The organism is Pseudomonas sp. NPDC089534 (genome assembly GCF_044749305.1).
GTDB classification, from domain to species: Bacteria; Pseudomonadota; Gammaproteobacteria; order Pseudomonadales; family Pseudomonadaceae; genus Aquipseudomonas; species Aquipseudomonas ekonensis.
Genome location: NZ_JBIVHR010000049.1, coordinates 1 through 45,194, shown reverse-complemented (window position 1 = coordinate 45,194; position 45,194 = coordinate 1). Strand labels below are relative to the sequence as shown.

General features: G+C 65.8%; 35 protein-coding genes, 1 rRNA gene and 1 pseudogene. 26 read left to right on the top strand and 11 right to left on the bottom strand.

What is annotated here, in order from left to right:
* The first annotated feature begins 144 nt into the window (after positions 1-144).
* Both rrf and mrdA read left to right on the top strand, forming a co-directional pair.
* Positions 145-260, top strand: a 5S ribosomal RNA gene (gene rrf, locus ACIP0B_RS16510).
* 214 nt (positions 261-474) lie between these two features.
* A complete protein-coding gene (gene mrdA / locus ACIP0B_RS16505) occupies positions 475-2,367 on the top strand; it encodes a penicillin-binding protein 2 (RefSeq protein ID WP_400833734.1) in 1,893 nt (630 codons plus the stop codon).
* Positions 2,368-2,378: 11 nt separating this feature from the next.
* On the opposite strand, the gene ACIP0B_RS16500 is transcribed toward mrdA, so the two are convergent.
* The gene (locus ACIP0B_RS16500; protein ID WP_400833732.1) at positions 2,379-3,338 is read right to left on the bottom strand and encodes a LysR family transcriptional regulator; all 960 of its coding nucleotides are present in this window, start codon (positions 3,336-3,338) and stop codon (positions 2,379-2,381) included.
* A 155-nt stretch (positions 3,339-3,493) separates the two neighbouring features.
* On the opposite strand from ACIP0B_RS16500, the gene ACIP0B_RS16495 reads away from it, so the two are divergent.
* The 3 genes from ACIP0B_RS16495 to ACIP0B_RS16485 are packed head-to-tail and all read left to right on the top strand — an operon-like array spanning position 3,494 to position 6,497.
* Entirely contained in the window at positions 3,494-4,795 is a 1,302-nt protein-coding gene (locus ACIP0B_RS16495; protein WP_400833730.1) for an MFS transporter, read from the top strand.
* An 8-nt stretch (positions 4,796-4,803) separates the two neighbouring features.
* Positions 4,804-5,559: a class II aldolase/adducin family protein gene (locus ACIP0B_RS16490; protein WP_400833727.1), complete on the top strand. Its 756-nt coding sequence runs from the start codon at positions 4,804-4,806 to the stop codon at positions 5,557-5,559.
* A gap of 8 nt (positions 5,560-5,567) precedes the next feature.
* A complete protein-coding gene (locus tag ACIP0B_RS16485; RefSeq protein WP_400833725.1) occupies positions 5,568-6,497 on the top strand; it encodes a 2-hydroxyacid dehydrogenase in 930 nt (309 codons plus the stop codon).
* Here ACIP0B_RS16485 and ACIP0B_RS16480 read toward each other — a convergent pair.
* Positions 6,491-7,426 carry a LysR family transcriptional regulator gene (locus ACIP0B_RS16480; protein ID WP_085584622.1) on the bottom strand — a complete coding sequence of 312 codons (936 nt, stop codon included), beginning with the start codon at positions 7,424-7,426 and terminating at the stop codon, positions 6,491-6,493. The two genes, ACIP0B_RS16485 and ACIP0B_RS16480, sit on opposite strands and share 7 nt — an antisense overlap.
* A gap of 162 nt (positions 7,427-7,588) precedes the next feature.
* On the opposite strand from ACIP0B_RS16480, the gene ACIP0B_RS16475 reads away from it, so the two are divergent.
* From ACIP0B_RS16475 to ACIP0B_RS16445, 7 genes are all read left to right on the top strand, one after another.
* On the top strand, positions 7,589-8,899 hold the full coding sequence (locus tag ACIP0B_RS16475; protein WP_400833722.1) for an MFS transporter: 1,311 nt from the start codon (positions 7,589-7,591) through the stop codon (positions 8,897-8,899).
* A 20-nt stretch (positions 8,900-8,919) separates the two neighbouring features.
* Entirely contained in the window at positions 8,920-10,149 is a 1,230-nt protein-coding gene (locus ACIP0B_RS16470) for a Zn-dependent hydrolase (protein ID WP_400833720.1), read from the top strand.
* A 226-nt stretch (positions 10,150-10,375) separates the two neighbouring features.
* Positions 10,376-11,401 (top strand): histone deacetylase family protein, encoded by a 1,026-nt coding sequence (locus tag ACIP0B_RS16465; RefSeq protein ID WP_400833717.1) that lies wholly within the window; start codon positions 10,376-10,378, stop codon positions 11,399-11,401.
* Positions 11,402-11,681: 280 nt separating this feature from the next.
* Complete coding sequence (locus tag ACIP0B_RS16460; protein WP_400833715.1) at positions 11,682-13,586, top strand: sigma-54-dependent Fis family transcriptional regulator; 1,905 nt, start codon at positions 11,682-11,684, stop codon at positions 13,584-13,586.
* Positions 13,586-15,310 (top strand): ABC transporter ATP-binding protein, encoded by a 1,725-nt coding sequence (locus tag ACIP0B_RS16455; RefSeq protein WP_400833712.1) that lies wholly within the window; start codon positions 13,586-13,588, stop codon positions 15,308-15,310. Before ACIP0B_RS16460 ends, ACIP0B_RS16455 begins: the two co-directional genes overlap by 1 nt.
* Entirely contained in the window at positions 15,307-15,984 is a 678-nt protein-coding gene (locus ACIP0B_RS16450) for a S8 family serine peptidase (RefSeq protein ID WP_400833710.1), read from the top strand. The genes ACIP0B_RS16455 and ACIP0B_RS16450 overlap by 4 nt, the downstream gene beginning before the upstream one ends.
* Positions 15,981-17,279 carry an NAD(P)/FAD-dependent oxidoreductase gene (locus tag ACIP0B_RS16445; RefSeq protein WP_400833708.1) on the top strand — a complete coding sequence of 433 codons (1,299 nt, stop codon included), beginning with the start codon at positions 15,981-15,983 and terminating at the stop codon, positions 17,277-17,279. The genes ACIP0B_RS16450 and ACIP0B_RS16445 overlap by 4 nt, the downstream gene beginning before the upstream one ends.
* Positions 17,280-17,512: 233 nt before the next feature.
* On the opposite strand, the pseudogene ACIP0B_RS16440 reads toward ACIP0B_RS16445, so the two are convergent.
* Positions 17,513-19,004 (bottom strand): annotated as a pseudogene (locus tag ACIP0B_RS16440) (aldehyde dehydrogenase family protein).
* 392 nt (positions 19,005-19,396) lie between these two features.
* Here ACIP0B_RS16440 and ACIP0B_RS16435 point away from each other — a divergent pair.
* On the top strand, positions 19,397-19,597 hold the full coding sequence (locus tag ACIP0B_RS16435; RefSeq protein WP_085584605.1) for a hypothetical protein: 201 nt from the start codon (positions 19,397-19,399) through the stop codon (positions 19,595-19,597).
* A gap of 311 nt (positions 19,598-19,908) precedes the next feature.
* On the opposite strand, the gene ACIP0B_RS16430 is transcribed toward ACIP0B_RS16435, so the two are convergent.
* Complete coding sequence (locus ACIP0B_RS16430) at positions 19,909-20,265, bottom strand: hypothetical protein (protein WP_217891234.1); 357 nt, start codon at positions 20,263-20,265, stop codon at positions 19,909-19,911.
* Positions 20,266-20,419: 154 nt separating this feature from the next.
* On the bottom strand, positions 20,420-22,375 hold the full coding sequence (locus ACIP0B_RS16425) for an amidohydrolase (protein WP_400833703.1): 1,956 nt from the start codon (positions 22,373-22,375) through the stop codon (positions 20,420-20,422).
* 370 nt (positions 22,376-22,745) lie between these two features.
* Between ACIP0B_RS16425 and peaA the strand changes: the two genes are divergently transcribed.
* The 4 genes from peaA (at position 22,746) to peaD (ending at position 27,306) form a co-directional block, all read left to right on the top strand.
* Positions 22,746-24,326, top strand: coding sequence for a quinohemoprotein amine dehydrogenase subunit alpha (gene peaA / locus ACIP0B_RS16420; protein ID WP_400833701.1), 1,581 nt, complete (start codon positions 22,746-22,748; stop codon positions 24,324-24,326).
* Between the two features lie 82 nt (positions 24,327-24,408).
* A complete protein-coding gene (gene peaB, locus ACIP0B_RS16415; protein WP_400833698.1) occupies positions 24,409-25,839 on the top strand; it encodes a quinohemoprotein amine dehydrogenase maturation protein in 1,431 nt (476 codons plus the stop codon).
* A 1-nt stretch (position 25,840) separates the two neighbouring features.
* Positions 25,841-26,164, top strand: a complete 324-nt coding sequence (qhpC, locus tag ACIP0B_RS16410) for a quinohemoprotein amine dehydrogenase subunit gamma (RefSeq protein WP_033061173.1) — start codon at positions 25,841-25,843, stop codon at positions 26,162-26,164.
* Between the two features lie 23 nt (positions 26,165-26,187).
* Positions 26,188-27,306 carry a quinohemoprotein amine dehydrogenase subunit beta gene (gene peaD / locus ACIP0B_RS16405; RefSeq protein ID WP_400833694.1) on the top strand — a complete coding sequence of 373 codons (1,119 nt, stop codon included), beginning with the start codon at positions 26,188-26,190 and terminating at the stop codon, positions 27,304-27,306.
* Positions 27,307-27,476: 170 nt separating this feature from the next.
* Here peaD and ACIP0B_RS16400 read toward each other — a convergent pair whose 3' ends face one another.
* Positions 27,477-27,881 (bottom strand): lysozyme inhibitor LprI family protein, encoded by a 405-nt coding sequence (locus ACIP0B_RS16400; RefSeq protein ID WP_400833691.1) that lies wholly within the window; start codon positions 27,879-27,881, stop codon positions 27,477-27,479.
* Between the two features lie 123 nt (positions 27,882-28,004).
* On the opposite strand from ACIP0B_RS16400, the gene ACIP0B_RS16395 reads away from it, so the two are divergent.
* Both ACIP0B_RS16395 and ACIP0B_RS16390 read left to right on the top strand, forming a co-directional pair.
* Positions 28,005-28,499: an SRPBCC family protein gene (locus tag ACIP0B_RS16395; protein WP_400833689.1), complete on the top strand. Its 495-nt coding sequence runs from the start codon at positions 28,005-28,007 to the stop codon at positions 28,497-28,499.
* Positions 28,492-29,307 (top strand): aminoglycoside phosphotransferase family protein, encoded by an 816-nt coding sequence (locus tag ACIP0B_RS16390; protein ID WP_400833687.1) that lies wholly within the window; start codon positions 28,492-28,494, stop codon positions 29,305-29,307. Before ACIP0B_RS16395 ends, ACIP0B_RS16390 begins: the two co-directional genes overlap by 8 nt.
* A 399-nt stretch (positions 29,308-29,706) precedes the next feature.
* Here ACIP0B_RS16390 and acnA read toward each other — a convergent pair whose 3' ends face one another.
* Positions 29,707-32,448, bottom strand: coding sequence for an aconitate hydratase AcnA (acnA, locus tag ACIP0B_RS16385; RefSeq protein ID WP_400833684.1), 2,742 nt, complete (start codon positions 32,446-32,448; stop codon positions 29,707-29,709).
* Positions 32,449-32,658: 210 nt separating this feature from the next.
* Here acnA and rlmM point away from each other — a divergent pair, with 210 nt between their 5' ends.
* Positions 32,659-33,732, top strand: coding sequence for a 23S rRNA (cytidine(2498)-2'-O)-methyltransferase RlmM (gene rlmM, locus ACIP0B_RS16380; RefSeq protein ID WP_400833681.1), 1,074 nt, complete (start codon positions 32,659-32,661; stop codon positions 33,730-33,732).
* 91 nt (positions 33,733-33,823) lie between these two features.
* Positions 33,824-34,075, top strand: a complete 252-nt coding sequence (gene tusA / locus ACIP0B_RS16375; protein ID WP_400833679.1) for a sulfurtransferase TusA — start codon at positions 33,824-33,826, stop codon at positions 34,073-34,075.
* Positions 34,076-34,213: 138 nt separating this feature from the next.
* On the opposite strand, the gene ACIP0B_RS16370 is transcribed toward tusA, so the two are convergent.
* Positions 34,214-35,623, bottom strand: coding sequence for an MATE family efflux transporter (locus tag ACIP0B_RS16370; protein ID WP_400833676.1), 1,410 nt, complete (start codon positions 35,621-35,623; stop codon positions 34,214-34,216).
* A 186-nt stretch (positions 35,624-35,809) separates the two neighbouring features.
* On the opposite strand from ACIP0B_RS16370, the gene pdxB reads away from it, so the two are divergent.
* Complete coding sequence (gene pdxB, locus ACIP0B_RS16365) at positions 35,810-36,952, top strand: 4-phosphoerythronate dehydrogenase PdxB (protein ID WP_400833675.1); 1,143 nt, start codon at positions 35,810-35,812, stop codon at positions 36,950-36,952.
* 174 nt (positions 36,953-37,126) lie between these two features.
* On the opposite strand, the gene ACIP0B_RS16360 is transcribed toward pdxB, so the two are convergent.
* Positions 37,127-37,306 carry a PA1571 family protein gene (locus ACIP0B_RS16360; RefSeq protein WP_400833673.1) on the bottom strand — a complete coding sequence of 60 codons (180 nt, stop codon included), beginning with the start codon at positions 37,304-37,306 and terminating at the stop codon, positions 37,127-37,129.
* Between the two features lie 259 nt (positions 37,307-37,565).
* Here ACIP0B_RS16360 and ACIP0B_RS16355 point away from each other — a divergent pair, with 259 nt between their 5' ends.
* Positions 37,566-39,359, top strand: a complete 1,794-nt coding sequence (locus ACIP0B_RS16355; protein ID WP_400833670.1) for an ABC transporter transmembrane domain-containing protein — start codon at positions 37,566-37,568, stop codon at positions 39,357-39,359.
* An 80-nt stretch (positions 39,360-39,439) separates the two neighbouring features.
* Here the strand turns inward: ACIP0B_RS16355 and ACIP0B_RS16350 are convergent, their stop codons facing one another.
* Positions 39,440-41,368: a transglycosylase SLT domain-containing protein gene (locus tag ACIP0B_RS16350; RefSeq protein ID WP_085584575.1), complete on the bottom strand. Its 1,929-nt coding sequence runs from the start codon at positions 41,366-41,368 to the stop codon at positions 39,440-39,442.
* Between the two features lie 214 nt (positions 41,369-41,582).
* On the opposite strand from ACIP0B_RS16350, the gene ACIP0B_RS16345 reads away from it, so the two are divergent.
* Positions 41,583-43,505, top strand: coding sequence for an ATP-binding cassette domain-containing protein (locus ACIP0B_RS16345; RefSeq protein ID WP_400833666.1), 1,923 nt, complete (start codon positions 41,583-41,585; stop codon positions 43,503-43,505).
* Positions 43,506-43,578: 73 nt separating this feature from the next.
* Here the strand turns inward: ACIP0B_RS16345 and ACIP0B_RS16340 are convergent, their stop codons facing one another.
* Complete coding sequence (locus tag ACIP0B_RS16340) at positions 43,579-44,016, bottom strand: universal stress protein (RefSeq protein ID WP_085584573.1); 438 nt, start codon at positions 44,014-44,016, stop codon at positions 43,579-43,581.
* A gap of 102 nt (positions 44,017-44,118) precedes the next feature.
* Between ACIP0B_RS16340 and ACIP0B_RS16335 the strand changes: the two genes are divergently transcribed.
* Positions 44,119-44,556 (top strand): hypothetical protein, encoded by a 438-nt coding sequence (locus tag ACIP0B_RS16335; RefSeq protein ID WP_400833664.1) that lies wholly within the window; start codon positions 44,119-44,121, stop codon positions 44,554-44,556.
* Positions 44,557-45,095: 539 nt separating this feature from the next.
* A partial coding sequence (locus ACIP0B_RS16330) for a hypothetical protein (protein WP_400833737.1) occupies positions 45,096-45,194 on the top strand: 99 nt, incomplete at its 3' end.

The following is a 45,194-nucleotide window of genomic DNA, read 5'->3' as shown; positions in this document are numbered from 1 at the left end:
AACACCCAAGCAATTTGCGAACCCGGAAGGGGCCAGATTGCGGTGTGTGGAGACGACAGAACCGAAAGTTCGCCAAACGCACAAAGCTGTCACATACCCATTCGTCGGCACGGGCCCCAGGGCGCGGACCGGCACACAGAATTTCTTGACGACCATAGAGCGTTGGAACCACCTGATCCCATCCCGAACTCAGAAGTGAAACGATGCATCGCCGATGGTAGTGTGGGGTTTCCCCATGTGAGAGTAGGTCATCGTCAAGATTAAATTCCGGAACCCCAACTGCGAAAGCGGTTGGGGTTTTGTTTTGCCCGCAGGAAAGTTCCTGAGCGCATCCAGCCGTCGTGCTGGCACCACCGTTGAAGGAATTCCTTCTGAAGTGACCCGACAGTTTTTGGTATGGTGCAGCTCGTTTTTTAACGGACTGATGTCACGCCCACGGATCGGCGCTCATTTTGTCAAAGAGTGGCTGCAGAAATGCCCGAACCCATCCCGATCAAGGATCACGAGAAAGAGACGCGTCTGGTCAACAAACGGCTGATCGCCTGCGCACTGTTTGTTTTCGCGATCAGTTGTGCACTGGTGGTGCGCCTGTACATCCTGCAAGTGGTGGAATTCGACTACCACTCCACCATCTCCGAAAACAACCGCGTGCACGTCCTGCCGATCCCGCCCACCCGCGGCCTGATCTATGACCGCAACGGCGTACTGCTCGCCGACAACCGCCCCAGCTACAACCTGACCATCACCCGCGAACGCGCCACCAACGTCAGCCAGGAACTGGATGAGGTCATCGACCTTCTGCACCTCCCCGCCGAAGACCGCACGGTGTTCGACAAGGCCATGAAGCAGTCGCGCCATCCGTTCACTCCGGTGACGCTGTTCTACGAGCTCACAGAGGAACAGATCGCCGTACTGGCGGTGAACGAGTTCCGCTTGCCGGGCCTGGACGTTGAGCCTCAGTTCGTCCGTCACTACCCGCTTGGCGCACATTTCGCCCACTCCATCGGCTACGTCGGGCGAATCAACGAAAAAGAATCCAAGACCCTCGATTCCGTCGAGTACCGCGGCACCCAGTCCATCGGCAAGACCGGCATCGAGCGCTTCTACGAGGCGCAGCTGCATGGTCACGTCGGGTATGAGGAAGTTGAGACCAACGCCCAGGGCCGTGTCCTGCGTGTGCTCAAACACACCGATCCGGTGCCGGGCAAGAACATCGTCCTGAGTCTGGACGTCAAGCTCCAGGAAGCGGCCGAAGCGGCCCTGGGGGATCGTCGCGGCTCGGTGGTGGCGCTGGATCCGGCCACCGGTGAAGTGCTGGCCATGGTCAGCAACCCGAGCTTCGACCCGAACCTGTTCGTGACGGGCATCAGCTCCAAGGAGTATTCGGCGCTGCGTGACTCCATCGACCGGCCACTGTTCAACCGTGTGCTGCGGGGCCTCTATGCGCCGGGCTCGACCATCAAGCCGGAAGTGGCCATCGCCGGGCTCGATGCCGGCATCGTGACGCCGCAGACCCGAGTCTTCGACCCCGGTTACTACCAACTGCCGGACTACGACCACAAGTACCGCAACTGGAACCACAGCGGCGACGGCTGGGTGGACATGGACGCGGCGATCATGCGCTCCAACGACACCTACTTCTACGACCTGGCGCACAAGCTCGGCATCGACCGCCTGCACGATTACATGGCGATGTTCGGCCTTGGCGAAAAGGTCTCGCTGGACATGTTCGAAGAGTCCCCCGGCCTGATGCCTTCACAGGCCTGGAAGCGCGCCACCCGCCGTCAGGCCTGGTTCCCGGGTGAGACGGTGATCCTCGGCATCGGCCAGGGCTACATGCAGGTCACACCGTTGCAGCTGGCTCAGGCCACGGCGCTGATCGCCAACAAAGGCGTGTGGAACCGTCCGCACCTGGCCAAGACGGTCGACGGGGTCGCGCCGGTGGATGAGCACCCGATGCCGAACATCCTGCTCAAGGATCCGCGCGACTGGGAGCAGGTCAACCACGGCATGCAGATGGTGATGCACGATGCCCGCGGCATCGCCCGCGCGGCGGCGGCTGGCGCGCAGTACCGCATCGCCGGCAAGAGCGGCACGGCGCAGGTGGTGGCGATCAAGCAGGGCGAGCGCTACAACCGCGAGAAAACCCTGGAACGTCACCGCGACAACGCGTTGTTCGTCGGCTTCGCCCCGGCGGAGCATCCGCAGATCGTGATTTCGGTGATGATCGAGAACGGCGAGGCGGGCGGCCGGGTCGCAGGTCCCGTCGTGCGGCAGATCATGGATGCCTGGCTGCTCGATCAGGACGGCCACCTCAAGCCGCAGTATGCCGCGCCGACCAAGCCCCAGGGCGACCCTCACGTTTGATCCGACGCAGCTTACAGCACAGGCTCACGCAGGCTGAGCATGTGCTGGAAGCTGTCGAGGAACACGGTCTCGGCCTGGGTCATCTTCTGTTTGCGGTTCCACAGCAGCTGGATATCGAAATCCACCACCCCGTCTTCCGGCGGCAAACGCCAGAGCAAACCTTGCTCGACATCCCGCCGCACCAAGTGCACCGGCAGGCAGCCGATGCCGAACCCTGCGCAGATCAGGCGGTAAATCTCTTCGAAACTGGTGGATGAGGCGACGATCTTGCCGGTGAAACCCTGCTGATCACGGAACAGTGTCAGCGGTGAAAGGTTGCCGCCGAGCTGGTCGCTGGTGAAGCTGACGAAGTTTTCCGCCGCAAGCTGCTCAAGGGTCAGATTCTCCTGTCCGAACAGTCGATGCCGCTGTCCGCAAAAGTACGCGTAACGCTCGCGGAACAGCACCCGCTGCTCAAGCCGTGGCTGCGGCAAACGACACAGGCCGACGCCCACTGTGGCGGTTTTCTGCAGCAGGGAACTGATGATGTCCGAGCTGCCCATCACTTCGACTTCCAGCTCGATTTTCGGGTGGGTTTCATGGAAGTCAGCGAGGAACTCGTCGTAATGCCGCGCCTGCACACCGCTGACGGTGAGGATGCGGATCTTGCCGACCACGTCGTCGTGGCGGTTCTCCACCACCGTCCCCAACCGTGAAATGTCGCCGTAGATGTCGGCGGCGATGCGCAGGACTTCTTCCCCGGTCTCCGTCAGGTCGAACCGCCGCCCGCTGCGGGCGATCAGCACGCAATCCAGTTGTTCTTCGAGCCGTTTTAGCGCCTGGCTGACCGCCGACTGGGTGATGTGCAGCCGGGCGGCGGCGCGGCTCATGCTGCCTTCCTGGCCGATCACCAGGTAGGTGCGCAGCAGGTTCCAGTCGAGACGGTCGTTGAGAAAGCGGCGGCCCGCCCAAGGGGGGGAAGTCGAGGTCATGCACGCTCCATGTAGTAGCAGGGCTAATAGTAAGGATAAGTTTTTGAAAATTGACTAATCCTTTCACGGAAGCGATAAAGCCCACAAGCGCCACAGAGCGCCACCGTCAGCCGCTTCGACACCTGCCCAAAACTATAAATACACAGGGTTCTTGCATGCACACCACCGCTCAGCCGCGCCGTGCCGCCGCCGCTGCCTTCATCGGCACGACCATCGAGTTCTACGATTTCTACATCTACGCCACGGCCGCCGCCCTGGTGCTCGGACAGGTGTTTTTCCCCAGCGGCGATCCGGTGACCAGCACCCTTGCCGCGTTCGGCAGCTTTGCCGTCGGTTTCATCGCCCGCCCCATGGCCGGCATGGTGTTCGGCCATCTGGGCGACCGCCTCGGGCGCAAGAAAATGCTGCTGGTGACCATGGCCCTGATGGGGTTGGCCACCACCGGCATCGGCCTGCTGCCCAGCTATGCCAGCGTCGGCATCTGGGCGCCCGTGGGCCTGATCGTGCTTCGCCTCATCCAAGGCATTTCCGTGGGCGGCGAATGGGGCGGGGCGGTGCTGATGGCCAGTGAGCACGCCCCGGCCAAGCGCAAGACGTTCTATGCGTCGTTCGCCCAACTGGGCAGTCCCGCCGGGTTGCTGCTGGCGTTGATCGCATTCCGCCTGGTGACGTCGCTGGAGCCGGAAGACTTTCTGGCCTGGGGTTGGCGCCTGCCGTTCCTGGCCAGCGGCGTGTTGATGACGGTCGGGCTGATGATCCGCTCCGGCGTGCACGAGTCGCCGGAGTTCGCCAAGGCCAAAGCCAGCAACCAGACAGCCCGGCAACCGGTGAAGGATGTGATCCGTCAGTGCTGGCGGCAGATCCTGTTCGCGGCCGCCGCCGTCACCATCGGCTCGGCCGGGTTCTTCTTCACCAACACCTTCATGATCACTTACGTCACCCAGTACCAGGGCATTCCGAGGGCGACGATTCTCGATTGCCTGTTTCTGGTGACGGTCATTCAGTTGCTGTCGCAGCCGTTGTCGGCGTTGCTGGCCGAGCGCATCGGCGAGGGCCGGTTCCTGACGCTGGTCGCGTTGCTGTGCATGGTCACGCCGTACCCGATGTTCTTGCTGGTCGGCACGCAGAACATCGTGCTGATGACCCTAGGCATCGCCGTGGCGGTGGTGATCCTGTCGGCGCTGTACGCGGTGATCGCCGGTTACATGACCCAGGCGTTCCCGGTGCATCTGCGCTATTCGGGGATTTCCATCGCCTATCAGCTGAGCTGCGCCGTCGCCGGCGGCACCACGCCGCTGATCGGTACGCTGCTGGCCAACAGGTTTTCCGGGCAGTGGCTGCCGCTGGCGGTGTTTTTCACGCTGCTGTCGGCCCTGTCTCTGATCGGTGTCTGCGGCCTCGCCCGGCTGCGCGCCAATCCCGCCGTCCTTCATTCCAACAAAGAGGTGTATTCGTGAGTGCTTTTATGAGTAGAACGGCCCAAACCGATCCGGTCGAATGGCAGGCGCGCTGCGAGCTGGCCGCGCTGTATCGCCTGATCGCGCACTTTCGCATGACCGACCTGATCGACACGCACATCACCCTGCGCATTCCGGGGCCGGAGCATCATTTCCTGATCAACCGCTACGGGGTGATTTTCGACCGCATGCGCGCCTCCGACCTGGTGCGGATCGATCAGGACGGCCGCATCGTCGATCCCGCCTACGCCGGGCACCGGGTCAACGCCGCCGGTTTCGTCATTCATTCGGCGATCCACATGGCGCGCCCGGACCTGAACTGCGTGATCCACACCCACACCGCCGCCGGCATGGCGGTGGCGGCGCAGAAGCACGGGTTGCTGCCGATCAGCCAGCATGCGCTGAAGTTCTACGGAAAACTGGCTTACCACACCTACGAAGGCATCGCGCTGTCGCTGGACGAGCGCGAGCGCCTGATCGCCGATCTCGGCCCGCACCGGGCGATGATCCTGCGCAACCACGGGTTGCTGGTGGGCGGTTCCGGCGTGGCCCAGGCGTTTCAGGAAATCCACTTCCTGGAGCGCGCCTGCCAGGCCCAGGTGCAGGCGCTGGCCGGCGGTTCGGAGCTGCACTTCCCGTCGCCGGAGGTCTGTGCCCACACCGCCGAGCAGTTCGACCGCGACGAGCAGGACAACATCATCGACCTGGCCTGGGAGGCCGCATTGACCCTGATCGAATCCCAGCGCGAGTCCTACACATCTTGAGCGCCGACATGAACACGGTGGCGCTGCTGTCCCGCGACACGCTGCTGCTCGCGCAATTGCAGGACGCTTTCGCCCGTCGTGCGCCGCACTTGTCGGCAGTGTTGGCCGAAGATCCGCAGGCGATCCGGGCGCAGGTGGCGGCGTGCTGGTTTCCGTTGCCGGGCAGCCTCGCCGCGTTGCCGAACCTGCAGGTGATCCACTCGGTCGCCGCCGGCATCGATCACCTGGCGCACGACCCGTCGTGTCCGGACTTGCCGGTGTGCCGGGTGGTCGATCCCGGCCACCGCCAAGGCATGACCGAATACGTGCGCTGGGCGGTGATCCACTATCACCGGGGGTTCGACCGCGTGCTCGGCCATCAGGCGGACCGACATTGGGAGCGGCCGCCGCAACGTCCGGCGAGCCGCTTCAGGGTCGGGGTGATGGGGCTCGGCTCGCTCGGCAGCGCGATTGCGCAGGATCTGGCCGGCGCCGGTTACGACGTGCGCGGCTGGGCCCGCAGCGCCAAGGCGTTGCCCGGCGTGCAGACGTTCGCCGGCGCCGGGGCCTTCGACCCGTTCCTGGACGGGGTGGAACTGCTGGTCAACCTGCTGCCGCTGACGGCCGAGACCCGTGGCATCCTCAACCGCCGCACGTTCGAACGCTTGGCCGACGGCGCCGCGCTGGTCAACGTCGGGCGCGGCGCGCACCTGAACGCCGATGACCTGCAACAGGCGTTGGCCGACGGAAAACTGCGCGGTGCGCTGCTCGATGTGTTCGAACGGGAACCGCTGCCCGCCGACCATCCGCTGTGGACGACCCCCGGCGTCACGGTCACGCCGCACATGGCGTCGGCGGCGTCCCATGATTGCATCGCCGAGCAGATCGCCGAGAACGTCCGGCGCCTGAACGCCGGCGAGCCGCTGCTGAACAGCGCGGATCGCCTGCTCGGCTACTGATCCGCCAGGCACGCCTGCAAGCGTTCGATGAACAGCGTTTCGGCGCGGCTCATGCGTTGCTCGCGGTTCCACAGCATGTGGATGTCGACATCGGCGATTCCCTCGTGGGGCGGCAGGCGCCAGAGCAATCCGGCCTCGACGTCCGCCGCCACCACGTGCTCGGGCAGGCAGCCGATGCCGAACCCGGCGATCACCAGTCGCCGGACTTCCTCCAGGCTCGGCGAGGAGGCGACGATGCGCCCGCTGAAGCCCTGCTGATCGCGGAAAATGGTCAGCGGCGAGAGCATCCCGCCGATCTGGTCGCTGGTGAAACTGACGAAATTCTCGCGCTGCAGATCGCTTTGGCTGACGTCTTGCCGCCGGAACAGCGGGTGGTGCTTGCCGCAGAAGAACGCATAGCGCTGGCGCAGGAATAGGCGCTGTTCCAGGCGCGGCTGCGCGCGGCGGTTGAGGCTCAGGCCCAGGGTCGCTGTCTTCTCTTGCAGGGCGCTGACGATGTCCGAGCTGCGCATCACCTCCACCTCCAGATCCACCCGGGGGAATTGGCGGTGAAAGTCGGCGAGGAAATCGTCGAAACGCTCGGAAAAGATCCGGCTGATGATCAACAGCCGCACCTTGCCGATCACTTCGTCCGCCGGCTCGCCCAGCAGGCTGCTGACCTGGGACACCTGGCCGTAGATTTCGCCGGCCAGCGCCAACAGCTGTTCGCCGACCTCGGTGAGGGCGAAGCGCGGGCCGCGCCGGGCGATCAGTTGGCGGCCCAGCTGTTCTTCCAGGCGCTTGAGGGCCTGGCTCACCGCCGGTTGGGTCAGGTGCAGGCGCGCGGCGGCGCGGCTGATGCTCAGTTCCTGGCCGATCACGCGGAAGGTGCGCAGCAGGTTCCAGTCGAGGCGGTCGTTGAGCAGGCGTTGCAGGTCGCGTTCGGCCATGGCGGCCCTCGATTATAAGGTGGCGTAATAATCGGAATAATAAATAGAAAATTGACTGATCATAGCCCCGGGACGATAAATCACTCCACGCCAGGCGCCAGCAGAGCGCCCCGATTTGCCGTTCAACTCCTGCCAGAAAAATAACCAAAGGAGCCCGACCCCATGAAGCCCCACGCTTCGAACCAGCCGCGCCGTGCGGCGGCCGCCGCCTTCATCGGCACGATGATCGAGTGGTACGACTTTTACATCTACGCCACGGCCGCCGCGCTGGTGTTCGGCGCCTTGTTCTTCCCCTCCGGCGATCCGCTGTTCAGCACCATGGCCGCCTTCGGCACGTTCGCGGTGGGCTTCTTCGCCCGGCCGCTGGGCGGGATCGTGTTCGGCCACATCGGCGACCGCATCGGGCGCAAGAAATCGCTGGTCATCACGCTGCTGATGATGGGCGTGGTCACCGTATGCATCGGCCTGCTGCCGACCTACGGGCAGATCGGCGCGACCGCGCCGGTGCTGTTGATTTTGCTGCGCGTCGTCCAGGGCATCGCCGTCGGCGGCGAGTGGGGCGGGGCGGTGCTGATGGCCGGCGAGCATGCGCCGAAAGGCCGGCGCAATTTCTTCGCGTCGTTTGCGCAGTTGGGCAGTCCTGCAGGTTTGATTCTGTCGCTGTTGGCGTTCAGCGCCGTGACCCGCCTGCCGGAGGAGGACCTGATGAGCTGGGGCTGGCGGGTGCCGTTCCTGGCCAGCGCGTTGTTGCTGGTGGTCGGTTTGGCCATTCGTCTGGGGGTGAACGAATCGCCGGAGTTCCTCGCCGGCCGCGAGCAGGCCCGGCAACAGGCCCGCAAGGAGCAGGCGCCGGTGATGGAAGTGCTGCGCACCGCGTGGCGGCCGCTGCTGCTGTGCATCGGCGCCAACACCCTGGGCATCGCCGGGGTGTATTTCACCAACACCTTCATGATCGCCTACACCACCCAGCAACTGGCGTTGCCGCGCTCGCTGATCCTGGAGTGCCTGTTCTTCGTCGCGATCATCCAGTTCTGCATCCAGCCGCTGGCGGCGTGGATGGCCGAGAAAATCGGCGCGACGCGGTTCCTGTGCCTGGTGTCGCTGCTGGCGATGGCGTCGCCGTACCCGATGTTCGTGCTGGTCAGTTCGGCCCAGGCGCCTTTGATCATCCTCGGCATCGCCCTGGCCGTGGTGTGCATGGCCTCGTTCTATGCGGTGATCGCCGGTTACGTCAGCGGCATGTTCGAGACCCGCGTGCGCTACACCGCGATTTCGCTGGCCTATCAGGTCTGCGGCGCGCTGGCCGGCGGCCTGACGCCGCTGATCGGCACGATGCTGGCGCACCGGTTCACCGGCCAGTGGTGGCCGATGGCGGTGTTCTACAGCCTGATCGCCGCCGTTTCGCTGGTCTGCGTGCTGTCGCTGGCGTGCCGTCACGCCCATGCCCACCGCGCGGAAACGGTCCGCGCCTGATGACTGTTCTGGAGAGTTTCATGCTGAAGATCAACGGTGAACGCCTGTGGGCGAGCCTGATGGCCATGGCCGAAATCGGTGCGACGGCCCGGGGCGGCAGTTGCCGGCTGGCGCTGAGCGACGAAGACAAGGCCGGTCGCGAACTGTTCGCCCATTGGTGCCGCGAGGCGGGCATGACCGTGAGCGTCGATGCCATCGGCAACCTGTTTGCCCGCCGCCCCGGCACCGACCCGGACGCCGCGCCTGTGATGATGGGCAGCCACCTCGACACCCAGCCCGAGGGCGGACGCTTCGACGGCGTCTATGGGGTGCTCGCCGGGCTGGAAGTGGTGCGTCGCCTCAATGACCTGAACATCAAGACCCGCAAACCCCTGGAGGTGGCGGTGTGGACCAACGAGGAGGGCGCCCGGTTCACCCCGGCGATGTTCGGCTCGGCGGTGTTCACCGGTCTCATGGAACTGGACGCCGCGCTGGCGGTGCGCGACGCCGACGGCATCAGCGTTGCCCAGGCCCTGCAGGGCACCGGTTACGCCGGGAGTCGTCCGTTGGGCGGCAAGGTCGATGCCTATTTCGAGGCGCACATCGAGCAGGGGCCGATCCTTGAGGACAACGCCAAGAGCATCGGCGTGGTGACGGGCGGCCAGGCGATCCGTTGGCTCGACGTGCGGGTGGAAGGCATGGCCGCCCATGCCGGCACCACGCCGATGGCGCTGCGCAAGGACGCCTTGTACGGGGTGGCGCGGATGATCCAGGCCATCGAAGGGCTGGCGGCGGATTTCGCGCCAGAGGGCCTGACCACCGTGGGCGAGCTGTCCATCAGCAAGTCGTCGCGCAACACCATTCCGGGCCTTGTGAACTTCACCGTCGATTTGCGCCATCACCGTGACGATGCCATCGCGGCGATGGAAGCGCAGGTGCGCGCACGCTTGCAGGCCATCGCCGACGGGCGGGGCCTGACCCTCACCGTCACGCCGCATTGGATCAGCCCGGCCACACCGTTCGACGCCGGGTGCGTGGCGGCGGTGCAGGAGGCCGTCGATGCGCTGGGCTACGCTCAGCAATCGATCGTCAGCGGCGCCGGCCATGACGCGATCCACCTGGCCCGGCATTGCCCGACGGCGATGGTGTTCATCCCGTGCGTCGGCGGCCTGAGCCACAACGAGGCCGAAGACGTGCTGCCCGATGACGTTCGCCAGGGCACCGACGTGTTGCTCAACGCCGTGCTGGCCCGTGCCGGACGGGCGGAATAAATAGCGTCCCGACCGACGCCTTCGCGGGCAAGCCCGCTCCCACAGGAACCGCGTACGCCAAACGGGACGGTGTCGCAAACAAAACTGTGGGAGCCAGCCAGCTGGCGATAGGGCCCGATCAGCAACCCCTCATTTTGATGACACACCGCTATCGCCAGCAGGCTGGCTCCCACAAGGGATTGCAGCCGACCTCATGCCTCACGCGGACAGACAGGAATTTCGCCCCATGCGCAGTTTTTTCCACCCCGAACAATTGCTTCACCATCCTCGCAGCTACTACTCCCGCGGGCAGATGCGCACGCCCCAGGAAGTCCCCGAGCGCGCGCAGCGGCTGGTCCAGGCCGCCCACGGTCTGGGCTTTGCCGTCGAGCCACCAGCCGATGCCGGCCTCGCGCCGTTGCTGGCGGTGCACGGCGCGCCCTATCTGGCCTTCTTGCAGGAGGCCCATGCGCGCTGGAAAGAGATCCCCGAAGACTGGGGCGACGAGGTGATGTCGAACATCTTCGTGCGTGAGCCCAACGCTTTGCGCGGCGTGCTCGCCCAGGCTGCGCGTTACCTGGCCGACGGCAGTTGCCCGGTCGGCGAACAGACCTGGCGCTCGGCCTACTGGTCGGCGCAATGCGCGGTGGCCGGGGCGCAGGCGCTGATCGACGGCGAACCGGCGGCCTATGCCCTGTGCCGCCCGCCGGGGCATCACGCCCGCGCCGAAGCGGCGGGGGGCTTCTGCTACGTGAACAACGCGGCGGTGGCGGCGCAGGTGCTGCGCGGCGCCTTCGGCAAGGTCGCGGTGCTCGACACCGACATGCACCACGGCCAGGGCATCCAGGAAATCTTCTACGACCGCGACGACGTGCTCTACGTCTCGGTGCACGGCGACCCGACCAACTTCTATCCGGGCGTGGCCGGGTTCGCCGACGAGCGCGGCGTCGGCGCGGGGGAGGGCTTCAACCTCAACCTGCCGATGGCCCATGGGGCGAGCGAGGCGGATTTCCTTGCTCAACTGGATGTGGCGCTGGCGGCGGTGCGCGGGTTCGGGGCGCAGGTGCTGGTGCTGTCGCTGGGGTTCGACATCTATGAACTCGATCCCCAGAGCAAGGTGGCGGTGACCCGTGAAGGGTTCGCCGCGCTGGGCGAGCGCATCCGCAGCCTGGGGCTGCCGTGCCTGATCGTGCAGGAGGGCGGGTATCACCTGGAGAGCCTGGAAGACAATGCGCGGGCGTTCTTTGTGAATGCCCAGGTGTGGCAGCTTTGAGTCTTTCGTTGCCTCAACGACGTCATCGCCAGCAGGCTGGCTCCCACAGTTTTTGTGTGTTGCACATCACGTGTGGGAGCCAGCCTGCTGGCGATGGCGTCAGTGAGGACGCCACAGGACAAGCCACCTGCTCTCACAGCGGACTTGGATGAAACCGGGAATGTTCATTCAATGCCGCAACCCAGGCGCCATAAGGCTATTGCCATTGCCCTGACGTTAACGTAAACATTGGCGTCAGGGCGCTTGAGAAAGCGCAAAGCGGACCGCTCCGGAGCGCTTGATGACTCTAATAAAAAACACCGAACCCAAGCCCCACCACGAAGCCCGGCTGGCCCGGGAGCGCCTGCACCTGGATGGGCAAGTCCCCGACGGCGTGCTGCGTGCCGAGATCGACGCCTCGTGGCGGCGCAGCCTGAGCCACGGCGTGCATTTCAACGCCAAGCATGAACTGGCGCTGGAGTCCGGCGCGAGCCTGGAGGTGCTGCTGGCGAACAATCGCTTGCTGATCGACGCGGCGATACCGGCCATCGATTACCTGGCCGGGCGCCAGGGCAAGGAAGGCCTGATCATCCTGGCCAACGCCGACGCCACCATCCTGGCGGTCGAGGGCCGGGCCGACCGGCTCAAGGGCAGCGGCCTGCAGGACATCACCCTCGGCGCCTGCTGGAGCGAGGCGGCGCGCGGCACCAATGCCCTGGGCACGGCGCTGGTCGAAGCCCGGCCGACCCTGATCGACTGCGGCGAGCATTACCTGGACCGCCTCACCGATTTCTCCTGCACCTCGGTGCCGATCCATTGCCCTCAAGGCGACATCCTCGGCGTCCTCGACCTGACCCGCGAAGGCCCGCTCGGCCGCGTGCACGACAGCACCGCGCTGCTGGCCATGGCGGTCAGCCAGATCGAGAGCCGGGTGTTTTGCAACAGCTTTCCCGATCAGATCGTGCTGGCGTTCCACAGCCGCCGGCAGTACCTCGAATCGCCTTGGCAAGGGCTGTTGGCGGTCAGTCTCGGCGGGCAGGTGCTGGCGGTCAGCGCCCAGGGCTGCCAGTTGCTGGGGGCCGAACGTTCGGCCTTGGTCGGGCGGCGCTGCGAAGAGTTTCTCGGCGTCGATGGCGTGCAACTGCTGACCCGACTGCAACAGGGCGGGGTCGGCAGCGTGCAGACCGCCAAGGGCGAATTCTTCTACAGGACCCTGCGCGCCCCGGCCCGCTCGGTCAACCTCGGCGGCCCGCCGCGCAGCGTGGCGAAGGCTGTCAAACCGCAACCGGACCTGGACGCCCTGGCCGGCGGCAACGCCCGTTATGCCCGCGCCTTGCGCATGGCCCGCCAAGGCTTGGCCAATGAACTGCCGGTGCTGTTGCTGGGTGAAACCGGCACCGGCAAGGAAGTGATCGCCCGGGCCCTGCACATGGCCGGCAGCCGTTGCGACAAGCCGTTCGTCGCGGTCAATTGCGCGGCCATTCCCGAAGGGCTGATCGAATCGGAACTGTTCGGCTACCGCGAAGGCGCGTTCACCGGTTCGCGCCGGGGCGGCATGGTCGGGCGCCTGCAGCAGGCCCACGGCGGCACGCTGTTCCTCGACGAGATCGGCGACATGCCGCTGGCGTTGCAGGCACGGCTGCTGAGGGTGCTGCAGGACCGCAAGGTGGCGCCGCTGGGCGCCGGCGAAGAGCAAGACATCGACGTGGCGCTGATCTGCGCCACCCACCGCGACCTCAAGCGCCAGGTCGAGGACAAGCAGTTTCGCGAAGACCTGTTCTACCGGGTCAACGGCATCAGTGTGAAGCTGCCGGCCCTGCGCGAGCGCGAAGACTTCAGCGCACTGGTCGCCCGCCTGCTGGGCAAGCTCGATGCGCCGCACGCGGTGCTGCACGATGAGCTGGCCCGGCTGCTTGCCGCCTATCACTGGCCGGGCAACATCCGCCAACTGGAAATGGTGCTGCGCACCGCGCTGGCCATGCGCGAACCGGGCGAGACCGTGCTGACCCTCGATCACCTGCCCGACAGCCTGCTGGACGAACTGACCGACACCGACAAGCCCCAGGCCGGCAGCCTGCGCGAGAACGAGCTGGACCTGATCCGCCAGTCCCTCGACACCCACCAGGGCAACGTTTCCGCGGCGGCCGACGCCTTGGGCATCAGCCGCGCGACCCTGTACCGCAAACTCAAACAGTTGCGCCCGTGATGCAGCGCCTGATCGTGCGGCTGATCGACAGCCAGAACCCTGCCGCACTGCACGCGGCGCTGCGCTGGCTGTACGGTTTCGTGCGGCCGCAGCGCTGGGCGATTGCCGGCCTGCTGGGGCTTTCGGTGTGCGCGTCGCTGCTGGTGCTGGTGCAGCCGTGGCTGGTCAAGCTGCTGATCGACGACGGCCTGCTGGCGCGCAACTTCCCGGTGCTGGTGCTGATCGCGGTATTGATGATCGTCGCCGGGCTGCTCGGCACGGCGCTGTCGGGAATCAACCGCTACCTGCACACGCGGCTGTCCGGGCGGATCCTGTTCGCCCTGCGCGACGACCTCTACCGGCATTTGCAGACCCTGTCGCCGGGCTTCTACGGCCAGCGGCGGATCGGCGACCTGATGTCGCGCCTGGACGGCGACGTGGCGGAGATCCAGCGCTTTGCCGTGGACTCGCTGTTCTCGGCGGTGTCGAGCGTGATCGGGCTGGTGGCGGCCATCGCCATGCTGCTGACGCTGTCGTGGAAACTCTCGCTGCTGGCGCTGGTGCTGATTCCGCTCGACGTCGTGTGGCTGCGCTGGATGCGGCGCAAGGTCGAGCGCGATGTGCGGCGCTTGCGCGAGCGTTCGGCGGACATGTCGTCGTTCATGGTCGAGACCTTGCCGGTGATGAAGTTCATCCAGTCCGCCGGTCAGCAGCAACGCGAGGCGCGGCGCCTGGAAACCCTCGGGCAGGGCTACATGAACCAGTTGCTGCGCCTGCAGGTCACGGAGTTCTTCACCCAGGCGGTGCCGGGGACATTGACCTCGCTGTCCCGGGCCTGCGCGTTCCTGATCGGCGGCTATTGGGTGGTGCAGGGCACCTGGCAACTGGGCGCGCTGATCGCGTTTTCCACTTATCTGGGCATGGCCGTCGGACCGGTGCAGAGCCTGCTCGGGCTGTACGTGGCGATCCAGCGCATGACCGTCAGCCTCGGCCGGGTCATGGAGCTGCGCGGCGAAGCGCCGACCGTGCGTACGCCGGACGCGCCTCAGCCGCTGCCGACCAGCGCCGAACTGCGTTTCGAGCAGGTGCACTTCAGCCATCCGGGGCGGGCCGGCACCTTGCGCGGGATCGAGGCGACGATTCCTGCCGGGGTGAAGGTGGCCTTGAGCGGCGCGTCCGGTGTCGGCAAGTCCACGCTGATCGATCTGCTGCAGCGCCACCACGATCCGCAGTCCGGCCGGGTGCTGCTCGGCGGGGTGGATCTGCGCGAGCTGGACCTGTTCGCGTTGCGTCGGCGCATCGCCGTGGTCAGCCAGGACATCGTGCTGTTTCGCGGCAGCCTCGCGGACAACCTGGCCTACGCGGTGCCGGACGCCGGCCGCGAGGCGGTGGCCGAGGTGGCGCGGCTGGCGCAGCTCGACAGCCTGGTCGCCTCGCTGCCCGAAGGCCTCGACAGCCCGCTGGGCGAGCGCGGCCAGCAATTGTCCGGCGGTCAGAAACAACGGATCGCCATCGCCCGGGCGTTGCTGCAGGATCCGCAGATCCTGGTGCTCGACGAGGCCACCTCGGCGGTGGACGAAGCCACCGAACGCGAAGTGATCGAGGCCATCGACCGCCTGTTTGCCGGACGCACGCGGATCCTGATCAGCCATCGGCCCTCGACCCTGGCCGATGCCGACCTGCGCTTCGAGTTGGTCGACGGTGTGCTGGTGTCCGGAGCCCGCTGCGAAAACGGTGCGGCATGAAACCTGAACTGCGGATCGGCGTGGTGGACAGCGGGCATTCGGCGCCGCAGCGGGATCGGGTGCTGGTCGGGCAGCGCTTCATGCTGGCGGACGAGGGGCTGGCGCAGTCGGATCCGGCGGACGATCCCCTCGGCCACGGCACCGCCGTGTTCGACGCCATCAGCCGCCGCGCTCCGGATGCGCGGATGTGCGTGGCGCAGGTGTTCGACCGGCGCGGCGTCACCAGCGCCTGGCAGATCGCCGCCGCCATCGATTGGCTGGTCGCGCAGGACGTGCGCCTGATCAACCTGAGCCTCGGCCTGCGCCAGGACCGCAGCCTGCTGCGTGAGGCCTGCGCGGCGGCGGTGGCCCGCGGGGTGCTGGTGTGCGCGTCGAGCCCGGCCCAGGGCGCGGCGGTGTTCCCGGCGAGCTATCCGCAGGTGCTGCGGGTGACCGGCGACGCCCGCTGCACCGACGGGCAATGGTCGTGGCTCGACAGCGCACAGGCGGATTTCGCCGCGTGTGTGCACGGCACGTATCCGGGGCAGTCGGGCGCCAGCCTGGGGTGCGCGGCGTTGAGCGGGCACATCGGTGGGTTCCTGTCGGCGAACCCGGAGGCGAGCAACGCCCAGATCCTGGAATGGCTGCGTGCGAATGCCCGTTATCGCGGCCCTGAACGGCGGCTCGGCCCATGACCGCACGGATCCTGATCCTCGGGGCGGGGCCTGCCGGTGCGGCGGTGGCGCTGGGGCTGCGGCGCCTGGGCCACGCGGTGACGCTGGTCAGCGAATGGCGGCGTTTCGCGGCGCTGGAAGGGGTCTCGCAGCGGGTGCTGGAGGCCTTGCGCGGCGCAGGCTTGGAGCGGGCGCTGGGGGAGGCGACGTTGCCGTCTCAAAGGCACGTGATCTGGAACGGCCAGCGGCACGCGCAGAACATCGAATTTTTGCTGGATCGCCCGGCCTTCGACCGGGGGTTGCGCGAAGACCTGCGCCTGGCCGGTGTCGAGGTGATCGAAGGACGGGTGCTGAACGTGCAGTCTTCGGCGGAGAGCCATCGGGTCGAACTGGACGGCGGCCAGGCACTGGCGGCGGACTTTCTGGTGGAGGCCCGCGGACGTCAGGCGCCGGCGTCCGGCAAGGGCGTGCGCGGGCCCGAGACGGTCAGCCTGCTCAATCGCTGGCAAGGGGCGCCGGGCGAGACGGCCAGCGCCGTGGAAAGCCTGGCGGACGGCTGGGCCTGGATGGCGCGTCGGGCCGACGGCCAGTGTTACTGGCAATGGACGGTGGACGTGGCCAGCGCGCAGTTGCCGGGCAAGGCGCAATTGCTTGATTACTGCCGGGAGCGGCGGAGGGCATCGCCGCTGGCGCGGACATTCTTCGGCGATGAAGCCGTGACCGACCTGCAGCTGCATGCCCGCAGCAGCACGGCGATCCTGGCGCCGCAGGTCTGCGGCGAGCGTTGGATCCGCGTCGGCGATGCGGCGATGGCGGTGGATCCGTTGTCCGGCAACGGGATCTTCCAGTCGCTGTCCTCGGCGTTGCAGGCGCCGGCGGTGATCAACACGCTGCTGCGCAAGCCGGAACGGGCGGCGCTGGCGCAGCGCTTTCACCGGCAGCGGGTGGAGCAGCTGTTCCTGCGCTTCGCGCGCATCGGCCGGGATTTCTATGCCGACGAGCGGCGCTGGCCGGACCGGCCGTTCTGGCAAGCGCGACGGCAGTGGCCGGATGCCGAGGAGGCTCACCTGACGGCGGACTTCACTGCGCTGCGGATCGAGCGGATGCCGGTGCTGCACGACGGGTTTGTCGATGAGGCCGAAGTGGTGGTGACGCCGGATCAGCCGTTGGGGATCTGGCATGTGCACGGGGTGGAGGTGGCGGCACTGGTGCGGCGGTTGCGCACCGAGCCGGCTCAGCGGGTGCTGGCCGGCTTGACGGCGGAGCAGGGGCGGGCGGTGCGCGGGTGGCTGCTGGCCCAAGGGTTCAAGCCTTGAGCCCTGTGTCGGCAGGCCGGGCCTCTTCGCGGGTTTCTGCTGTGAACTCGGATCCTTCATTCACCTGAGATCCCTGTGGGAGCCAGCCTGCTGGCGATAGCGTCAGTCCAGACTCCGCAGGGCAAGGCAGTAGCGCCCTGAGTGTGCGGTCACTGCAAAGCGATGCGGTACTGCCCCGGCCACGCGGCGCCTTCACTGACGCCATCGCCAGCAGGCTGGTTCCCACAGGGTTGTTACAGCTTGATCAGCACCGACTTCAGCTCGGTGTAATGCTCGATCGCCGCATGGCCCATCTCCCGCCCGACCCCGGACATCTTGTAGCCGCCGAACGGCAGCGCCGGATCCAGCGCGCTGTGGCAGTTGACCCACACTGAACCTGACTTGATCCGCGGAATCATCCGGTGCACCGCCGCCAGGTCGTTCGACCAGATGCTGGCGCCCAGGCCGTAAGGGCTGTCGTTGGCCATGCGCAGCGCGTCGGCTTCGTCATCGAACGGAATCGCCACCAGCACCGGGCCGAAGATTTCCTCCTGCACCAGCGGGTGCTTCTGATCGACATCGACGATCACCGTCGGCTTGACGAAGAACCCCGGCCCGAACTGTTCGCCGCCGCAGGCGATGGTCGCGCCGCTGTCCCGGCCCGTTTCGATGTAGCGGTAGACCCGCTCCTGCTGGCGCGCGGAAATCAGCGGGCCCATCTCCACGCTCGGGTCGAGGCCGTTGCCCAGTTTCATGGCGTTGGCGATGCCGCTGATGTCGGCCACCACATTGTCGAAATGCTTGCGCTGCACATACAGCCGCGAACCTGCGCAGCAGACCTGGCCCTGATTGAAGAAGATCGCGCTGGCCGCGCCGGCGGCCGCGGTCTTGAGGTCCGCGTCGGCCATGACGAGGGTCGGCGACTTGCCGCCCAGCTCCAGGGTGACGCGGGTCATCGAGTCCATGGCGATCTTGCCGATCTGTTTGCCCACGGCAGTGGAGCCGGTGAAGGTCAGTTTGTCGACCAGCGGGTTGTGGGTCAGGGCGGAGCCAGCGGTGATGCCGGTGCCGGTGACCACGTTGAACACGCCTTCCGGGTATCCGGCCTCCAGCACCAGCTCCGCCAGTTTCAGGGCGGTCAGCGGGGTTTCGTCGGCGGGCTTGAGCACCACGGTGCAGCCGGTGGCCAGGGCCGGGCCGAGTTTCCAGCAGGCCAGCAGCAGCGGGAAGTTCCAGGCGACGATGGCGCCGACCACGCCCACCGCTTCGCGGCGGATGAAACTGTGGAACTGGTCGCCGGGCATCAACGGCAGCGACACGTCGACGCTGGTGCCTTCGATCTTGGTCGCCCAACCCGCCATGTAGCGCAGGAAATCGATGGAAAGCTGCACGTCCATCACCTGCGCCACCGCCGCGCTCTTGCCGTTGTTCAGGCATTCCAGCTGGGCCAGCAGTTCGGCGTCGCGCTGGATCAGGTCGGCGAGTTTCCACAAGAGGTTCTGGCGTTCCCGCGGGCGGGTGCGGCTCCAGGCCGAATCGTCGAACGCCTGCCGGGCGGCCAGCACGGCGCGGTCGACGTCCTCCGGCGTGGCCCGGGGCACCACGCACAGCACTTCGCCGGTGGCCGGGGTTGTGCAGGGGCATGGTCTGGCCGTCGGCGGCCTCGGTCCAGTCGCCGCCGATCAGCATGCGCGGCGGACGCTGGATGAAGGCCGAGGTGGCGGGAAGCAGATACGGCAGGGGCATGGCGAGAACCTCTTGTTGTTCGATGGGATCAGGAGGGGGCTTTCGCAATGGCAGTCGCAATGGCCGTGCCAAGGGCTGAAAGCGGGCGTGGCTGTGCACTGGCGCGGAGCAGGACGGGCGAGGAGGAGGGGATTTGTCGCAAAAAGCGACAGTCGGTGAGATGGCGGATACGGGCTCGACGCCGCTCAGGCAGGGCCGGAACCCGATGGGCGTGTTCGGTCGAGGGCGCGATTGTGTGTCCGGGTGTTGAATCCGGCTGGTGGATTCATGGGGCCGACGCTACCTTTCGTCTCCATGAACGTACTGCAAGCGACAAGGGGTGGATTCCCGATTGCCGTCATGCGGTGAACCCTGCCACGGAGTTGGCGGGAGAATGTCTGGCAAGGATGTCGATGAACAACAAAACCATTCGATGGATGACCAACCTGCTGTTGTGCATCGGTACGGGATTCATGGTGACGGGGGCCGCGGCTTTGTTGATCGGCGACGTGGTCGAGGCTGAGGAAGTCCGTACGGGAGCCTCGATGGCTGTCGTCAGCTTCTTTGTGATCGTTGCGTCCTATGTGGTCGCTGTGCTTGAGGAGGATTTATGACGGTTCTGATCTTGTCCTTGTGGTCGCTGGGCATCCTTTTGCTGATCGCCTTTGCGGTCTACAGGGATCTGCGTATGTCCCCATCGGCCAACCGGAGGCGGTGCGAAAAAGACAGGCTACAGGCAAGCGGGGCGGGCCCGGCAGAGCAAGAGCTCGCCTGTCGCGAGCCGGGCGCACGGTACGAGGTGCATCCGGACAAGCCTGTTCGCTAGCGCCGGGCAAGGATCGAACGCGCCCGGAACGGGAGAAGGCCGATTCCGGGCAGGCACAACGAAGGACAATCAGGTGCCAGAGAATTCTTGGCGGAATATTCAGCAGGCGACCCGGCGGGAGATCTCCTGATAGGTGTCGCTGTCGGCGGCGATCAGCAGCCGGCGCCGGTCCTTGAGGGTCGCCAGGAACGTCACTTCGGTCTCGTGGCCGGCGAGCATGAACCCGGCGATGGCGCCAATGGGCCCCAGCAGCATCGCCCCGGCCACGCCGTAGCCGATGGCGTCCTTGATGTTGCTGATCGACTCCTCGTTGGCGACTTCGAGGGTCTTGATCGATGAGAGCGGGAGGGTGAGGCCCGGCCATGGGTGCAGCGTCGTCCTGAGCGTAAGGCTTCCGTCCCTGTACACGCCGTCACCTTGCAGAAAGTCCCCCGCCAGGACCGTGATGTTTGCCATGACGCATCTCCCTGTCAGCACTCGGTGAACCCCCATTTCGCGCCGGGAAGGGGGGCACGTCAATCGCCGGGCGATGAAGTGCCCTGTGACCGATTGCCACTGATCGGGGGCCGGAGCGGGCGGCGAGACCGCCGCCCGCTCCGGCCCGTACCCGTCAAGGTTCGCGCCGGGTGAACACGTTGTGTCCGCCTTTCCAGGTTTCCCTCACTTTGATGCCGCGGATATCGCTGGCCGGGACTTTCTCGTCGAGCGGATCCTGGTCCAGGATCACGAAGTCGGCGAAGTGACCGTCCTTCAACGAGCCGGCCCATTGGTCGGCATGGCACTGCCAGGCCGCATCGTAGGTGATGGCTTTCAATGCCTGCTGCCGGGTCAGGCACTGGCCTTCGTTGAGCACGGGCTGGCGGGCGGCATCCGTGATGAACGTGCCGTTCTCACGCTTGCCTTCCATTTTGCGGGTGACGGCCTGCTCCATGGAGCGCAGCGGGCCCAGCGGCGTGACGGTGCAGTCGCTGTGCAGCGAGATGCGCAGGCCCCGGTCCAGCGCGTCCTGGCACAGGTCGAGCATGCGCGTGGCCTTGTCTTCGAAAATGGCTTTCTCGAACGCGTAGCCCCAGTAGCCGACGTGGCCGATCAGGAAGCTTGGGGAAATGCCCACGCTCTGCAACTGATCCAGGGTGCGCGGGGTGAGCAGTGAGCAGTGTTCGATGCGGTGACGTTTTTCCAGGCCGCTCTTGCCTTTCAGCGCGGTCTTGTAGGCCTGCAGCGTGAACTCGATGGCCCGGTCGCCGTTGGCGTGGATCATCAGCGGCCAGCCGGTGGCCACGGCGCTGTTCAGGGTGGTCTGGTAGGCGTCGGGGAGGGTGTCCGGGGTCGTGTTGTCCGGGCCCGGGTCGCAGAAGTTGAAGTTGCCCACCGGCCGGTCGGTTTTGCAGCAGTACGGCGTGGCCTGGTAGCCGGTCAGCCCCTGGTTGGAGCCATCCGACACCAGTTTCACCGAGCCCTGGTAGAAGTGCCGGGCGGCTTCCTTGGTCACCGGTTTGTAAGGCGGGATGTGGCTGAAGTCCACGCCGTTGCAGGAGGCCGCATAGCCGATGCGCAGGTTGCGCGGGTGGGTCAGGCCGTAGGCTTCCAGGATCAGTTTGGAGGTCGGATCCACCATCGCGTCATACAGCAGCGTGATGCCGCGGCTGGACGCCGTTTGGAAGTAGTCCTTCATGTACTTGAAGATGTTCACCACGTCCAGCGCCTGAACCAGCGGGATCGACAGCAGGGCGGGCGTGATGCCGGCCTCTTCCTGCAGGTTGCCCTTGGTCACCGACAGGAAGTTTTCATAAGTCTTGTAGGTGTCGCGCAACGCCTGGCTGGCCTTGTTCTGATGGTGATACACGACGTCGCAGGCGGCGGTGTTCAGGTAGACGGTGTGCATGGAGGCGCTGATCATCAGCATCGGCCGGTCGGGCACGATGCTGTCCAGGTTGCCGGTGGTGTCGGCGTTCTTGGCGAAATCGGCCTTGCAGTAGAACGCGGTGAGCGTGTTCAGCACGCCGGGCTGCCCGGATTCGGTGAACGGCATCAGCGCCGGATCGACCATGCGTCCCAGGAACCAGCGCGATTGATCGGCGTATTCCTTATCCTTGAGCCTCGTTTGGATACGCTCCTTGAGCCAGGCCCAGTCATAGGGATCTTTGAGCTTCTGGGTTGTCTCGTCGATCGGCCCCAGATCCTCCCAGCCCTCCATGACGCAGGACTGCACGATGTGCGCGTGCGGTTCGATGAGGCCCGGCAGCAGGGTTTTGCCGTCCAGCGGGCGGATCTTGCAGTGGATGCCCTTGGCTTTCATGCGCGCCTGAACCTCGGCCAGGCTGCCCGAGGCGACCACGTCGCCGCCGTGGATGCCCAACGCTTCGACCCGTTGGGTCATGTTGCCGTCAATCAGGGGGTAGATGGTGCCGCCGGTGAAGATCAGCGATTCGCCGCCGGGCTCCGGCAGCAGCCCGGCGGCCTTGCCCGCGAAGGCTTTAAGGTCGACGGTGTGCTTGAGTGCGTTCCATACCGGGTTTTCGCAGCCGCAATGGGTGCAGCCGTGACCCTTTCCATGTGATCCCATGATCCATTCCTCAGGTTGTCGGTGGTGTGAGGCGTGACGCACTGGCTGTGCGAACAGCAAGCGTAGCAGGCACTTTGATATCGGCGTGTCAGTCGTCGGCGCTGCCGCCGGCGCAGGTGCCGTTGTGCTTGTCTCACACTGCAACAACTGTCGCGAAATTGGACGCGCAGACACATCGCCGGCGGGGGGACGTCACGGCGCTGCGCACGTAACTGCTTGATCGCAAAGCGTGTTCGCAAGCTGGCACGCTCCGTGTATTGCTCAACCCAGACGTTTCGCTTGCCTCCGCCTGCGCCTCGGCGCCGACGGCAGAAACCATAAGAACGACAAGCCACAACAATAAGAAAGCACCGTGCGAGGTTCGACGTTGATGAAGAGAAGACTCCGATCAGGCATGGGCGCCAGCCTGCTGGCCGTGGCCGCTTGCGTGGCCCTGCATTCGCCGCACAGCCTGGCAGCCCGCGACGCCCAGACCATCCTCAGGGAAACCTGCCAGGGCTGTCACACCCCCGAAGCCGGCGACACGCTGAGCCGCATCAGCCACCAGCGCAAGACCCCGGAAGGCTGGCTGATGAGCATCGCCCGCATGCAGACCATGCACGGCCTGCAGATCAGCGATGAGGACCGGCGCACGCTGGTCAAGTACCTGGCCGACACCCAGGGCCTGGCGCCCAGCGAAACCGACGGCGTGCGCTATGCGCTGGAGCGGCGGCTCAACACGGTGGAGCAGTTCGACGAAAAGACCGCGCAGATGTGCGGCCGCTGCCACTCAGGCGCGCGGGTCGCCCTGCAGCGGCGCCCGGCCCAGGAATGGGAGCGGCTGGTGAATTTCCACCTTGGCCAATGGCCGTCGCTGGAGTACCAGGCGCTGGCGCGTGACCGCGACTGGTTCGACATCGCCCGCAAAGAGATGGTGCCGCTGCTGGCCAAGCGCTACGCGCTGGACAATCCGGCGTGGCAGGCCTGGCTGAAGGCCGCACCCAAGGCCGAGGCGCTGGCGGGGGACTGGAGCTTCAGCGGCCACCTGCCGGGCAAGGGCGAGCTGGCCGGGGTGATGAGCGTCACCGCCGACGGCAGCGATACCTTCAAGGTCAGCGTCAAGGGCCAGTACGCCGACGGCAGCCCGTTCAACGGCGGCGGCAGCGCCATCCTCTACAGCGGCTACGAATGGCGCGGCAACGTCACCGTCGACGGCGTGACCATGCGCCAGGTGTTCGCCGCCCAGGGCACGGCCATGCAAGGCCGGATGTTCGAGGCCGAGCACGATGAGCGGGGCCTGGATTTCATCGCCGCCAAGCAGGGCTCCCAGCGTCTGCTGGCGGTGCAGCCGGGTTATGTGAAGGCCGGCGGCGAGGTCGAAGTGACCCTGATCGGCAGCGGCCTGAACGGCAAGCCGGACTTCGGCAAGGGCGTGCAGGTGCTTGAAGTGCTGGAGCAGGGCGCCGACCGGATCAAGGTCAAGGTCAAGGCAGCGGCCGATGCCCGGCCTGGCCTGCGGGCGGTCAGCGTCGGCGGCCTGAAAGGCCCGAGCCTGGCGGTGTACGGCTCGGTCGATTCGGTCAAGGTGGTGCCGGCGTTCTCGGTGGCGCGGATCGGCGAGGGCGGCGGCTCGACGCCGAAGGTCCAGGGCCGTTTCGACGCCGAAGCCTGGGGCAAGGGTGCCGACGGCAAGCCGTACCGCATCGGTGTGTTCCCGGCGCAATGGAAGGTCGAAGCCTTCGACGAGCGCGCCAAGGAGGATGAGGACGTCAAGTTCGCCGGCACCATGCAGGGCGACGCGGGCGTGTTCACACCCGGCGATGCCGGACCGAACCCGGCACGCAAGATGTCCACGAACAATGCCGGCAACCTCAAGGTGATCGCCGCCGTCGACGATGCAGGCAAGTCCCTGACCGGCGAAGGCCACCTGATCGTCACCGTGCAGCGCTGGAACAATCCACCCATTCCGTGAGGCGGCCTGAACGCACGGGCTTCAGACACTTTTCGGAATGACCGCCGGCCCCGCCAAGCGGGGCCTGCACAGGAGGTTTGCAATGGGCGCCATCTTGAATCTGGTCGAACGCAACCTGCACGAAGTGCACGTCGACGCCGACCGCATGCTGTTCCATATCCCCAGCAGTTCGCTGTTCGCCAGCGACGAGCTGACCGGCACCATCATCGATGCGTTGCGCGGTTCCGGCTGCTCCCCGGAAGACCTGGTCCGGCGCCTCGGCGCGCGGTTCGACGGCGAGGAGATCCACGAGACCCTGCGCGAGCTGATCTCGCTGGAGCTGGTCAGCGACGGCTCGCCGCTGACCCCGGACATCGCCGCCAAACGGGTCGAGCGCACGGCCATCAACACCGTGGTGCTCAACGTCAACACCGGTTGCAACCTGAGCTGCACCTACTGCTACAAGGAAGACCTCGACAAGCCGTCCGCCGGCAAGAAGATGGACGTGGACACCGCCGTCGCCTCGGTGGAAATGCTGCTGCGCGAGTCGCCGGACGAAGAGCGGTACACCGTGGTGTTCTTCGGCGGCGAACCGCTGAGCAACCGCAAGCTCATCGAGTACATGGTCGATTACTGCGAAAGGCGTTTCGGCGAGGCGGGCAAGTCGGTGGAGTTCGTCATGACCACCAACGCCACGCTGCTCACCGAAGAGACCGTGGACTACCTCAACGCCCACCGCTTCGGCTTGTCGGTGAGCATCGACGGGCCCAAGACCGTGCACGACCGCAACCGCATCACCGTGGGCGGGCAGGGCACCTACGACGTGGTGCGGCGCAAGGCGCAGATGCTGCTGTCGCGCTACGACAGCCGTCCGGTCGGCGCCCGGGTGACGCTGACCACCGGCGTCACCGACGTGGAGACCATCTGGGATCACCTGTTCAACGAGCTGGGCTTTGCCGAGGTCGGTTTCGCGCCGGTGACCTCGGGCGACATCAGCAGCTTCAACCTCACCGGCGCCGAGCTGGTCGAGGTGTTCGCCAACATGAAGAAGCTGGGCCGGCGCTACCTGGAAGCGGCGTTGGAGCACCGCAACATCGGCTTCTCCAACCTGCACCAGTTGATCACCGACATCCACGAGGGCCACAAGAAGGCGCTGCCGTGCGGCGCCGGGCTGAAGATGCTGGCGGTCGACCACAAGGGCGAGCTGAACCTGTGCCACCGCTTCACCGGCTCGTCGCTGCCGACCTTCGGCAACGTCCACGAAGGCGTGAAGCAGGTGGAACTGAACGACTTCCTGTCCCAGCGCCTGGACCGCACCGACACCGGTTGCCACGACTGCCGGATCCGCAACCTCTGCTCCGGCGGCTGCTACCACGAGAGCTACGCCCGCTACGGCGACCCGGCCCACCCGACCTATCACTACTGCGAACTGATGCGTGACTGGGTGGACTTCGGCATCGAGGTCTACACCCGGATCATGGCCGTCAACCCTGCGTTCATCAGCCGCTACATCACTCCGCGCAAGGCTCACTGATATGAAACATCTCAAGGCAATCAACAACAAAGCGCAGAAGCTCGATCAGGCCGCGGCCGAGAACCGCATCGAAGAGGTGGTGGCGATGAGTTCCGTCGCCGGCTGCGCCTCGACCACGGACCCGGGCTGGGAGATCGATGCGTTCGGCGGGGTGTCGTCGCTGTGCCAGCCGATGGAGGCGGATCTCTACGGCTGCTCCGACCCGTGCTGGTGGCCGGCCCAGGTGCCGGACATGATGAGCACCTACCCGGACTGGAACAAGGATGCCCAGGCGTCCAACGACAACTGGCGCAACCTCGGCACGGTCTTCCCGAAAGACAAATGATCGGTCAGATAAAGGATTCCAGCATGCACAGCATCAAAGCCTGCGGCCTGGCCGCGTTCGCCGTCCTGGGCGCCTGTTCGCTCAGCGTTCTGGCCGATGAGAACACCGCGCTGCAAGACGGTCACGAATACATGTTGACCACCAACTACCCGAACAACCTGCACGTCATCGACCTGGCCACCGACAGCCTGTTCAAGACCTGCAAGATGCCCGACGCCTTCGGCCCCGGCACCGTGCAGCTGTCGCCGGACCGCAAGACCGCGTACGTGCTGAACAACCATTACGCCGATGTCTACGGCGTGGCGCTGGACACCTGCAAACAGGTGTTCCACGCCAGCATCACCCAGCAGCCGGGGGAAAAGGCGCGTTCGATGTTCGCCTTCACCGTCAGCCACGACGGCAAGGAGCTGTACGCCATCGCCAACCCGACGCTGATGCTCAACGACCGCTACGAGGTCAAGCAGCCGCGCCTGGACGTGTACGCGACCGACGCCGGGATGAACGCCAAGCCGGTGCGCAGCTTCCCGGCGCCGCGTCAGCTGACGATCATGCAGAGCGGTGACGACGGCGCGCTGTATGTGGCGGGGGCCGATGTGTACAAGGTCGACGTGAAGACCGGCAAGTTCGACGTGCTGATCCCCAGCCGCCACTGGAAACGCCCCAACTACAGTGCGCCGGACGTGCTTTACGTATGGAACCAGCAGACTTACCGGCATGATTTCTCGCTGCTCTACACGGCGGCGAAGTTCAAGGACAAGAAGCAGGATCCGGCCACGGCCGAGTACCTGTACGGCCTGTTCAGCGTCGACCTGAAGACCGGCAAGACCGAAACCACCGACTTCGGCCCGCTGACCGAGATCTACTTCAGCGGCATGCGCTCGCCCAAGGATCCGAACCTGATGTTCGGCGTGCTCAACCGCCTGGCCAAGTACGACATCAAGCAGAAGAAGCTGATCCAGGCGGCGAGCCTGGACCATTCCTACTACTGCATTTCGTTCAACAAGGACGGCAGCAAGATCTACCTGGCCGGCACCTTCAACGACGTGGCGATCTTCGATGCCGACACCCTGAAGCAGACCGGCAGCATCAAGCTGCCGGGCGGGGACATGGCGATCACCACGGCGCAGGTGTTTGTCCGGTAAAGGGCGGCGTCTTCGCTGACGCCATCGCCAGCAGGCTGGCTCCCGCAGGGAATCGAGGTGTTCGCGAACTCTCTGTGGGGGCCGCTGTTTCGTTCGCGCCACCGACCCTGTGGGAGCGGGCTTGCCCCGGGCGGCGATCCGACGATGAGGCCATCAAGGTCACGCAAGCATCAGGCGCCCGGCACCGGGCAGCCCAGATCCCCTTCCTCGCATTTCAGGTACTGCTTGAGCGCCTCGGTCCGCGCCTTGGTCACCGAGGTGATGCAGTTGTTGTAGATCAACGGATAGACACTCCCGCCCGTCACTCCGGACGCCGAGAACTTGCACTCGGCATCGCGGAACCCGATCCACGCCCGCTGGGCGCCCACCAGCAGCTTCTTGCCGTCGGGATTGTCCTTCAGGCGCGCGGTGATCTGCTGGTAGACCGCGTTCAGTTCCTTGTCCGCCGCCTTGTTTTCCTGCGCTGCGCATTGGTTCATGGTCGACTGGTCGCTGGCGTTGGCGCAATCGGCGGCCGCGTGGACGAGCGGGGTGAAAAGCAACGGCGCAAGGGCCAGGAGCAGGCGTGGGTGCATGGGTTCTCTCGGTGTCTGCGTCAAGGGACTGTGGAGTTTAGCCGCAACGGCTGCGATGTTTGATACAACTTCGCATTGGACATGTGGTCGAACAGGCCTAGTGTTCAAAACAGGAGGTGACGTATGAAACCAGTACCCAATAGCTTTGAACGCAAGATCACGCTCAAGTCGCCGCGCCCCCATGTCTGGCGCGCGCTGGTCGATGCCGAAGCGTTCGGCCAGTGGTTCGGCGTGGCGCTGGAAGGCAGGCGGTTCATCGCCGGCGAATGGACGCAAGGGCAAGTCACGTACCCCGGTTTCGAGCACGTGCTGTGGAACGTGCTGGTGGAGCGGGTCGAGCCGCAGCAGCTGTTTTCGTTCCGCTGGCACCCCTACGCGGTGAACCCGAAGATCGACTACTCCCAGGAGCCGACCACGCTGGTCAAGTTCGAACTGCAGGACTATGAGAACGGCACGCTGCTGAAGGTGTCCGAGTCGGGCTTTGCGCACATCCCCGACGTGCGCCAGAAGGAGGCCTACTACATGGACAGCCGTGGCTGGGAGGAGCAGTTGAGCCGGCTGGAGCACTTCCTGACCGAGAGCGAACGGGCCCGCGAGCGCGAGCGCGAAGGTGGCTGAGCGCGACGTGTTCGGGCCCTGGCTGCGACGCTGGGCGCTGGTGCCGGACGGCGATCCGCTCATCACGCCCGGCAGCCGCCTGCTGCCGGTGCGCCAGGGCGACACCCCGGCGATGCTCAAGGTGGCCGTGGACGCCGAAGAGAAGTTCGGCAACCTGCTGATGACCTGGTGGGACGGCGACGGCGCGGCACGGGTGATCGCCCATCACGGCGACGGCCTGCTGCTGGAGCGGGCCATGGGCCGGCGTTCGCTGATGCACATGGCGCTCAACGGCGAGGACGACAAGGCCAGCCGCATTCTTTGCTCGGCGTTGGCGCGCCTGCATGCGCCGCGCCCGTCGGCGCCTCCGCCGCTGGTGGAGCTGGCGCCGTGGTTCGCTTCCCTGCGCCTGGCGGCCGAGCGCCACGGCGGGCCTTACGTGAAGAGCCTGCGCACCGCCGAAGCCTTGCTTGCCGAGCCGCAGGACGTGGTGGTGCTGCACGGCGACATGCACCACGACAACGTGCTGGATTTCGGGCCCCGGGGATGGCTGGCCATCGACCCCAAACGGGTGCGCGGCGAGCGCGGTTACGACTACGCCAACCTGGTCTGCAACCCGGAGCTGCCGACGGCTCGCGATCCCGGACGTTTCCGCCGGCAGGTCGGGGTGATCGCCGAAGCGGCCGGGCTGGAACGCCGTCGGTTGCTTCAATGGGTGCTGGCGTTCGCCGGTCTGTCGGCCGCGTGGTTCCTGGAGGATGACGATGCGCAGGCTGCGGCCGGACAGCTGGAAGTCGCGCAATTGGCGGCCTCGGCGCTCGAAGCCTGATAGGCGTAGGGGATTTCGGAAGGGGTGCTATGGCGAATGTCTTACACGCATTGGTAGCTTTTACGACTTTTCCAGATTGGATCCGATGCGTAATCTAGCCACATCAACTGAAGCACAGGGAGTGTTTCAGGATCATGGATGATCGACCATGAGCAAGGATCGCTGCCGACAGGGAGTCGATAATGGTCTTGGGAAAAACCCGCTTCGGCGGGTTTTTTTTCGTCCGCAGGAAAGTGCCCTTGTGGCGAGGGAGCTTGCTCCCGCTGGCGCGCGCAGCGGGCCCGATAAAAGAAGGCCTGCTGCGCAGTCCAGCGGGAGCGAGCTCCCTCGCCACAGGGGGAGAGCCGGTGTCCTCACCCCAAGGTGGAGCAAGCTCCCTTCTCGCAAGGGCGTGCGCCCTCAGGACGCGATCAGCTGCCGCAGCACGTAATGCAGGATCCCGCCGGACTTGAAGTACTCCACCTCGTTCAGGGTGTCGATCCGGCACAGGACCTCGATTTTCTCCTGGCGCCCGTCCTCCCGGGTGATCACCAGCGTCAGGTTCATCCGCGGCGTCAGTTCCACGCCGCCCAGACCCTGGATGTCCAGGGTTTCCCGGCCGGTGAGGTGCAGGCTCCTGCGGTTCTGATCCAGCTTGAACTGCAGCGGCAGCACGCCCATGCCCACCAGATTGGAGCGGTGGATGCGTTCGAAGCTTTCGGCGATCACCGCTTTCACGCCCAGCAGGTTGGTGCCCTTGGCCGCCCAGTCGCGGCTGGAACCGGTGCCGTACTCTTGACCGGCGATCACCACCAGCGGCGTGCCCTCAGCCTGATAGCGCATGGCCGCGTCGTAGATCGCCAGTTTCTCGCCGGTGGGGATGTAAAGCGTGTTGCCGCCTTCTTCGCCGCCGAGCATTTCGTTGCGGATCCGGATGTTGGCGAAGGTGCCGCGCATCATCACTTCGTGGTTGCCCCGGCGCGAGCCGTAGGAGTTGAAGTCCCGCGGTTCGACGCCCTGTTCGCGCAGGTAGCGCCCGGCCGGGCTGTCGGCCTTGATGTTGCCGGCGGGGGAGATGTGGTCGGTGGTCACCGAATCGCCCAGCAGCGCCAGCACCCGCGCGCCCCGGACATCGGCGATCACCGGCAAGGGCCCTGCGATGTCGTCGAAGAACGGCGGATGCTGGATGTAGGTCGAGTCCGCCTGCCAGACGTAGGTCGCGGCCTGCGGGACCTGGATGGCTTGCCACTGCTCGTCGCCGGCGAACACCTCGGCGTATTCCTTGTGGAACATCGCCGTGTTGACCTGGTTCACCGCATCGGCGATTTCCCGGCTGCTGGGCCAGATGTCGCGCAGGAACACCGGATTGCCTTGCGCGTCTTCGCCCAGCGGGTCGCGGCTGATGTCGGTGCGCACGCTGCCGGCCAGCGCGTAGGCGACCACCAGCGGCGGCGAGGCCAGCCAGTTGGTCTTCACCAGCGGATGCACCCGGCCCTCGAAGTTGCGGTTGCCGGACAGCACCGACGCCACGGTCAGGTCGGCCTTCTGGATGGCTTTCTCGATCGGTTCCGGCAACGGCCCCGAGTTGCCGATGCAGGTGGTGCAGCCGTAGCCGACCAGCGAGAAGCCGAGCTGGTCGAGGTACTGGGTCAATCCGGCGGCCCGGTAGTAGTCGGTGACCACCTTGGAGCCCGGCGCCAGCGAGCTCTTGACCCACGGCTTGCGGGTCAGGCCCTTTTCCACGGCCTTTTTCGCCAGCAGCCCGGCGGCCATCATCACGCTCGGGTTGGAGGTGTTGGTGCAGGAGGTGATCGCGGCGATCACCACCGCGCCGTTTTTCAGGCGATGGGTGCGGCCTTCGGACTCGTAGTCGGTCTCGCCGGCCATGTCGGCGTTGCCCACCGCCACACCGCCGCCGCCTTCGCTCTCCAGGCGGCCTTCGTCTTTGCTGGCGGGCTTGAACTGCAGATCGAGGAAGTCGCTGAACGCCTGGCCGACGTCGGGCAGCGCCACCCGGTCCTGCGGCCGCTTGGGGCCGGCGAGGCTGGCTTCGACGCTGCCCATGTCCAGCGCCAGGCTGTCGGTGAACACCGGTTCCTGGCCCGGCAGGCGCCACAGGCCCTGGGTCTTGGTGTAGGCCTCGACCAATTTGACCACCTCGGCGGGGCGGCCGGACAGGCGCAGGTAGTCCAGCGTGACGTCATCGACCGGGAAGAACCCGCACGTGGCGCCGTACTCCGGGGCCATGTTGGCGATGGTGGCGCGGTCGGCCAGCGGCAGGTCGGCGAGGCCGTCGCCGTAGAACTCGACGAACTTGCCGACCACGCCTTTCTTGCGCAGCATCTGGGTCACGGTCAGCACCAGGTCGGTGGCGGTGATGCCTTCCTTGAGCTTGCCGGTGAGCTTGAAGCCGACCACTTCCGGAATCAGCATCGACACCGGCTGGCCGAGCATCGCCGCTTCCGCCTCGATCCCGCCGACGCCCCAGCCGAGCACGCCCAGGCCGTTGATCATGGTGGTGTGGGAGTCGGTGCCGACCAGCGTGTCCGGGAAGGCATACGTGCGGCCGTCCTCGTCCCGGGTCCACACCGTGCGCCCCAGGTATTCGAGGTTGACCTGGTGGCAGATCCCGGTGCCGGGCGGCACCACGCTAAAGTTGTCGAAGGCGCTCTGGCCCCAGCGCAGGAACGCATAGCGTTCGCCGTTGCGCTGCATTTCGATGTCGACGTTCTGCTCGAAGGCGCTGGCGCTGGCGAACTTGTCCACCATCACCGAGTGGTCGATCACCAGGTCCACCGGCGACAGCGGGTTGATCCGCTGCGGATCGCCGCCGGCCTTGGCCATGGCGGCGCGCATCGCCGCCAGGTCGACCACGGCGGGCACGCCGGTGAAGTCCTGCATCAGCACGCGGGCCGGGCGGTACTGGATCTCGCGGTCGGAGCGGCGCTCCTTGAGCCAGGCGGCGATCGCCTTGAGGTCGGCGCCGGTGACGGTCTTGCCGTCCTCCCAGCGCAGCAGGTTTTCCAGCAGCACCTTGAGCGACATCGGCAGCCGGTCGATGTCGCCCAGGCTTCGGGCGGCCTCCGGCAGGCTGAAATAGTGGTAGGTCTTGTGGTCGACCTGCAGGGTCTTGAGGGTGTTCAGGCTATCGAGGGACGGCATTGCGATCACTCCTTTGAATCCGCACGGCTACGGATTGAGGGGACGAACTGAGCTTTAAACCTAGCCCCGTTTCCGGTAGCTGGCTAATCACTCGACTCTATAGGCAGAACCAAGGTTCCGAACTCGGCTATCATGCGCCGGTTTTCGTGACAGGCTTTGCTACAGGGCAAGTTTGCGCATCGATCCATTGCCAGTTGCCCAGGAGATTCAATGAACACCCTATTCATGCACTGCCGGCCAGGCTTCGAAGGCGAAGTCTGCTCCGAGATTTCCGACCTCGCCGCCCGCCTGAACGTGGCCGGCTACGCCAAGGCCAAGCCGTCCAGCGCCTGCGCCGAGTTCGTGTGCAGCGAAGCCGACGGCGCCGAACGCCTGATGCGCGGCCAGCGCTTCGCCGAGCTGATCTTCCCGCGCCAGTGGGCCCGCGGTCTCTTCATCGACCTGCCGGAAACCGACCGCATCAGCGTGATCCTCGCCCACATGGCCGAATTCCCGGTGTGCGGCAGCCTGTGGCTGGAAGTGCTGGACACCAACGACGGCAAGGAGCTGTCGAACTTCTGCAAGAAATTCGAGGCGCCGCTGCGCAAGGCGCTGACCGGCGCCGGCAAACTGGTGGACGACGCCGGCAAGCCGCGCCTGCTGCTGACCTTCAAGAGCGGCCGCGAAGTGTTCCTCGGCCTGGCCGAGGCCGGCAATTGCGCGATGTGGCCGATGGGCATCCCGCGCCTGAAGTTCCCCCGCGAAGCGCCGAGCCGCTCGACCCTGAAGCTGGAGGAGGCCTGGCACCACTTCATCCCGCGCGAGCAATGGGAAGAGCGCCTGCACAGCGACATGACCGGTGTCGACCTGGGCGCGGCGCCGGGCGGCTGGACCTGGCAACTGGTGAACCGGGGCATGCTGGTGACGGCCATCGACAACGGCCCGATGGCGCAAAGCCTGATGGACACCGGCCTGGTGCAGCACCTGATGGCCGACGGCTTCACCTTCAAGCCCAAGCAGCCGGTGGACTGGATGGTCTGCGACATCGTCGAGAAACCGGCCCGCAACGCGGCGATGCTGGAAGAGTGGGTCGGCGAGGGCCACTGCCGGGAAGCGGTGGTCAACCTCAAGCTGCCGATGAAGCAGCGCTACGCCGAGGTCAAACGCCTGCTCGAACGCATCGCCGACGGTTTCAAGGCCCGGGGCGTCAAGGTCGATATCGGCTGCAAGCAGCTGTACCACGACCGCGAGGAAGTGACCTGCCACCTGCGCCGGCACGATGCGAAAAAGCCGAAGTCACGCTGAGGCCGGAAATGATCACGGTGGCGAGGGAGCCGGCTCTCTCGCCACACGCCCGGCAATGCGCGACAATGCCCGCCAGTTTCAGGAGTGAACCATGAGTGAAATGATCGACACCCCGGTGGACGGCACCCTCGACGCCACCGGCCTCAATTGCCCGGAACCGGTGATGATGCTGCACCAGCACATCCGCGACCTGGTGCCCGGCGGCCTGCTCAAGGTGATCGCCACCGATCCCTCGACCCGTCGCGACATCCCCAAGTTCTGCGTGTTCCTCGACCATGAGCTGGTGGCGCAGCACGAAGAGGCCGGCACCTATCTGTACTGGATCCGCAAGAAGCAAGGCTGAACCCGGCAAAGGCTCAGAATCCACTGTGGGAGCCAGCCTGCTGGCGATGAGGCAGTCCGTTCAACATCGAGTTGACTGACTTGCCGCCGTCGCCAGCAGGCTGGCTCCCACCGTTTTTTTGTTGTGGCTGAACGGGCCTCAGCCCGCCGAACGGCTTAAGCGAATGCGCTTGCGTGCGCTGCGGGTCAGGCGCACCGACAGCATCAGCGCCGCGCAGCTCAGGCCGACGATCAGGCCCTGCCACAGGCCGCTCGGACCGCGGGGCTCGCCCAGCCAGTCGGTCAGGCCCAGGGCGTAACCCACCGGCAGGCCGATGCCCCAGTAGGCGAAGAGGGTCAGGATCATCGTCACCCGGGTGTCCTGGTAGCCGCGCAGCGCCCCGGCGGCGGTGACCTGGATCGCGTCGGAGAACTGGAACAGCGCCGAGTACACGATCAGCATCGCCGCGATGTGGATCACCGTCGGATCGGCGGTGTAGATCGCCGCGATCGGTTCGCGCAGCAACAGCATCATGCTCGCCGAGAGGCAGGCGTAGGCCAGCGCGCTGCCCATGCCGACCCCGGCGGCGAAGCGCGCTTCGCGCGGCTCCCCGCGGCCCAGGGCCTGGCCGACCCGCACAGTCACGGCCATCCCCAGCGAATACGGGATCATGAACACCAGCGAGCTGACGTTGAGCGCGATCTGGTGCCCGGCCACCACCGTGGCGCCCAGGCTGCCGATCAGCAGGGCGATCACGGCGAAGATGCTCGACTCGGCGAACACGGCGATGCCGATCGGCAGGCCGATGGCCAGCAGGCGCTTGATCACGGCCCATTGCGGCCAGTCGAACCGGCTGAACAGTTCGCTGGATCTGTAGGCGGGCGCCCAGCGCTCATAGCCGGCCAGGCCCAGCGCCATCACCCACATCACGATCGCCGTGGCCCAGCCGCAGCCGACGCCGCCCATGGCCGGCACGCCGAAGTGGCCGTAGATGAACACGTAGTTCAGCGGAATGTTCAGGGCCAGGCCGCACAGGCCCAGCACCATCGCCGGACGGGTGCGGCCCAGGCCGTCGCTGAAGCAGCGCAGCACATGGTAGAACGCCACCGCCGGCAGACCGCTGGCGATGCCGTGCAGGTACTGCATGCAGGGGCCGATCAACTCCGGATCGACCTTCATCAGGTGCAGGATCGGTTCGGCGCAGACCAGCATCGCAGTCGCCATCAGGCCCACCGCCAACGCCAGCCACAGCGCTTGGCGCACGAGCGGGCCGATCTCGCCGTGGGTGCCGGCGCCGAAGCGCTGGGCGACCTTCGGGGTGGTCGCCAGCAAGGTGCCGGTCATCAGCAGGAACACCGGCACCCAGATCGAGTTGCCCAGCGCCACGGCCGCCAGGTCCCGCGGGCCGACGCGGCCGGCCATCACCGCATCGACGAAGCCCATGGCGGTGGTCGCCAGTTGCGCGATGATGATCGGCAGGGCCAGGCCGAGCAGGTTCTTCAGCTCCAGACGGATCCGGGCAGGGCGGGCGGGGGAAACGGCGGCAGGGCGTTCGGTCACGGAATTCACAGGCAAAGCGTCCACAGGGATTGATGCGCGGGGCGGCGCATTCTACGCCGCTGACGCTTCGGTCAGGAAAAATCCTGTGTTGGGGATTTGTAATCGCACCGCAGGCGTTGCGGCGCGGGAACAATGCCCGCTGGCCCAACGCAGCGCCAGCGCCTACACTGCCGATCCGCCCAAGGAGCCCCTGCCATGCTGATTGTCGCCGACGAAAACATCCCGCTGCTCGATGCCTTCTTTGCCGGTTTCGGCGAGATCCGCCGGGTGCCGGGCCGGGCCATCGACCGCGCCACGGTCGAACAGGCCGATGTCCTGCTGGTGCGCTCGGTGACGAACGTCAACCGGGCCTTGCTCGAAGGCAGCAACGTGCGCTTCGTCGGCACGTGCACCATCGGCACCGACCACCTGGATCTCGACTACTTCGCCGAAGCCGGCATCGCCTGGTCCAGCGCCCCCGGCTGCAACGCCCGGGGCGTGGTCGACTACGTGCTCGGCAGCCTGCTGACCCTCGCCGACATCGAAGGCGCGGACCTGAACCGGCGCACCTATGGCGTGGTGGGCGCCGGCGAGGTCGGCGGGCGTCTGGTCAAGGTGCTCAAGGGCCTGGGCTGGAACGTGAAGGTCTGCGACCCGCCGCGCCAGGCCGCCGAAGGCGGTGAATACGTGAGCCTCGACGAGATCATCGAGCAGTGCGACGTGATCAGCCTGCACACCCCGTTGACCCGCACCGGCGACGGCGCGACCTGGCACCTGTTCGACCGCGAGCGTCTGCAGCGGCTCAAGCCCGGCGCCTGGCTGATCAACGCGGCCCGCGGCCCGGTGATCGACAACGCTGCCCTGCGCGATGTGCTGCTGGCCCGTGAAGACCTTCAAGCGGTGCTCGACGTCTGGGAGGCCGAGCCCGAGGTGGACTTGTCGCTGGCCGACCTCTGCGTGCTGGCGACGCCGCACATCGCCGGCTACAGCCTCGACGGCAAGCAGCGCGGGACGGCGCAGATCTACCAGGCCTACTGCGGGTTCATCGGCCAGCCGGCCGGCATCCGTCTCGAAGACCTGCTGCCGGCGCCGTGGCTGACCCAGATGACCCTGCACGCCGACACCGACCCGGCCTGGGCCCTGGCGGCGCTGTGCCGCGGGGTGTACGACCCGCGCCGGGACGACGCGGACTTGCGGCGCAGCCTGGTGGAGGATGTCGGTGCGCAGCGGGCGGCGTTCGATGCGTTGCGCAAGGGGTATCCGGTGCGGCGCGAGATCGAAGGGCTCAAGGTCAAGATCGAGGGCGAGTCCCCGGCATTGCTGCAGATCGTGGCGGCGTTGGGGGCTGTGGCGGTCTGACGAACCGGGTCGGCTTGATCGCCAGCAGGCTGGCTCCCACCTTTTCGGTCCGCACCGCCAACCGATGTGGGAGCCAGCCTGCTGGCGATGGCGTCCGTGGGTGCGCTGCGGTTCTTGGCCGGCAGGTATAAAAAACCCGGCCATCAGGGCCGGGTCAGGAAGACGGTGGCGACATCACTTTTGTTCGGCAGGCTTGACCAGTCGCTGATCCAGTTCGTGGCAGGCCTTCTGGATCATCTCTTCGGTGATCGGCACTTCGCGGCCGTCCTCGTCGATGATCGAGCAACCCAGAGCTTGGCCGGGCTTGGTGCGGATCACTTGAATCTTGTCGTCGCTGCTGTTTTGCAAGGACATGGCCTGTCTCCTCATCAGGTTGTGTGCCTAGGGTAGAACCGTCAGGTGACCAGGCTGTGACAACTCCCTGCGGTCTGTCCGGGACGGCATCTCCACTCAAACAGAAATGGCGGTGTGTCTCAACCGCGAGATTAGACCAATAGCGTCTAGCCCCTAGTCGTGACGGTCATAATTAACCTGACTCATTGTGATTTGCGCAGTTCCACCCCATTTCACCCGGTAGGCTGATCCCATTCACCTGCACAAGACGTGAACCCGAATGATCCCGATGCTTTCCCCGCGACACCGCCGGGCCCTGCGCCTGGCCAGCCGCTTTCTCGCGCCGTACCGCTGGCAGGCGTTCGGCGCCTTGCTGGCGCTGATCGTCACCGCCGGCATCACCCTGTCGATGGGGCAGGGCATCCGCCTGCTGGTCGACCAGGGTTTCATGACCCAGTCGCCGCACCTGCTCAACCAGTCCATCGGCCTGTTCATGCTGCTGGTGTTCGGGCTGGCCCTGGGCACGTTCGCGCGGTTCTATCTGGTGTCGTGGATCGGCGAACGCTGCGTGGCCGACATCCGGCGGCAGGTGTTCAACCATCTGGTCTACCTGCATCCCGGCTTCTACGAAAACAACCGCAGTTCGGAGATCCAGTCCCGGCTGACCGCCGACACCACGCTGCTGCAATCGGTGATCGGCTCGTCGCTGTCGCTGTTCCTGCGCAATCTGCTGATGGTGCTGGGCGGGATCGTGCTGTTGTTCATCACCAACCCCAAGCTCACCAGCATCGTGGTGATCGCCTTGCCGCTGGTGATCGCGCCGATCCTGATCTTCGGCCGGCGGGTGCGCAACCTGTCGCGCCTGAGCCAGGACCGGATCGCCGACATCGGCAGCTATGTGTCCGAAACCCTGGGCCAGATCAAGACCGTGCAGGCCTACAACCATCAGGTGCAGGACGAGCAGCGCTTCGCCACCACCGTCGAGCAGGCGTTCGAGACGGCGCGCAAGCGGATCTTCCAGCGGGCGTGGCTGATCACCCTGGTGATCGTGCTGGTGCTGGGGGCCGTGGCGGTGATGCTGTGGGTCGGCGGCATGGACGTGATCGCCGGGCGGATCTCCGCCGGCGAGCTGGCGGCGTTCGTGTTCTACAGCCTGATCGTCGGCAGCGCCTTCGGCACCTTGAGCGAAGTCATCGGCGAATTGCAGCGGGCGGCCGGTGCCGCCGAGCGCATCGCCGAGCTGCTGCGCTCGGAGAACATCATCCAGCCGCCGGCCAACGGCCTGGTGACGTTGCCGGAACGGGTCAAGGGTGAACTGGCCTTGCAGGATGTGCGTTTTTCCTACCCCTCGCGTCCCGACAGCTTCGCCGTCGACGGCCTGAGCCTGACGGTCAGGGCGGGGGAGACCCTGGCGCTGGTGGGGCCGTCAGGTGCCGGCAAGTCCACGGTGTATGACCTGCTGCTGCGCTTCTACGACCCTGACGCAGGCCGGATCCTGATCGACGGCGTGCCGCTGACGAGCCTGGATCCGCTGGACCTGCGCCGCTGCTTCGCGCTGGTGTCGCAGAGCCCGGCGCTGTTCTTCGGCAGCGTCGAGGACAACATCCGCTACGGATGCCCCGACGCGACGCCGGAGCAAGTCAGGGAGGCCGCCCGGATCGCCCACGCCCACGACTTCATCGAGCGGATGCCCGACGGTTACCGCACGCACCTGGGGGACGGCGGCCTCGGCCTGTCCGGCGGCCAGCGCCAACGGCTGGCCATCGCCCGGGCGTTGCTGGTGGACGCGCCGATCCTGCTGCTGGACGAAGCCACCAGCGCCCTCGACGCCCAGAGCGAACACCTGATCCAGCAGGCGCTGCCGAGCCTGATGCGCAACCGCACGACGCTGGTGATCGCCCACCGGCTGGCCACGGTGAAGAACGCTGACCGGATCGCCGTGATGGATCAGGGCAAATTGGTGGCGATCGGTACGCACCAGGAATTGATCGCCGGCAATCCGCTGTATGCGCGGTTGGCGGCGCTGCAGTTCAGCGATGGGGTTCCTGATTCGACTGCCCCGGTAATCGACTGAGCCTTCGGCCCGGCAGGGCGCCATGAAAAATGCTCGCATCGGATGCGGGCATTTTCATTTCACGGGATTGCAGCTTCGGCTCACAGATCGTCGAAGTAGCGCTCGTGCCAATCCACCAGCGGCTGCGGTGAGTTGAGCTTCTGGCCGTAGATCACCGAATAAGACAGCACGTTCTGCACATACTGACGGGTTTCGTCGAATGGGATGCTTTCGACCCAGACATCGAAGCTCAGGTGGTCGGCACCGCGCAGCCATTGGCGCACGCGGCCGGGGCCGGCGTTGTAGGCGGCGGAGGCGAGCACGCGGTTGCCGTTGAATTGGCTGTGCACCTGGCTCAGGTAGGCGGCGCCGAGCTGGATGTTCTTGTCCGGGTCGAGCACCTGCTGCGGCGAGGCCAGCGGGATGCTGAACTTGCGTGCGGTTTCCTTGGCGGTGCCGGGCATCAGTTGCATCAGGCCGCTGGCGCCGACGCTGGAGCGGGCGTCGTCCATGAAGGCGCTTTCCTGACGGGTGATGGCGAACACCCAGCTCGAATGCAGGCCGCGCACCTTGGCTTCACGCACCAGGGTATTGCGGTGGGCCATCGGGAAACGGATGTCCAGGTCGTCCCAGTATTGGGCCTGGCTGATGGTGCGGATCGCCGGGAAGTACCATTTCAGGTCGTAGGCCAGCTTGGCCTGGGCGACCATTTCGTCGCGGCTGAAATGGCGGCTGACGTGATACCACTCGCGCCGTCCGTCGACGATCTGCCCACGGGCGTGGAATTCCAGCGCCCGGCGCACGCCCGGGGTGTTGCGCACCTTGTTGATGGTCGCCTGGCTGAGCACCAGCGGCTTGTTGACCAGCGAGTAGGGTGACTGCGAGCGGTCGGCGGCGAGGAAGCCGTAGAAGTCCCGCTCGCGGGCCAGGTTCTTGTACAGGGTCTGGGCTTCCGGGTTCTGCGGTTGCGCCAGTTCCAGGCTGCGGGCCTGCCAGTAGCGCCAGCGGTTGGTGGTGGCCAGATCCTGCGGCAGGCGGCGGGTCAGCTGATAGGCGTCGTTCCAGCGGGCCAGGCGCAGCAGCAGGCGCAGGCGCCACTCGGACACGGTGTTGTCGCGCAGTTCCGGATCGTATTGGGTCATCACGTCCAGGGCGCGGCTGTCGAAGCGGCGGGCGAGGGTCAGGCCGATTTCCCGGGCGATCGCGACCTTTTCGTCGCGGGAGAAATGCATGCTGCTGGCGTAGCCGTCGAGCAGGGCCATGGCCTTGTCCGGATCCTGGCGGGCGAGGCGGCGCAGGCCGAGGCTGACCACGTCGGACATCGGCTCGTCGGCGGGGATGAAGCGCGAAGGCTGGTTGAGCAGCTCGGGCTTCTGCGCCACGTCCACCAGCAGGCGACCGCGCGGGGCGAGGGTGGTCAGGCCGTTGACCAGGCTGTTGGCCAGCGGGTAGTTGCGGTGCTGGGCAGCGAGCTTCGCCCGTTCCCAGCGCTTCTGCTCGGTCAGTTGGCCTTCGGCGGCCCACATGCCGAACAGCGCGTCGCAGGCGGCGGGCTGCGACTTGCCGGTCAGCCACAGCTTCTCGGCGTTGGCGTAGCCCTCCGCCTTCTTGTTGTGGCTGATCTGGTACTGCGCGTTCAGGCAGTCCAGCTCGGTGAAATTGAGTTTCGGGTCGTAGTACTTGACGAAGGTCGCCCAGTCGTCGCGCTCGGCCAGCCAGCGCAACCAGCGCAGCTTCATCCAGTTGGCCTGGGGCAGGTCGCCGTGCTCGGCGAGGAATTTCTCGATCTCGGCGTTGCTCGCGGTCTTCAGCCGGGCGGTGAGTTCGTCGTAGGCCAGATAAGGTTCCAGCGGATAATCGGCCAGGGCCTGGCTGTAGCGGAAGTACGGGCCGGTATCGCCCTTGGCCAGGGCGCGCTTGGCCTCATCGTAGTACTGGCGTTGGGTGGACAGGTCCACCGCCTGGGCGGACTGGGCGGCAGCGGCGGAAAGCAGCAAGCAGGACAAGACACTGAAAAGGCGACTGCGCATGAGACATCCGGGCAGAAAAAACAGGACAAGCGCCGACAGGAACCGGCACTGAATTGTCTGTAGCTTAGCCTTTTGCCAGCAGCCGGCGAAAGCTTTGCCGGCCTTGTGACGCAAGATCGCAACAAATGTTGTTCAGCATGCGTCCACGGCGAAATTGCCGGCCTGCTGGAGCCCTGATTCAGGTAGAATGCGCGCCCGGTTTTTGGAGAAGCTCATGACCCTGCTCAAATTCAGCGATGTGTCCCTTGCGTTCGGCGCCATGCCGTTGTTGGACAAGGTGTCCTGGCAGATCGCCCGTGGTGAGCGGGTCTGCATCATCGGCCGCAACGGCACCGGCAAGTCCAGCATGATGAAACTGGTCAAGGGCGACCAGAAACCCGACGACGGCGCGGTGTGGCGTGCACCCGGTCTGAAGATCGGTGAATTGCCGCAGGAATTGCCGGTGGCCGACGAACGGACAGTGTTCGACGTGGTGGCCGAAGGCCTCGACGGCGTCGGCGCGCTGCTGGCCGAGTACCACCACCTGAGCCAGAACATCGTCACCGACGCCGATCTGGAAAAGCTGATGCACGTTCAGCACGACCTCGAAGCCCGTGACGGCTGGCGCCTGCAGACCCTGGTCGACAGCACCCTGAGCCGCCTGCAGCTGCCGGCCGACAAGACCCTCGCCGAACTGTCCGGCGGCTGGCGTCGCCGCGTGCTGTTGGCGCAGGCGCTGGTGTCCGAGCCGGACCTGCTGCTGCTCGACGAACCGACCAACCACCTGGACATCGGCGCGATCGCCTGGCTCGAAGAGGCGCTCAAAGACTTCCAGGGCGCGGTGCTGTTCATCACCCACGACCGTTCCTTCCTGCAGAACCTCGCCACCCGCATCCTTGAGCTGGACCGCGGCGGCCTGATCGACTGGAACGGCGACTACGCCAGCTTCCTTGTCCACAAGGAAGCCGTGCTGGCGGCGGAAGAGACCGCCAACGCCTTGTTCGACAAGCGCCTGGCCCAGGAAGAAGTCTGGATCCGCCAGGGCATCAAGGCCCGCCGCACCCGCAACGAAGGCCGTGTGCGAGCCTTGAAAGCCTTGCGGGTGGAGCGCAGCGAACGCCGCGAGCGCACCGGCAAGGCCAACATTCAGCTGGAGACCGCCGAGAAGTCCGGCAAGCAGGTGATGGTGCTGGAGAACGTGAGCTTCGCTCACCCGGACGGCCCGTTCCTGGTTCGCGATTTCTCGATGGTGCTGCAGCGCGGCGACCGCATCGGCCTGCTGGGCGCCAACGGCACCGGCAAGACCACCTTGCTCAAGCTGATGCTCGGCGGACTGCAGCCGAGCAGCGGCACGGTCGAGGAAGGCACCAAGATCGACGTGGCCTACTTCGACCAGTTGCGTCATCAGTTGGATCTGGAAAAGACCGTGATCGACAACGTCGCCGAAGGTCGCGACTTCATCGAGATCGACGGCCAGAGCCGCCATGTGCTGAGCTACCTCGGCGACTTCCTGTTCAGCCCGCAGCGTGCGCGCACACCGGTCAAGGCACTGTCCGGCGGCGAACGCGCACGCCTGCTGCTGGCCAAGCTGTTCAGCAAGCCGGCCAACCTGCTGGTGCTCGACGAGCCGACCAACGACCTCGACGTGGAAACCCTGGAACTGCTCGAAGAGGTGCTGCTGACCTTCAGCGGCACCGTGCTGATGGTCAGCCACGACCGGGCGTTCCTCGACAACGTCGTCACCAGCACCCTGGTGTTCGAGGGCGAGGGTAAGGTGCGCGAGTACGTCGGCGGCTATCAGGACTGGATCCGCCAGGGCGGCTCGCCGCGCCTGCTGGGCGTGACCGAGAGCAAGTCCGGCAAGGCTGACCTGAACTCGGCGGTGGTCAAGGCCGAGCCTGCGCCGGTGGCGGCCCCGGTGGCCGAAGCGCCGGCCGCGAAGAAGAAACTGAGCTACAAGCTGCAGCGTGAGCTGGAAGCGCTGCCGGGCGACATCGATGCCAAGGAGCAGCAGATCGCCGCCGTGGAGGCCGAAATGGCCGAAGCCGGCTTCTACCAGCGTCCGCCGGCGGAGACGGCCGAGGTGCTGGCTTCGCTGGAGCGCCTGCAGGCGGAGCTGGACGCCCTGGTGGAGCGTTGGGCCGAGCTGGAGGCCTGACCGCCCCGAAGACGGAAAAGCCCGGCGTCCAGTGATGGGCGCCGGGCTTTTCGTATGGGGTGCGGAGCAGGGCTCAGCGCTTGATCAGGTGCACCGCGAGCACATCGCATGGCGCGCCGTGCAGCACATCGTTGGCGGTCGAGCCCAGCAGCAGTGCCAAGCCGTGCCGGCCATGGCTGCCGACCACGATCAGGTCGCATTCCTGCTCTTTGGCGAAATGGTGGATTTCCTGGCGCGGCTGGCCGTAGGTCAGGTGGCAGTTGGCGCTTTCCAGCTCGCTGTATTTGTGTTTGAGGCGCTCCAGGCGCTCCTTGGCCTGGTCGAACTGCTGCTGTTGCAGTTGTGACAGATCCATCGGCACGTCGCCGCCGAAGGCCATGGCCATCGGTTCGACGATGTGCACCAGCGACAACTTGGCGCCGTTGCTCACCGACAGCTCGCGGGCGCGGTGGATCACGGGGTCGCATTCTTCGGTCAGGTCGACGGCGACCAGGATGTGGTGGTAGGGCATGGTTGCACCTCCAGAGGATTCGATAGTGTTAAGTATGGCTGGTTTCAAGCGCATTGGTTCCGAATCGACGCAATGGGCTCATCCAAAAACGGGAGTAGAGATATGACGGTCTGGCTGGTGGTGTCAATCCTGCTGGTGGTGTTGAGTCCGCTGGCATGGTTGCGCCCTTCGCGCGTGCAGAGCGGCCGCATGGCCCTGCGCATGGAGGCGCGGCGCCTGGGCCTGGCCATGCAATTGGCGCCCCAGGAGTGGCCGCACTGGCTGTCTCAGGAGCCTCCGAGCCCGTGTGCGCAGTACCACCGGCCAAGGCGGGGCAGTCAGCCGGCGTGCTGGGCCTACTGGCAGAAGTCGGCAGGGGTTTGGGTCAATCAGTGGCAGGAAGCCTGCGAGGATCCGGCGCTGCTCGATCATTTCCGGAAATTGCCCGCCAATGTCTTCAAGGTCGAAGCGGACAAGCAGATGATCGCCCTGTATTGGGGCGAGAAAGGCGAAGCCAGCGTCTTGCAGGACATCGACGCCACGCTGAAGGCGCTGGCGTGATTCATGGACGTTTCGCGCCGCAACGGTGCGAAACGTCCGGCAGACGCGCAATAAAAAGCCCGACATGATGCATCGGGCGGGGTTGGCCAGGCAGGCCGGAAAATCTTTTCGGGGCGGCGTCCAACGCGCCTCGCCTGCCTGAGTGCAGGCGTCTTTGTGCGTCGTCCAGTCCAGCGTAGCCCTTTGTGCGACGCCCGCCGTGAATTAGGGCGACTTTTCTAACGATTGATCTTATGAATGTACTCACATGCAACCGTGAGCGGTGGCCTGTGTCCTACGGAAATGACTGCAAGGTCGCGTTTGAACCCGTATTTCGGGCGATTGACAATTGTCGGAAATTCCGTGAATGTGGCGTACCCAAATCAAACGGGCGTATGAATTGAGCGTTTGTATTGCAGACTGCTCCTACAGATTCCCGACTATCGCGTTGGCGGGTGTGCCGGGTGGATTGGCGTCAGCATCGACGAAAAAACGTCCTGCGAGCCGGTCGCCTGCGTCCGACGTGTACTGTTCAGCTTCCATATCGTGGAGATCAGTTGATGATTTACGAAGGTAAAGCCATCACGGTTAAAGCTCTTGAAAGTGGCATCGTCGAATTGAATTTCGACCTCAAGGGTGAGTCCGTAACAAGTTCAACC

Coding starts and splice junctions, on each gene's coding strand:
- mrdA (WP_400833734.1), top strand. CDS start 475: ATGCCCGAACCCATCCCGATCAAGGATCACGAGAAAGAGACGCGTCTG.
- ACIP0B_RS16500 (WP_400833732.1), bottom strand. CDS start 3,338: ATGACCTCGACTTCCCCCCCTTGGGCGGGCCGCCGCTTTCTCAACGAC.
- ACIP0B_RS16495 (WP_400833730.1), top strand. CDS start 3,494: ATGCACACCACCGCTCAGCCGCGCCGTGCCGCCGCCGCTGCCTTCATC.
- ACIP0B_RS16490 (WP_400833727.1), top strand. CDS start 4,804: ATGAGTAGAACGGCCCAAACCGATCCGGTCGAATGGCAGGCGCGCTGC.
- ACIP0B_RS16485 (WP_400833725.1), top strand. CDS start 5,568: ATGAACACGGTGGCGCTGCTGTCCCGCGACACGCTGCTGCTCGCGCAA.
- ACIP0B_RS16480 (WP_085584622.1), bottom strand. CDS start 7,426: ATGGCCGAACGCGACCTGCAACGCCTGCTCAACGACCGCCTCGACTGG.
- ACIP0B_RS16475 (WP_400833722.1), top strand. CDS start 7,589: ATGAAGCCCCACGCTTCGAACCAGCCGCGCCGTGCGGCGGCCGCCGCC.
- ACIP0B_RS16470 (WP_400833720.1), top strand. CDS start 8,920: ATGCTGAAGATCAACGGTGAACGCCTGTGGGCGAGCCTGATGGCCATG.
- ACIP0B_RS16465 (WP_400833717.1), top strand. CDS start 10,376: ATGCGCAGTTTTTTCCACCCCGAACAATTGCTTCACCATCCTCGCAGC.
- ACIP0B_RS16460 (WP_400833715.1), top strand. CDS start 11,682: ATGACTCTAATAAAAAACACCGAACCCAAGCCCCACCACGAAGCCCGG.
- ACIP0B_RS16455 (WP_400833712.1), top strand. CDS start 13,586: ATGCAGCGCCTGATCGTGCGGCTGATCGACAGCCAGAACCCTGCCGCA.
- ACIP0B_RS16450 (WP_400833710.1), top strand. CDS start 15,307: ATGAAACCTGAACTGCGGATCGGCGTGGTGGACAGCGGGCATTCGGCG.
- ACIP0B_RS16445 (WP_400833708.1), top strand. CDS start 15,981: ATGACCGCACGGATCCTGATCCTCGGGGCGGGGCCTGCCGGTGCGGCG.
- ACIP0B_RS16435 (WP_085584605.1), top strand. CDS start 19,397: ATGAACAACAAAACCATTCGATGGATGACCAACCTGCTGTTGTGCATC.
- ACIP0B_RS16430 (WP_217891234.1), bottom strand. CDS start 20,265: ATGGCAAACATCACGGTCCTGGCGGGGGACTTTCTGCAAGGTGACGGC.
- ACIP0B_RS16425 (WP_400833703.1), bottom strand. CDS start 22,375: ATGGGATCACATGGAAAGGGTCACGGCTGCACCCATTGCGGCTGCGAA.
- peaA (WP_400833701.1), top strand. CDS start 22,746: ATGAAGAGAAGACTCCGATCAGGCATGGGCGCCAGCCTGCTGGCCGTG.
- peaB (WP_400833698.1), top strand. CDS start 24,409: ATGGGCGCCATCTTGAATCTGGTCGAACGCAACCTGCACGAAGTGCAC.
- qhpC (WP_033061173.1), top strand. CDS start 25,841: ATGAAACATCTCAAGGCAATCAACAACAAAGCGCAGAAGCTCGATCAG.
- peaD (WP_400833694.1), top strand. CDS start 26,188: ATGCACAGCATCAAAGCCTGCGGCCTGGCCGCGTTCGCCGTCCTGGGC.
- ACIP0B_RS16400 (WP_400833691.1), bottom strand. CDS start 27,881: ATGCACCCACGCCTGCTCCTGGCCCTTGCGCCGTTGCTTTTCACCCCG.
- ACIP0B_RS16395 (WP_400833689.1), top strand. CDS start 28,005: ATGAAACCAGTACCCAATAGCTTTGAACGCAAGATCACGCTCAAGTCG.
- acnA (WP_400833684.1), bottom strand. CDS start 32,448: ATGCCGTCCCTCGATAGCCTGAACACCCTCAAGACCCTGCAGGTCGAC.
- rlmM (WP_400833681.1), top strand. CDS start 32,659: ATGAACACCCTATTCATGCACTGCCGGCCAGGCTTCGAAGGCGAAGTC.
- tusA (WP_400833679.1), top strand. CDS start 33,824: ATGAGTGAAATGATCGACACCCCGGTGGACGGCACCCTCGACGCCACC.
- pdxB (WP_400833675.1), top strand. CDS start 35,810: ATGCTGATTGTCGCCGACGAAAACATCCCGCTGCTCGATGCCTTCTTT.
- ACIP0B_RS16360 (WP_400833673.1), bottom strand. CDS start 37,306: ATGTCCTTGCAAAACAGCAGCGACGACAAGATTCAAGTGATCCGCACC.
- ACIP0B_RS16355 (WP_400833670.1), top strand. CDS start 37,566: ATGATCCCGATGCTTTCCCCGCGACACCGCCGGGCCCTGCGCCTGGCC.
- ACIP0B_RS16350 (WP_085584575.1), bottom strand. CDS start 41,368: ATGCGCAGTCGCCTTTTCAGTGTCTTGTCCTGCTTGCTGCTTTCCGCC.
- ACIP0B_RS16345 (WP_400833666.1), top strand. CDS start 41,583: ATGACCCTGCTCAAATTCAGCGATGTGTCCCTTGCGTTCGGCGCCATG.
- ACIP0B_RS16340 (WP_085584573.1), bottom strand. CDS start 44,016: ATGCCCTACCACCACATCCTGGTCGCCGTCGACCTGACCGAAGAATGC.
- ACIP0B_RS16335 (WP_400833664.1), top strand. CDS start 44,119: ATGACGGTCTGGCTGGTGGTGTCAATCCTGCTGGTGGTGTTGAGTCCG.